This window comes from Pedobacter sp. T50_32, assembly GCF_057652195.1.
This window is the reverse complement of sequence record NZ_JBYFBY010000003.1, coordinates 288,358-346,028: the sequence shown is the minus strand read 5'-3', so window position 1 is coordinate 346,028 and position 57,671 is coordinate 288,358. Positions and strand designations below refer to the sequence as shown.

At 37.5% G+C, this 57,671-nt stretch carries 40 protein-coding genes (2 of these 40 only partly in view); 29 read left to right on the top strand and 11 right to left on the bottom strand.

Features of this window, described 5'->3' with window-relative positions; translation table 11 throughout:
- From gltB to AC23ME_RS12155, 3 genes are all read left to right on the top strand, one after another.
- Positions 1–3,113: the 3' portion of a glutamate synthase large subunit gene (gene gltB / locus AC23ME_RS12165; RefSeq protein WP_487728038.1), read on the top strand. Its footprint begins 1,396 nt before the window's first position; the window shows 3,113 of its 4,509 coding nt (coding positions 1,397–4,509); its start codon lies off the left edge, out of view; it ends in the stop codon at positions 3,111–3,113.
- A 1-nt stretch (position 3,114) separates the two neighbouring features.
- Entirely contained in the window at positions 3,115–4,584 is a 1,470-nt protein-coding gene (locus tag AC23ME_RS12160; protein ID WP_487728037.1) for a glutamate synthase subunit beta, read from the top strand.
- 242 nt (positions 4,585–4,826) lie between these two features.
- Positions 4,827–5,561, top strand: coding sequence for a DKNYY domain-containing protein (locus AC23ME_RS12155; protein WP_487728036.1), 735 nt, complete (start codon positions 4,827–4,829; stop codon positions 5,559–5,561).
- Between the two features lie 140 nt (positions 5,562–5,701).
- Here the strand turns inward: AC23ME_RS12155 and AC23ME_RS12150 are convergent, their stop codons facing one another.
- Together AC23ME_RS12150 and queA are read right to left on the bottom strand one after the other, a co-directional pair.
- On the bottom strand, positions 5,702–6,379 hold the full coding sequence (locus AC23ME_RS12150; protein ID WP_487728035.1) for a 2-C-methyl-D-erythritol 4-phosphate cytidylyltransferase: 678 nt from the start codon (positions 6,377–6,379) through the stop codon (positions 5,702–5,704).
- Positions 6,380–6,457: 78 nt separating this feature from the next.
- A complete protein-coding gene (gene queA, locus AC23ME_RS12145; RefSeq protein ID WP_487728034.1) occupies positions 6,458–7,507 on the bottom strand; it encodes a tRNA preQ1(34) S-adenosylmethionine ribosyltransferase-isomerase QueA in 1,050 nt (349 codons plus the stop codon).
- 203 nt (positions 7,508–7,710) lie between these two features.
- On the opposite strand from queA, the gene AC23ME_RS12140 reads away from it, so the two are divergent.
- Entirely contained in the window at positions 7,711–8,955 is a 1,245-nt protein-coding gene (locus AC23ME_RS12140) for an ABC transporter permease (protein ID WP_487728314.1), read from the top strand.
- Positions 8,956–9,206: 251 nt separating this feature from the next.
- Here AC23ME_RS12140 and AC23ME_RS12135 read toward each other — a convergent pair whose 3' ends face one another.
- Entirely contained in the window at positions 9,207–10,403 is a 1,197-nt protein-coding gene (locus AC23ME_RS12135; protein WP_487728033.1) for a pyridoxal phosphate-dependent aminotransferase, read from the bottom strand.
- A 230-nt stretch (positions 10,404–10,633) separates the two neighbouring features.
- On the opposite strand from AC23ME_RS12135, the gene AC23ME_RS12130 reads away from it, so the two are divergent.
- The 4 genes from AC23ME_RS12130 to AC23ME_RS12115 all read left to right on the top strand — a co-directional run bounded on the left by AC23ME_RS12130 (position 10,634) and on the right by AC23ME_RS12115 (position 14,799).
- Positions 10,634–11,611 carry a cation diffusion facilitator family transporter gene (locus AC23ME_RS12130; RefSeq protein ID WP_487728313.1) on the top strand — a complete coding sequence of 326 codons (978 nt, stop codon included), beginning with the start codon at positions 10,634–10,636 and terminating at the stop codon, positions 11,609–11,611.
- Entirely contained in the window at positions 11,608–12,051 is a 444-nt protein-coding gene (locus AC23ME_RS12125; RefSeq protein WP_487728032.1) for an NUDIX domain-containing protein, read from the top strand. Before AC23ME_RS12130 ends, AC23ME_RS12125 begins: the two co-directional genes overlap by 4 nt.
- A complete protein-coding gene (locus AC23ME_RS12120; protein WP_487728031.1) occupies positions 12,041–12,907 on the top strand; it encodes a CPBP family intramembrane glutamic endopeptidase in 867 nt (288 codons plus the stop codon). Before AC23ME_RS12125 ends, AC23ME_RS12120 begins: the two co-directional genes overlap by 11 nt.
- Positions 12,908–13,011: 104 nt before the next feature.
- Positions 13,012–14,799, top strand: coding sequence for a response regulator (locus AC23ME_RS12115; protein WP_487728030.1), 1,788 nt, complete (start codon positions 13,012–13,014; stop codon positions 14,797–14,799).
- Here AC23ME_RS12115 and AC23ME_RS12110 read toward each other — a convergent pair.
- The 3 genes from AC23ME_RS12110 to AC23ME_RS12100 all read right to left on the bottom strand — a co-directional run bounded on the left by AC23ME_RS12110 (position 14,789) and on the right by AC23ME_RS12100 (position 18,707).
- Positions 14,789–15,520 (bottom strand): MIP/aquaporin family protein, encoded by a 732-nt coding sequence (locus AC23ME_RS12110; protein WP_487728029.1) that lies wholly within the window; start codon positions 15,518–15,520, stop codon positions 14,789–14,791. The two genes, AC23ME_RS12115 and AC23ME_RS12110, sit on opposite strands and share 11 nt — an antisense overlap.
- Positions 15,521–15,608: 88 nt before the next feature.
- The gene (glpK, locus tag AC23ME_RS12105) at positions 15,609–17,093 is read right to left on the bottom strand and encodes a glycerol kinase GlpK (RefSeq protein WP_487728028.1); all 1,485 of its coding nucleotides are present in this window, start codon (positions 17,091–17,093) and stop codon (positions 15,609–15,611) included.
- Between the two features lie 21 nt (positions 17,094–17,114).
- Entirely contained in the window at positions 17,115–18,707 is a 1,593-nt protein-coding gene (locus AC23ME_RS12100; protein ID WP_487728027.1) for a glycerol-3-phosphate dehydrogenase/oxidase, read from the bottom strand.
- Between the two features lie 150 nt (positions 18,708–18,857).
- Here AC23ME_RS12100 and AC23ME_RS12095 point away from each other — a divergent pair, with 150 nt between their 5' ends.
- The 10 genes from AC23ME_RS12095 to AC23ME_RS12050 all read left to right on the top strand — a co-directional run bounded on the left by AC23ME_RS12095 (position 18,858) and on the right by AC23ME_RS12050 (position 33,428).
- A complete protein-coding gene (locus AC23ME_RS12095; protein WP_487728312.1) occupies positions 18,858–19,619 on the top strand; it encodes a DeoR/GlpR family DNA-binding transcription regulator in 762 nt (253 codons plus the stop codon).
- A 386-nt stretch (positions 19,620–20,005) separates the two neighbouring features.
- Entirely contained in the window at positions 20,006–23,323 is a 3,318-nt protein-coding gene (locus AC23ME_RS12090; protein ID WP_487728026.1) for a SusC/RagA family TonB-linked outer membrane protein, read from the top strand.
- Between the two features lie 12 nt (positions 23,324–23,335).
- Positions 23,336–24,919: a SusD/RagB family nutrient-binding outer membrane lipoprotein gene (locus AC23ME_RS12085; protein ID WP_487728025.1), complete on the top strand. Its 1,584-nt coding sequence runs from the start codon at positions 23,336–23,338 to the stop codon at positions 24,917–24,919.
- Positions 24,920–24,939: 20 nt separating this feature from the next.
- On the top strand, positions 24,940–26,532 hold the full coding sequence (locus tag AC23ME_RS12080) for a DUF5689 domain-containing protein (protein ID WP_487728024.1): 1,593 nt from the start codon (positions 24,940–24,942) through the stop codon (positions 26,530–26,532).
- Positions 26,533–26,589: 57 nt separating this feature from the next.
- Entirely contained in the window at positions 26,590–27,396 is an 807-nt protein-coding gene (locus tag AC23ME_RS12075) for a hypothetical protein (RefSeq protein WP_487728023.1), read from the top strand.
- An 80-nt stretch (positions 27,397–27,476) separates the two neighbouring features.
- Positions 27,477–28,835: a hypothetical protein gene (locus AC23ME_RS12070; protein ID WP_487728022.1), complete on the top strand. Its 1,359-nt coding sequence runs from the start codon at positions 27,477–27,479 to the stop codon at positions 28,833–28,835.
- Positions 28,836–28,920: 85 nt separating this feature from the next.
- Positions 28,921–30,336: a calcineurin-like phosphoesterase C-terminal domain-containing protein gene (locus tag AC23ME_RS12065; RefSeq protein ID WP_487728021.1), complete on the top strand. Its 1,416-nt coding sequence runs from the start codon at positions 28,921–28,923 to the stop codon at positions 30,334–30,336.
- Positions 30,337–30,409: 73 nt separating this feature from the next.
- Positions 30,410–31,312, top strand: coding sequence for a glycerophosphodiester phosphodiesterase family protein (locus AC23ME_RS12060; RefSeq protein ID WP_487728020.1), 903 nt, complete (start codon positions 30,410–30,412; stop codon positions 31,310–31,312).
- A 68-nt stretch (positions 31,313–31,380) separates the two neighbouring features.
- Positions 31,381–32,739, top strand: coding sequence for a glycerol-3-phosphate transporter (glpT, locus tag AC23ME_RS12055; RefSeq protein WP_487728019.1), 1,359 nt, complete (start codon positions 31,381–31,383; stop codon positions 32,737–32,739).
- A 2-nt stretch (positions 32,740–32,741) separates the two neighbouring features.
- Positions 32,742–33,428: a GDSL-type esterase/lipase family protein gene (locus AC23ME_RS12050; protein ID WP_487728018.1), complete on the top strand. Its 687-nt coding sequence runs from the start codon at positions 32,742–32,744 to the stop codon at positions 33,426–33,428.
- A gap of 136 nt (positions 33,429–33,564) precedes the next feature.
- Here the strand turns inward: AC23ME_RS12050 and AC23ME_RS12045 are convergent, their stop codons facing one another.
- Together AC23ME_RS12045 and AC23ME_RS12040 are read right to left on the bottom strand one after the other, a co-directional pair.
- Positions 33,565–34,038, bottom strand: coding sequence for a DUF4890 domain-containing protein (locus tag AC23ME_RS12045; protein ID WP_487728017.1), 474 nt, complete (start codon positions 34,036–34,038; stop codon positions 33,565–33,567).
- A gap of 353 nt (positions 34,039–34,391) precedes the next feature.
- A complete protein-coding gene (locus AC23ME_RS12040) occupies positions 34,392–35,168 on the bottom strand; it encodes an XRE family transcriptional regulator (RefSeq protein ID WP_487728016.1) in 777 nt (258 codons plus the stop codon).
- Between the two features lie 132 nt (positions 35,169–35,300).
- On the opposite strand from AC23ME_RS12040, the gene AC23ME_RS12035 reads away from it, so the two are divergent.
- A complete protein-coding gene (locus AC23ME_RS12035) occupies positions 35,301–35,645 on the top strand; it encodes a GIY-YIG nuclease family protein (RefSeq protein ID WP_308850153.1) in 345 nt (114 codons plus the stop codon).
- 90 nt (positions 35,646–35,735) lie between these two features.
- On the opposite strand, the gene AC23ME_RS12030 is transcribed toward AC23ME_RS12035, so the two are convergent.
- Positions 35,736–38,870 (bottom strand): basic secretory protein-like protein, encoded by a 3,135-nt coding sequence (locus AC23ME_RS12030; protein WP_487728015.1) that lies wholly within the window; start codon positions 38,868–38,870, stop codon positions 35,736–35,738.
- 48 nt (positions 38,871–38,918) lie between these two features.
- Positions 38,919–41,381 (bottom strand): penicillin-binding protein 1A, encoded by a 2,463-nt coding sequence (locus AC23ME_RS12025; RefSeq protein WP_487728014.1) that lies wholly within the window; start codon positions 41,379–41,381, stop codon positions 38,919–38,921.
- A gap of 242 nt (positions 41,382–41,623) precedes the next feature.
- Here AC23ME_RS12025 and AC23ME_RS12020 point away from each other — a divergent pair, with 242 nt between their 5' ends.
- From AC23ME_RS12020 to AC23ME_RS12010, 3 genes are all read left to right on the top strand, one after another.
- A complete protein-coding gene (locus tag AC23ME_RS12020; RefSeq protein ID WP_487728013.1) occupies positions 41,624–42,505 on the top strand; it encodes a polyphosphate kinase 2 family protein in 882 nt (293 codons plus the stop codon).
- A gap of 324 nt (positions 42,506–42,829) precedes the next feature.
- Complete coding sequence (locus AC23ME_RS12015) at positions 42,830–43,555, top strand: RluA family pseudouridine synthase (protein ID WP_487728012.1); 726 nt, start codon at positions 42,830–42,832, stop codon at positions 43,553–43,555.
- A gap of 15 nt (positions 43,556–43,570) precedes the next feature.
- Positions 43,571–45,349, top strand: a complete 1,779-nt coding sequence (locus tag AC23ME_RS12010; protein ID WP_487728011.1) for a chloride channel protein — start codon at positions 43,571–43,573, stop codon at positions 45,347–45,349.
- A gap of 1 nt (position 45,350) precedes the next feature.
- On the opposite strand, the gene AC23ME_RS12005 is transcribed toward AC23ME_RS12010, so the two are convergent.
- Positions 45,351–47,429, bottom strand: a complete 2,079-nt coding sequence (locus tag AC23ME_RS12005; RefSeq protein ID WP_487728010.1) for a tetratricopeptide repeat-containing sensor histidine kinase — start codon at positions 47,427–47,429, stop codon at positions 45,351–45,353.
- A gap of 186 nt (positions 47,430–47,615) precedes the next feature.
- Here AC23ME_RS12005 and AC23ME_RS12000 point away from each other — a divergent pair, with 186 nt between their 5' ends.
- The 7 genes from AC23ME_RS12000 to AC23ME_RS11970 all read left to right on the top strand — a co-directional run.
- Positions 47,616–48,080 carry a pyrophosphohydrolase domain-containing protein gene (locus AC23ME_RS12000; protein WP_487728009.1) on the top strand — a complete coding sequence of 155 codons (465 nt, stop codon included), beginning with the start codon at positions 47,616–47,618 and terminating at the stop codon, positions 48,078–48,080.
- Between the two features lie 22 nt (positions 48,081–48,102).
- Positions 48,103–48,564 (top strand): MaoC family dehydratase, encoded by a 462-nt coding sequence (locus AC23ME_RS11995; protein WP_487728008.1) that lies wholly within the window; start codon positions 48,103–48,105, stop codon positions 48,562–48,564.
- A 121-nt stretch (positions 48,565–48,685) separates the two neighbouring features.
- Entirely contained in the window at positions 48,686–50,599 is a 1,914-nt protein-coding gene (locus AC23ME_RS11990) for a 7TM diverse intracellular signaling domain-containing protein (RefSeq protein ID WP_487728007.1), read from the top strand.
- A gap of 285 nt (positions 50,600–50,884) precedes the next feature.
- Positions 50,885–54,058, top strand: a complete 3,174-nt coding sequence (locus tag AC23ME_RS11985; RefSeq protein WP_487728006.1) for a SusC/RagA family TonB-linked outer membrane protein — start codon at positions 50,885–50,887, stop codon at positions 54,056–54,058.
- Positions 54,059–54,069: 11 nt separating this feature from the next.
- On the top strand, positions 54,070–55,707 hold the full coding sequence (locus tag AC23ME_RS11980) for a RagB/SusD family nutrient uptake outer membrane protein (RefSeq protein WP_487728005.1): 1,638 nt from the start codon (positions 54,070–54,072) through the stop codon (positions 55,705–55,707).
- Between the two features lie 20 nt (positions 55,708–55,727).
- Entirely contained in the window at positions 55,728–56,246 is a 519-nt protein-coding gene (locus AC23ME_RS11975; protein WP_487728004.1) for a hypothetical protein, read from the top strand.
- A 62-nt stretch (positions 56,247–56,308) separates the two neighbouring features.
- A protein-coding gene (locus AC23ME_RS11970; RefSeq protein ID WP_487728003.1) for a glycoside hydrolase family 2 TIM barrel-domain containing protein crosses the window boundary here: on the top strand, positions 56,309–57,671 show its 5' portion. It continues 1,289 nt past the right edge of the window; only the first 1,363 of its 2,652 coding nucleotides appear in the window; its start codon is at positions 56,309–56,311; the stop codon falls past the right edge of the window.

Here is a 57,671-nt window from a genome sequence, read left to right as displayed (position 1 = left end):
AAGAATCTATATTCAATTACCAACAGGTATTTGGCTATACAAGAGAAGATATCGATCTATTGATCAAACCGATGGCAATAGATGGAAAAGAGGCAATTGGTTCGATGGGTACAGATACGCCGTTAGCTGTCCTTTCAAAACAACCTCAGCACTTGTCTTCTTACTTCAAACAGTTGTTTGCCCAAGTAACCAATCCACCAATCGATCCAATTCGTGAGCGAGTGGTAATGAGTTTGGCTGGCTTTATGGGTAACAATGGTAATTTATTGGAAGAAAACCAAATGCAGTGTCACTGTGTAGGTATCAAACATCCAATACTAACCAACCAAGAATTAGAAAAGTTAAGAAGTATAGATACGGGCTTATTCCAGTCTAAAACCCTACAAATGTATTTCAGGGCCGATGGAAAAGCTGGATCATTGCAAAAAGCTTTAGATCGTTTATGCCGTTACGCAGTGGATGCTGTAGAAGATGGTTTCCAAGTGATCATTTTGAGCGATAGAGCATTAGATTCTACCCACGCAGCCATTCCTTCGTTATTAGCGGTTTCTGCGGTTCATCACCACTTAATTAGAAAAGGTTACAGAGGTGCGGTAGGTATCGTAGTGGAGGCTGGAGATGTTTGGGAGGTACACCATTTCGCTACCTTAATCGGTTTTGGCGCTACGGCGGTAAATCCTTATTTGGCTTTAGAAACCATCAATACTTTCCAAAAAGAAAGTGGTTTAACACAAGATCAGTTAAATTATAACTATATCAAATCTGTAAAAGATGGCTTGTTGAAGATTTTCTCTAAAATGGGAATTTCTACTTTGCAATCTTATCACGGTGCACAGATTTTCGAGATTTTAGGTTTAAATCAACAAGTAGTTTCAACTTATTTCACAGGTGCGGTTTCTCGTATAGGTGGTTTAGGTTTGGATGAAATTGCGCAAGAAGCATTGATCAAACACAACCGTATTTTCGGAAAGCATACGCAAACAGAGCATATTTTAACTGCTGGTGGTACGTATAAATGGAGAAGACGTGGTGAGAAACACTTGTTCAATCCAGAAACCATCCACTTATTGCAAAATGCAACCCGTAGAAACGATTTTATTACGTTTAAAAAATACTCGAAGTTAATTAACGAGCAAACTACACAGGCTTATACCATTAGAGGTTTGTTCGAATTCAACTATACTCGTCCGTCTATCAGCATTGATGATGTAGAGCCAATTGAAAATATCTTCAAAAGATTTGCTACAGGAGCAATGTCTTTCGGATCTATTTCTCACGAGGCGCACTCTACTTTAGCTATCGCAATGAACAGGATTGGTGGTAAAAGTAATACTGGCGAGGGTGGTGAGGATGAAATCCGTTACCAAACGCTAGAAAATGGCGACTCAATGCGCTCGTCGATCAAGCAAATTGCTTCGGCTCGTTTTGGAGTAACCAGTTACTATTTAACCAATGCCGATGAGTTACAGATTAAAATGGCTCAAGGTGCAAAACCTGGAGAGGGTGGTCAATTACCTGGGCACAAAGTGGATGACTGGATTGCAAAAGTTCGTCACGCTACGCCTGGAGTAGGTTTAATTTCTCCTCCTCCGCACCACGATATTTACTCTATCGAAGATTTAGCACAGCTGATTTACGATTTGAAAAATGCTAATCGTGCGGCTAGAATTAACGTGAAGTTGGTTTCTAAAGCAGGTGTAGGTACCATTGCTGCTGGTGTGGCTAAAGCTCACGCTGATGTAGTTTTAGTTTCTGGTTATGATGGTGGTACGGGAGCTTCTCCTTTAACATCTGTGCAACACGCAGGTTTACCTTGGGAACTTGGTTTAGCAGAAGCGCACCAAACTTTGGTTAAAAACCGCTTAAGAAGTAGGGTAGTACTACAAACTGATGGTCAGTTGAAAACTGGTAAAGATATTGTAATTGCTACTTTATTAGGTGCTGAAGAATGGGGTGTAGCAACGGCTGCATTAGTAACTGCAGGTTGTATCATGATGCGTAAGTGCCACTTGAATACTTGCCCAGTGGGTGTGGCTACTCAAGATCCTAACTTGAGAAAGTTATTTACTGGCGATGCTGATCACGTAGTAAACTTATTCCAGTTCTTAGCGCAAGAAGTTCGCGAATTGATGGCTGAATTAGGTTTCAGAACCGTTAACGAAATGGTTGGTCAATCTGATTTATTGAAAGTAAGAGAATTTGCAGAAGCAGATTGGAAATTGAAACATGTAGATTTAACGCCAATTTTGTATAAAGAGCCTGCTAACGGACAACCTTTATACAATACCGAACAGCAAGATCACGGTTTAGATAAAGTATTGGATCATCAGTTAATTGCAGCTGCACAGCCAGCTATTTTAAACAACGAGCCAGTATTTGCCAATTTCGATGTAAAAAACACAGACCGTTCTATCGGTACCATGTTGTCGAATGAGATTTCTAAAGTTCACAAAAGTGCAGGCTTAACACATGATACCATCAACTTTAAATGCTTCGGCTCTGCCGGACAAAGTTTTGGTGCTTTCGCTACTAAAGGCTTAACACTTACGTTAGAAGGCGAAGGTAATGACTACGTAGGCAAGGGTTTATCTGGTGCTAAAGTAGTAGTTTATCCTTTCGGAAATATCAACTATGTGCCAGAACAAAATATCATTATTGGTAACGTGGCGCTTTACGGTGCAACTTCTGGAGAGTTGTATGCTCGTGGTAAAGCAGGCGAACGTTTCGCAGTGCGTAACTCTGGAGCTACAGCGGTAGTAGAAGGAGTTGGCGACCATGGTTGTGAGTATATGACAGGTGGTGAGGTGTTAATTTTAGGAGATACAGGAAGCAACTTTGCCGCAGGTATGAGTGGTGGTATGGCTTGGATTTACGACACCAGCAAAACTTTCGCTAACAAATGCAACTTGGAGATGGTGGATTTAGATCCGCTGCAACAAGAGGATGAGGAAAGAATTACTACGTTATTGAAAAACCATTTGAGGTTAACCAGCAGTAAGGTGGCAGAATTTATCCTTAGCGATTGGGAAAATCAGGCTAGACATTTCGTGAAAGTTTTCCCTAAAGAATACAAAGCAGTTTTATTACAACGTCAACAAGTAAAAATTAAGTAAGATGGGAAAAGTGACAGGATTTTTTGAATACGAAAGAGTTTCGCCTTCAAAACAAGCGCCGCAAGAGCGTTTAAATCACTACAATGAGTTTGTATCGCTATTGCCATCTGATGAATTGAATAAACAATCTGGTCGTTGTATGGATTGTGGCGTGCCTTTTTGCCAATCGGGTTGTCCGTTGGGTAACGTTATTCCAGAATTTAACGATGCAGTTTATCAGGGTAAATGGTTACAAGCTGCTGAGATTTTATTAAGTACAAACAATTTTCCTGAGTTTACGGGTAGAATTTGTCCTGCGCCTTGCGAAAGTGCTTGTGTGTTGGGAATTAACAAATCTCCAGTTTCTATCGAGGAAATTGAAAAACATATCATTGAAATCGCCTTCGAAAAAGGTTACATCAAAGCAAACGAGCCGTTAATTAGAACAGGCAAAAAAGTTGCTGTGGTAGGTTCTGGTCCTGCAGGATTGGCAGCTGCTGCACAATTGAATAAAGCTGGTCACGAAGTAGTAGTTTACGAACGTGATGATGTAGCTGGTGGATTGCTTCGTTATGGTATTCCTGATTTTAAACTACAGAAAGATGTGGTAGAAAGAAGGATTAAATTAATGGAGGAAGAGGGTATTACTTTCCAATACAATGCTAATGTTGGCGAAAATGTCGAAATCAGTACATTATTACGAGATTTCCAAGCGATTGTGTTGGCTGGCGGTTCAACTATCCCTCGCGACTTAAATGCACCAGGAAGAGATGCTAAAGGAGTTCATTTCGCAATGGATTTCTTGAAGCAACAAAACAAACGTGTTGGTGGTCGTAAAATCGAAGCTGAGGAAATTACCGCTAAAGGTAAAAATGTGATTGTAATTGGCGGTGGTGATACAGGTTCAGATTGTATCGGGACTTCAAATCGTCATGGTGCAAAATCAGTAACTCAGTTTGAAATTATGCCAATGCCACCACAAATGCGTAGCGAACACATGCCTTGGCCTAGTTATCCAATGCTATTGAAAATCACTACTTCTCACGAAGAAGGTGCTCAACGTGCTTGGTCGGTAAATACCAAAGAATATATCAAAGACGAACTAGGTAATTTAAAAGCTTTAAAAGTGGTTGATGTAGAATGGGATATCGATTTGGCTACAGGTAGACCGCTTGGATTTAAAGAAGTTCCTGGGACAGAAAAAGAATATCCATGCGAATTGGTTCTTTTAGCGATGGGTTTCTTGCATCCTCAAAAAGAAGGCTTAATTGAAAAATTAGGTGTAGAGCTGGATGAAAGAGGAAACGTGAAAGCTGTTGAAGGTCAATATCAAACTAACATTCCAAAGATTTTTGCGGCTGGCGATATGCGCAGAGGTCAATCTTTGGTGGTTTGGGCTATCTCAGAAGGAAGAGAAACTGCTCGTAAAGTGGATGAACACTTGATGGGTTTCAGTAAGTTGCCTTCAAAAGACGCCGTAGCTTACGCATAAGAATTTGCTTTTATACTTTTACAAAGTAAGGTCCAGACGAATTTCGTTTGGGCCTTTTTTATTTTACACTATCTCGTCATTCCAGATTTATTCTAGCATCTTAAAGTGGTGATAGGTGATGAATTTTATGTTACCCATTTTTAGCTTAAGCACACTGAGGGCTTATTCAAAAAGATGATGCGCTGAACCATTCTGGCACTATGGTTGATGAAAATAAGCTAGATATCAATTTTTCAAGCAATATGAGCAAAAGAGCGTTGGGACATTATTTCTATGTGATAGATGATGAAATGATTATTCATTTTGATAGTGAGGTGTTCCGTAAGTTTTATCAGACTATAGATTTTCCGAGTTTCGAGATTATAAAAAGTAATGGATCTACGTTTCATTATTTTAAAGACAAAAATCATGTTTACTTGCAAAGCTACATGAATAGGTTTACGCCATTAGAAAATGCAGATCCAGCTGATTTCAAAATCCTAGATTTTAAAGAAGGAATGGCGACATCGGGTGGCAATGACTATGTTTTTGACCGATTATTACCGCACCGTTTAAGTGAATATGAAGTGATATCTGAATATTATCAGAAAGTAGGAGATCGAATTTACTGTGCCTATACGCATGAGCTAAAAGGAGTAGATGCAGCTAGTTTTAAGGTGCTTTACGCTGACGAAGTGAAAAATGTAGCAAAAGATAAAAACCATATCTATTTTAGAGACGAAGTTGTGGATGGAGCAGATGCTGCCAGTTTTGCTTTTCTAGAAGCATGCTTTACTAGCGGATATTACAGAGAGCGGGACCATATCTACTACGCCAAAGATAAAAATGTGGCTTATTATATCGATACCATCGCCAAGAACTTTAAAGTAATACGTAGCAAGCAACTCGATAATTTTGATTTTAAAGTAGTAGATGAGTTGGGTTATGCCTTTGATGGCCAATATACTTATCTGTTTGGTAAACGGGTGAAGGTTTAGCACTTATCACTCTTACATAGGCGGGAACTGCAAATAGCCAACTAACCTTGAATGGACAGATGTAAATTTAGCCTAAGCTTTTCTTGTTTGAGATCAATTCAATAATTTAAATGAATTGTACATAAATGGTTAAGGTTGAGCTATCCCGGAATATTGTTTTTCAACAGAAAACTTGCCAGTTCTAAATCTTCAGGATACGTTATCTTGATGTTGTTTCTGTTTCCTTCTATCAAGTTGATTGGAAAACCGGCGGCCTCAACAACGGAGGCATCATCTGTGAAAATAGGAGAGAAAGATTGTTGATAAGCTATCCTCAGTTGACCTAAATCGAATGTTTGTGGCGTTTGTATGAGTACTAATTTATCGCGATTTAAGATTTTGCTGCCTGTATTTTCAACTTCACGTACAGAATCGCTTGGTTTGATACATGGAACTGCATTTCCAACTTCTAATGCATGCCTAAAAGCTTGTGTGATTAAACTGGAATTTATTACTGGTCTAACGGCATCATGAATAGCTACAATACCATCTTCCTTAATTGTCATCAAACCATTTCTTACCGAATGGAAGCGTTCTTTCCCACCTTCAACTAAAGTATGTGGAATAGCTAGATTGTATTTAAAACAAAGTTCTTTCCAGTATTCATGCTCCGCTTTGGCTAAAACTACAATGATTTCTGGTTGAACTTCAGAAAGATGAAAAGCCTGTAATGTATGCATCATTACAGGCTTTTCATTAAGCAATAAAAACTGTTTGGCTATTGCGGTTTGCATTCGCTTTCCAGACCCACCAGCTACAATTATTGCGTAGAATTTCATATTTAATGAAGTATTGCGTATGGCGTACTGCGTATAGCGATAAATCTCAACACGCTAAACGCAATGCGCTCTACTAGTTTATATAATCAACATCGCATCTCCGTAGCTGTAGAAACGATATTTCTCTTTCACAGCAACTTCATATGCATTCATTACGTTTTCATAACCACCAAAAGCACTTACCATCATCAATAAAGTAGATTCTGATGTGTGGAAATTGGTGATCATTGAGTTAGCAATGCTGAACTCATACGGAGGGAAGATAAACTTGCTGGTCCAATCATTTGCTGCTTTTAAAGTTCTGTTTGCAGAAACAGCCGACTCGATAGCACGCATTGATGTTGTACCTACAGCACAAATTCTTCTCTTCTCTTCTAATGCTTTGTTAACAATGTTTGCGTCTTTTTGTTCGATAATGAATTGCTCCGAATCCATTTTGTGCTTAGTTAAATCTTCTACTTCAACCTGACGGAAAGTACCTAGACCAACGTGTAAAGTAACTTCAGCAAAATCAATACCTTTAAGCTCTAAACGCTTCATTAGCTCTCTACTGAAGTGTAAACCAGCAGTAGGGGCAGCAACCGCGCCTTCGTGTTTAGCGAAAATAGTTTGGTAGCGCTCTTTATCTTTTTCAGTAGCTTTACGCTTGATGTATTTTGGAAGTGGAGTTTCGCCTAAAATTTCTACATTTCTTCTAAATTCTTCGTCAGTTCCGTCAAACAAGAAACGAATAGTACGGCCACGTGAAGTAGTGTTGTCTACAACTTCGGCAACAAGCAAATCGTCATCACCAAAATACAATTTGTTACCAACACGAATTTTACGAGCAGGATCTACCAAAACATCCCATAAACGAAGCTCTTTATTTAATTCGCGTAACAAAAACACCTCAATAGTGGCACCAGTTTTTTCTTTATTGCCATATAAACGAGCAGGAAAAACCTTGGTGTTATTAAGGATCATCACATCTTTATCGTCAAAATAACCTAAAACATCTTTGAAGATTTTATGCTCAATCTTACCGGTGTCTTTATGTAACACCATTAAACGTGCTTCGTCTCTCTCTTCGGCAGGATCATTTGCCAAAAGTGAGTCAGGTAAATTGAACTTGAATTGAGATAACTTCATATTTTATGGATATAGTAAATTAGGGCGCAAATTTACAAAATAATATCCTTTTTTTGAAATGGAAAACACCTAGCTAGACAATTTCAAAAAAATACAGCTATTTAATTGCAGTATGAATAGTTTTTTAGCCGATAATCCGTAACTTTTTACTTTTCACTTATGGAGGTGTAACCTTTTTAACTACATTTGGTCTAACAATTATGCTGCTAGTTTTTCGACTTATTGGTGAGAGTTTTAGGTTTGCTTGGGACGCTCTGCGACAAAATAAATTACGTACATCGCTATCCCTTTTGGGTATCACTATTGGTATTTTTATAATTATCGCTGTTTTTACAGGGGTAGATACCATGCGCAATAACATTCAGGCGAGTGTTGATAAACTAGGCTCTAATACTTTATTTGTGCAAAAATGGCCTTGGATTTTCGGCGACAGTTATCCTTGGTGGAAATATGTGAACCGTCCGGAACCTTCTTATAGAGATTATTTGGCATTGCGAGAACGAATGGAAAGTGCCAAAGGTGTGTGCTTTGAAGTTTCTGCCAGCGGTAGGACAGTTAAATATAGAAGCGCTTCGGTAGAAGGTGCATTTTTAAACGCTGCAACGTATGAATACGATCAAACCTGGAATTTAGAATTTCAGAGCGGAAGATATTTTACCGAAAATGAAAGCAATACGGGAAGCCCAGTTTGTATAATGGGTGCCGAAATAGCGGAAGGGCTTTTTGGTAGTGCTGACCCGATTGGTAAACAAATTAAATTGGTAGGAAGAAGGGTAACGGTAGTTGGTGTTTTCAAAAAAGAGGGAGAAGACATGATTGGGATGTCGCAAGATAAGAATGTGCTTGTGCCAATGAACTTTGCCAAAGGGATTTTTGACATTAACAATGAACGCTATAACCCACAAATAACGGTACGTGGTAAAGATAATATCAGTTTTGAGGAAGTGGAAAGTGAGCTGAAAGGCCAAATGAGAGCGATTAGAAGGATAGGCCCGGGGCAAGAGGAAGATTTTTCTTTGAATAAAACAACAATGCTTTCTAATCAATTAGATCTAATGTTCGATGCCATTAATATTGGCGGATGGATTATTGGTGGTTTCTCAATTTTGGTAGGTGGTTTCGGTATTGCTAACATCATGTTTGTTTCTGTGAGAGAACGTACCAATATCATTGGTATTCAGAAATCTTTGGGAGCGAAAAATTACTTTATACTCTTGCAATTCATTTTTGAAGCTGTAGTGTTGTGCTTATTGGGAGGGCTTTGCGGCTTGTTTTTGGTATATCTAATGACACTTTTAATTAACGGCCTTACAGATACTACAGTGGTATTGTATTTAAGTAACATCATGTTAGGTATAAGTGTTTCAGTTATTATTGGAATGATCTCTGGATTTTGGCCTGCTTATTCGGCCTCGAGGTTAGATCCGGTGGAGGCGATTAGAAGTTAAGTTAGTACTTCTTGCTAAGGCTTCCTTCCCATATTTCGGTTGAACTATTTACCTAAACGGGATAGAAGTGGATACCGATTTTAAGCACAGTTCTGATTTTTAGAACAGTATCCTTATTTATTTCACAGGCTTTATCGGTAGAAACGGATAGCCCGGCTTTCGGAAGTTAGTAGCACTAAAATTGCTTTTCAAATAAAAAAAAAGCGCCTTAACTTATGTCAAGGCGCTTTCTATTTATGCTTGAAGTAGGTTTAGCTTAATTTGCCTAATGCCTCTTTAATTCTTCTTAAAGCTTCTACTAAACTCTCGTCTGATGCTGCGTAAGATAAACGGATGTAGTTGTCGTTACCGAAGCTATCGCCACCTACAGTTGCCACGTGACCAACGTTAAGTAAATAAAGAGCCAAGTCGCCAGAGCCTTTAATTACATTGCCATCAGCATCTTTTTTGCCAAAGAACGAGCTAATTTCTGGGAAGAAGTAAAAAGCTCCTTCTGGTAAGTTGGTTTTAACACCTGGAATATCTTTTAATAAATCGTAAACCAATTGACGACGACGAGCAAAAGCTTTTTTCATCTCGTTTACTGTATCTAAACCTTGCTCGTAAGCAACAATACCAGCACGTTGAGCAATTGAACAAGTTCCAGATGTGGTTTGGCCTTGTAATTTGTCGTTTGCAGCAGCAATTTCTTTGCTAGCAGCGATATAGCCTAAACGCCAGCCTGTCATTGCAAATGCTTTAGAGAAACCATTAACAATAATTACGCGATCTTTAATGCTTGCGAACTGTGCAATTGATTCGTGCTGGTCAACAAAGTTGATGTGTTCGTAAATCTCATCAGAAAGGATGAAGATATTTGGATGCTTTTCGAACACTTTCGCTAACGCCGCTAGTTCGTCTTTGCTGTAAACTGTACCCGTTGGATTGTTTGGCGAAGAGAACATGAACAATTTACTTTTTGGAGTAATTGCAGCTTCTAATTGCGCTGGGGTAATTTTAAAATCACTTTCTATAGATGCATCGATGAAAACAGATTTACCTTCGGCAAGTGTTACCATTTCAGAATAAGAAACCCAGTAAGGAGTAGGGATAATTACTTCATCGCCTGGATTAATTAGTGTAAGGATTACATTGGAAAGAGATTGCTTAGCACCTGTAGAAACTACGATTTGTGAAATGTCGTAATCAAGGTTGTTTTCTTCCTTTAATTTGTTCACAATAGCTTGACGCAAATCCGGATAGCCCGGTACCGGAGAGTAACGAGTAAAGTTGTCGTCTAAAGCCTTTTTTGCAGCTTCTTTAACATGTTCTGGCGTGTTGAAATCTGGCTCGCCAACACTTAAACTAATAACATTTACGCCTTTTGCAGCTAGCTCTCGACCTAATTTGGTCATTTTTAGCGTAGCTGATTCTGATAGGTTATTTATTCTGTCTGATAAAATACTCATGATGTTTCTGTGAGGTAGCAAATATAAAAACCTTATTCATAAAGCCCTAATAAAAGATATTTTTAAATGGAATTAATTTAAGATTTGTTCGCTTTTTTTGAGATATTGATAATTTGATATTTAGGTTAGCAGTTTTGGTTATATGGAAATAATCATTTTCTCATTTCTATGTCTTCTCGTTCTAATATTCAAAACTAAAAAGTGTAATTTTGGCGAACAGAACACAGAGTTTGACATCTAATAAAAGAGCCATATTAATTTCGCTTTGCACCAGTATTATACTGATGTTGGCTAAGTTTGTAGCATTTTTTATCACCAATTCTAACGCAATTTTAACTGATGCAGTAGAGAGTATTGTGAATGTATTAGCCAGTGGTTTTGCGTTTTACAGTATTTATCTCGCTACTTTACCAAAGGATGAAAACCATCCTTATGGGCATGGGAAAGTAGAGTTTTTTTCTGCATTTGTAGAAGGTGTGCTGATTGGTATTGCTGGAATAATTATTCTAGTTAAATCGGTTTACAGCCTTTTTTATGGTAACGAGGTTTTCGATTTATATGACGGTGCCTTAATTATTGGTGCTACTGGCTTAATAAATACAATAGTTGGTTTTTACCTTATTAGAACTGGAAAAGCAAACAAATCGTTGACTTTAGAAGCAGATGGCAAACATTTGCTAACCGATGCAGTGAGTAGTGCTGGGTTAGTACTAGGCATTATCGTAATTCAACTAACGCAGATACTATGGCTGGATAGTGTTATTTCCGTAGCACTGGGTTGCTATATCATTTACAACGGCTACAAGTTAACTCGTAGATCTGTTGGTGGTTTAATGGACGAGAGTAACCTGGAATTGGTAAAGGAAGTTGTGGAAGCACTCCAAAAAAATAGGCAGCCAAGCTGGATAGATGTACATAACTTAAGAGCGCAGCAATATGGTGCAGATTTGCACGTAGATTGCCATGTTACTTTGCCTTATTATTTCGATTTGAATGCTGTACATAAAGAAATTTCTGATATTGACAGCATGATTAACAAAGAAGTTAGTCACCAAACTGAGCTTTTTATCCATGCTGATCCTTGTTTGCCAGCTTGTTGCCATTACTGCAAAATGACGAATTGTCCCGTACGGGCAGAGGCGTTTAGTGGTGAAATTAAATGGGATATGGAAAATGTGACTAAAAATCAAAAGCATTTTAGCCGATGAGTTATTTTAATGTTAGGGTTTACGGTTTGCTCATTAACGAGCAGCAAGAAGTTTTACTGAGTGATGAATTTGAGGGCGACCGCTATTTTACCAAGTTTCCTGGAGGAGGTTTAGAATTTGGTGAAGGTTTGATTGATGGTTTGAAGAGAGAGTTTATGGAGGAGTGCAATGCCAAAATTGAAGTTGTGAACCATTTTTACACTACGGATTTCTACGAGAAATCTTCTTTTAATGACAGCCAGGTGATCAGTATTTATTATTTGGTAAAACCGATAGAGGAATTACAACTCAAATTTAAATGCCAAGTTTTTGATTTCGATGAGGGTACAAGCCAGTGCTTTAGATGGAAAAAGATTGAAGAGCTTACTGTTGACGATGTTACTTTTAGAACAGACAAAACCGTTGTTGACTTGTTAAAATCACCTAGATATGCAGGATAGAACTTCTTACTATTTTGCCCCTGTAGCTAAGCTAGTTCTTTTTATTGTACTCTGCTTTGTTTGCTTGGTTCCTTTTAGTTTAATTAGCAGCTTTTCTTTTTTACCACCTGCTCCTAATGAGTTAATAGCAGATATCTCGAACGAAACGGCGTTAATATTAGCAGTTTTAGGGGCATTGATGATGCTGTTTAAATTGCTGCCTAATTTAGATTTTTATACCGTATTTCTTCGGAAAGCACAGTGGTGGGCTGGTTTTATGAAAGGCACGGCCTTAGGTATAGTCTTTATGTTAGTGAGTGCAGCTGTGCTTTACGCTGGAGGCTACGTCGAATTTTCCATAAAATCGATGGCTGTGTCGTCGGTTCTACTTTATCTGGTCTTTTTTCTGTTAGTGTCTTTATTTGAAGAACTGTTATTTAGGACGTACCCATTATTTATTTTTGCAGAAAGATACCCTGTTTGGCTAGCGATACTGCTTAACGGGCTGTTATTTGGATTGGCGCACGTGGGCAACGATGATTTTACCGCTTTAGCGATGGTGAATATTACGCTTGCCGGAATTCTGTTCTGTGTGTATACCTTGCAAAAACAGAATATCGCGTGGGTTATCGGTTTGCATTTTTCTTGGAACTTCACTCAGGGAATTATTTTGGGCTACAATGTGAGCGGAAATGAAATGCCAGGGTTTTTAAAAGCCATCCCGATAGGAGAGAATTATTTATCTGGTGGTAAATTCGGTGTTGAGGGTTCCGTTTTATGTACTATTCTGTTAATTGTCTGGATTTTATGGAGGATATATAAATTTGGATTTGGAAAGGTTGAAATTGCTGATGTTGAGCATGCTTCTGACAACTAATAGTTTTGGTTGTGCTGCTTGATATAATATTTTTGAGTAATATTGGCTGTGTAAACTTGCTAATCCCTTGTCTTCTTCTGCTGATATCGCTATTTTAGCTAAATATGCGCTTTACAAATCAATTTATCGCAACAATAAAAGCTAGAGAAGATGATACCATCAATCAGGCAAGGATATTGATGTTGTTTTATCTGCTATTGGCCTATTGCAGTTTCGGTTTGCTGCTGGCCTTTGCATACGCCTATACAGAACAGGTGCCTCAATTAATCAGAGCATCGGTAATTTCTTTATTTGCGCTGTCTCTGTTAGCGGTACTCTATTTTTTTAATTCTTGGAGAATAATATCCCACTTCGTTCTATGGTTAATCACTGTGTTGGGAGTTTGGGCAAATCTGCTGATATACGTACAAGGCATGAACGCAGCCACGTTGCAATACATTTGGCTGGCGTCGGCATTGGGGTTTTATATGCACGGCTCAAAATGGGGATGGTTTTATGCTAGCTTAAATATCATTCCGGTTTTATTAGATGCAGCTATTTCTAGAGAAGGATATTTTTTCTTGAGCGATGGCCCGCAGGTGATAGCCAGACCTATTTATGTATTTGTTTTAGTGTTTGATTTCGTAGCCATTGCGTTTCTACATTATTTCTTTTTTAGGGCATTTAACAAAAATATCACCGCATTAACCATTACAAAGAATCAGCTTAATGAAATTAACGAGAAACTGAGCAAAACGGTGCTAGAGATTAACGAATTGTCTAACGCTAGAATGAATTTTCTATCCACTATGTCGCACGAGTTGCGAACACCTCTAAATGGGGTAATAGGACTAACTAACGTGTTGCTATTGCAAGAACCTAGAAAAGATCAAGAAGAAACATTAGCAGTTTTAAAGTTCTCTGCCGAAAATTTATTCACTTTAGTAAATGATATCTTAGATTTTAACAAACTAGATTCTGAAATGGTAGAACTAGAACGCATTCCGTTTAATCTATCAGATTTGGTTGCTAATATTTACGCAGCAACTAGGTTAAAGGCAGAAGAAAAACATTTAGATTTTCGTTTGGACGTAATTCCTAATTTGAAGGATATTACTTTGTTGGGTGATCCAACTCGGTTAACTCAGGTTTTGCTTAACCTTTTAAACAACGCAATTAAATTTACTGAAAAAGGAAGTGTTGTATTAACATGTAGCAGTCCTGCTTTGTCTAGAGATAGCGCTGTTGTAAGGTTTGTGGTAGAAGATACAGGAATTGGAATTGAAAAGAGTAGGCAAAATGAGGTGTTCGAGGTGTTTGTGCAGGCATCTGCAAGTACAAATAGAAACTATGGTGGTACTGGCTTAGGATTACCGATTGTTAAAAAAGTGCTTGAACTCTATCAATCAAGCCTACTGATGGAAAGTGGTTTAAACAAAGGAACAAAGTTCTCATTTGATATATCGTTTCCGCGTAGGGACGATGCAGCAGCTGAGCCAACTAAGAAAAAACATCCTCAAGTCGAAGACAATCGTGTTTCTACACTAAAAATATTAGTGGTTGAAGATAACTTAGTGAATGTTATGGTAACCAAGAAAATTTTAAATCGTTTCGGAATATTACCAGATGTAGCAGAAAACGGCAAAATTGCGCTAGACTTGGTTCAGGAAAATAGTTACGATTTAATTTTGATGGATCTTTATATGCCCGAAATGGATGGCTACGAAGCTACCAAGGCAATTAGGAGTTTGCAGGGCGATAAAGCATCTGTACCAATTGTAGCGCTTACGGCAACGGTAAATAACCAGGTGTTAGAAGATACAGCAGGAGTAGGGATGGATGGTTACCTGTCAAAGCCTTTTCATCCGAACGATTTGCTTGATGAACTTAAAAAGTATATTGCTATAATTTAATATATAGATGTAGCAAGGTAGCAAAACTGGCGCCAATCAATGGACCAACAACTGGTACCCATGCATAATCCCAATTACTAACTCCCTTGCCTTTCATTGGGATAAGGCTGTGAACAATTCGAGGTCCTAGATCTCTCGCTGGGTTAATTGCATAGCCGGTAGTACCACCTAAACTCAATCCAATAACCCAAACTAAAAAGGCAACAGGAAGCGCACCAACTGAACCTAAGCCAATTGGTGTTTTTTCTTCGCCCATTTCTCCTCCAGTGATATAAAAGATAACGAAAATAAGCACGAAAGTGCCCATGATTTCTGAAAACAAGTTTGATAGTTTGTTCGGGATTGCAGGGCTAGTAGCAAATGGAGCGGCTTTTAGGCCTTTATCTTCAGTAGCATCAAAATGGTCTTTGTAGAAAATCCAAACTAAGAGCGCACCGAAAATAGCACCACCAATTTGTGAGATGGCGTAGTAAGGCACTTTGCCCCACTCGAACGCACCAGCTATTGCTAGTGCTACCGTTACCGCCGGATTTAAGTGTGCGCCACTGTGAGGGCCAGCTACAACAACACCCACAAACACAGCAAGTGCCCATGCGGTAGTAATTACCATCCATCCGCTGTTGTTGCCTTTGGTGTCTTTTAAAACAACATTTGCTACTACACCATTTCCTAAAAAAATTAGGATAGCTGTACCAATAAATTCTGCTATGTAAGGGTTCATAGGTAGTTAACTGATTTTTGTATTGTTAATTGTTGTACTGTTAAATGTGGGATTTTACTGCTTACTTTAAACTGTTAAACGAAAACTGCTAACTAGAAAAAGCAATTGCGGCATTCACCGCTTTTTTCCAACCATCAATACGATCTTCACCTACTTTTTTGGTTGCTGCAAAGGTTTTGTTAATTTGCCATTGTGATTTAATCTCATCAACATCTTTCCAAAAACCTGTAGCTAAACCAGCTAAGTAAGCTGCACCAATTGCTGTAACTTCGGTCACTTCAGGCCTAATCACTTTACAATCCAATAAATTTGCCTGAAATTGCATTAACAGATCATTTGCGGTAGCGCCGCCATCAACTCTAAGCTCAGTAATGGGTGTGCCTGCATCGGCCTGTATGGCATTCAAAACATCCATTGTTTGATAAGCGATACTTTCTAAAGCAGCTCTTGCAATATGCGATTTGTTAGTTCCTCGGGTAATCCCTGTGATGGTTCCCCTTGCATCTTGGTTCCAGTAGGGGGCACCCAAACCTGCAAAAGCTGGTACAATGTAAACACCATTTGTGTCTTCAACTTGTTGAGCTAAAGTCTCCACCTCCGAAGATTTTTGGATTAGGCCAAGTTCATCGCGTAACCATTGTACAACGGCGCCAGCAATAAAAATACTGCCTTCAAGCGCATAATTAACTTCGCCATTAATTTGCCAAGCAATAGTTGTTAGAAGGTTGTTATTCGATTTTTTTGCAGTTTTCCCAATGTTCATAAGCATAAAACAGCCCGTGCCGTAGGTGTTTTTAACCATGCCGGGTTGGGTACACATTTGTCCGAATAAAGCAGATTGTTGATCGCCAGCAACTCCGGCAATCGGCAGTTTCGCTGCTAAGATGTTGCCTGCAGTTTTACCGTATACTTCGCTAGAAGATTTAACTTCAGGTAACATCGATTTTGGGATGTCAAATAGAGCCAAAAGTTCATCATCCCAGGTTAAAGAATGAATATTGTAGATCATGGTGCGGGAAGCATTACTTACATCGGTTATGTGAACTTTTCCAGCAGTTAAATTCCAGATTAACCAACTGTCGATTGTGCCGAAAGCCAATTCGCCGTTTTCCGCTTTCTCACGTGCGCCTTCAATATTTTCTAAAATCCATCTTACTTTGGTGGCCGAAAAGTAGGAGTCGATAATTAAACCGGTCCTATCTTGAATGCTCTCAGCTTTTCCTTGTTCTTTAATGCTAAGGCAGTAATCTGATGTTCTTCTATCTTGCCAAACAATGGCATTGTGCACCGGTTTGCCTGTATTTCTATCCCAAACTACAGTGGTTTCCCTTTGATTGGTGATACCGATGGCTTCAATGTCTGCTGCAGTTAGACCAGCTTTAGCTATCGCTTCTGTTGCAACCGATAACTGGGTAGACCAAATTTCATTAGGATCATGTTCTACCCATCCAGGTTTTGGATAAATTTGAGTAAACTCTTTTTGAGCTATGGCAATAATTTCGCCGCTGTGGTTAAAGACAATAGCTCGCGAGCTAGTAGTCCCTTGATCTAGAGATAAAATAAATTTGCCCATAACGTTATATTTGGTCGAAGTCTAAACTGCTAAAGCAGGTTCCTTCTTTTCTACTTTCGTTTTGTAGGTATAGCCTTCTGCTAATTTAACAAAAGATTTCACTTGATCATCTTCCCAATTTTTATCTGCGCCTGCTTCTTTTGCCATAATAGCCGCAACTGTAGTACTCATTTCTATTGCTGCTTTTGCATCGATAATAAGCACTCTCAAACGTCTGCTCAGCATATCCTCAACGGTTTCTGCCATTTCGTTTCTTACGCTCCATACCACTTCTGCATGGGTGTAAGGGAAATTCGGATGCAATTTTTGGCCCAGTTCAGGATTTTGCTTAATTAAAGTTTCGATTTCCTGCCTGTCCGATCCGTAGATGTTCATATAGTTTTCGTCTATCGCATTTTCGCAACCGTGAATGGCTAAGTTTTCAGTTTGGCAAGCTTTAGATTGAAGTTTAGCTTCTTTTATGGCTAAATCAACTGTTTCTTCTGCCATTCGACGATAGGTAGTCCATTTGCCTCCTGTAATGGTGATCAGTCCTTTTGCCGAAACCATTAACTTGTGGTCTCTACTGATTTCTTTAGTGCTATTAGAATTACTATCAGTAGGGGCAGCTAATGGACGTAGGCCAGAAAATACGCTTAGAATATCATCCTCAGTTGGCTTCTTCTTGAAATAGCTTGCTGCAGTGCTTAAAATGAAATCAGTTTCTTCTTTTAATGCTCTGGGCTCTAGGCTGTGTTCGTTTAGTGGCGTGTCTGTTGTACCTACCAATAAATGATTGTGCCACTGTACAGCAAATAATACCCTTCCATCAGAGGTTTTAGGGATCATTAATGCAGAATCGCTATTTAAAAATTCCTTCTTTAAAACAATGTGCACACCTTGGCTAGGTCTAACCGTTTTTTTAGCATTAGAATTACTCATTTGCAGAATTTCATCTACAAAAACCCCAGTAGCGTTAATTACGATCTTTCCAAATAAATTGAAAGTTTCGTTGGTGATAGCGTCTGTAGCTACAACACCTTTAATTTTGTCACCATCTTTTATAAGGCTGGTAACTTTCATATAGTTTACCAAAGTTGCGCCTTGTTCTTTTGCCGTTTGTGCAATGTTGATAGCAAGTCTAGCATCATCAAAACGACCATCGAAATAACGGATAGCACCCTTAAGACCTTCCTCTTTTACGCCTGGCATAGTGCTCAAGGTATCTTTTTTAGAGAAAAACTTCGATGTTCCGAAACTGAAACGTCCAGCTAACCAATCGTAAAGTTTTAAGCCGATTAAATATTTCGCAACCGAAAACCAATCGTAACAAGGAATAAGAAATTCTTCCTTATGAACTAAGTGTGCTGCATTTTGCTGCATCAAACCTCTTTCTTTAAGTGCATGCTTAACTAATGCAATATCACCTTGCGCTAAATATCTAACCCCACCGTGTACTAGTTTTGTACTTCTACTCGACGTACCCTTAGCAAAATCAGCTTGTTCGATTAATAACGTTTTTAAACCTCTACTTGCAGAGTCTAATGCCGTGCCAAGTCCAGTTGCGCCGCCGCCAATAATAATAATATCCCATTCAGATTGGTCAACTAGGTTGTGGTGATGTATTCTCTGCATAACAAATTGTAATAAAACGAAACAATAAGCAATTATAAGTAATCAAAATCGAAATAATAAATACTTTTTCAAAAATATTTTTCTTATGTAAATATGATGACGGTTTTTATATTAATTATTAAATTGCGATTAAATATAAACGCTATGAGCATGACGCTTGCCGAAAGGCATCAATTTATACTTAATCGTATACAACAAGACCAATATATTAATGTGGTAGAACTTTGTAAAGAACTCAAAGTTTCCTCGGTAACTATCCGTAAAGATTTAAAGCTTTTGGAGGATAAAAACCTGCTTTTCAGAACACATGGCGGTGCCACGTTGAGTAATCCGTACACTGTAGATAGATCTGTTAATGAAAAAGAAAAGATGCAGTCTTCAGAAAAAAACAGAATAGGAGCAGCTGCTGCAAAACTATTAAAGGAGAACGATTCTATAGTGGTTGCTTCTGGAACAACTTTGCTTTATTTTGTTAAAAGTATTCCTAACGGATTGAATTTGACTGTTGTAACTTCTTCTCTCAATATTTCAATAGAGTTTTTGCGCAACCCAGAGGTAGAAGTAATACAGCTAGGTGGTTTACTTCGAAAGAGTTCTTCTTCGGTAATGGGGTCTTATGCCGAACAGGTTTTGCAAGACTTTTATTTTAATACGCTGTTTTTGGGCGTTGATGGTATTGATTTAGAGCATGGGTTTACGACTACAAATGCAATGGAAGCGCATTTAAACCGTCAAATGATTAAAGTTTCGCAAAAAGTAGTCGTACTTGCCGACTCGACTAAATTTAATAAACGTGGTTTTGGTAAAATATGTGGTTTTGAGGATGTTGACCAAATTATAACCGATAAAGGTGTTTCTCAGCAAATGATTAATCATTTAGAAGGATTGGGGATTACCGTAACTGTGGTTTAAAAGTAAATTTCTATACATAATCGAAAAGGAGGCACTGTCGCGAGATAGTGCTTTTTTTGTGCGTTTTGTTTTCGTAATATTTCTTATTGCTTTCGATTTGGTTCAATATCAGATTTGTTATATACGTTTAATTGATATATAGCGGCTGTTAAAAAATATATTTTCATTTTTTTTGATTATTTGAAAATTATATTTAGTTTCAATTTGTTTTTATATTATCATTGCGAAATATTTAATAACCAAAAAATAAATAATTTGTAATTGCGAATTGTTTCAAAGTACCTTAATAGCGAGTTAATACAGAGTTAACAAAGGCAGACTACTTTTGCGACATTCGGGAAAAATTATAAAAAGAAACTAGTAAAATAACCCGATATAAATTAATTATGAACAAAACAACTACTCAAAAGGCTAGCATGTGTATGCATGCAGCGAGATGCGAACACATCTCGCAGTCACACCTTTCTGTAATTGGTATTTTGAAGAAGCGATCGTTTAGAAATGTATTTAGCATGGCATTTCTATTTGCTGTGCTGTTTCAATTTTCGTTATTACATGATGTTGTGGCACAAACATCTCAAAACATTACTATTAAAGGTACTATTTTAGATGATGCAGATGGTACAGGTGTACCTGGCGTTAGTATCACGGATAACACTAGAAAAGTGTTGGGCTTAACCGATGGTAACGGAGGTTTCTCAATTAGCATAGCTAGAGGTACTGCTGTTAATTTTACGATGATTGGCTATGCCACCGTAACTAGAACATTCGCAAATGCGCAAACTGGCATTAATATTAGAATGACATCTTCTACAAATGAATTGAATACGGTTGTAGTAACTGCCTTGGGTATTAAGAGGGAAGAAAAAGCATTAGGTTATGCTGTAACCAAGTTAGATAGTAATGCATTTACTGATGCAGTAGCTAGTAACTGGACAGATGCGCTTTCGGGTAAAGTGGCAGGCTTAAACTTGGTGCGTAACGGCGGACCGGCAGGTTCTAATAAAATAATTTTACGTGGAGAAAATAACTTGACTGGAGACAACGAAGCATTAATCGTTATTGACGGGGTTGTGGCTTCAAGTAGTGCCAGACGTTCAGCGGGTACTGGAGGTGGAGTTTATGGAACAAGCGGTGATATTATGCCGGCAGATTTTGGTAGTGGATTAAATGACTTAAATCCTGATGATATCGAAAACGTAACGGTTCTTAAAGGCCCAGCTGCTTCTGCATTGTATGGTCAGCGTGGTGCAAACGGAGCTATTATTATCACTACCAAATCAGCTACAAAGGGTAGAAAGACGGTTGGTATAACATTTACATCTAATAGTTCTTGGGAAAATGTGAATAGAAGCCCTGATGTTCAGCAAGAATTTGGACAAGGACAGTTTGGTGTTTCTTATTTTTCTTACGGAAATACAGATGATGGCTCAAGTACCAATGGCACAAGTGCAACTTGGGGAGCTCCATTTTCTGCAGGTGGTATGTTTTATCAGTTTGATCCTGTAACGAAAACTAGAGGGGTTAATAGAACTCCTTGGGTAGCCTATGCAAATCCAATTGATGCATTCTTTACTACCGGTTATGAAACTTCCCAATCGGTAAGTTTGGATGGTACTTATAAAAATGTTGGACTGCGCCTTTCAGCAAGTCATGGTGATAATGACTGGATAGTTCCTAACACTGGTTTAGAGAGAACTACAGTTTCATTAAATGCAAACACCAATTTAACAAAGAAACTGAGCATGAATTTAAAAGTTCAGTATAGCAATAGAAATAGCGACAATTTGCCAGCAACAGGTTATGGTAACCAATCGTTAATGTACTGGTTTATGTTTGCGCAACCAAACGTAAATACAGATTGGTACAGAGATTATTGGGCGCCCGGACAGCAATTTCGTCAGTTGGTAAACATTACAACAACAAACCCAGAAAGTCCTTACGCAATTTCAGAGCAGTACTTAAATGGTCAGAGACGTAACGGTTGGTTAGGTAATTTGCAATTAAACTATAAGTTCACTAAAGAATTAAGTTTGATGGTTCGTGCTTCTGGAGATTTAAATAACGATGTTCGCGAAACTCAGCGCCCTTGGGATGCATCTGGTAACAAGTTTGCTCATGGTTCTTACCGTATCGCAGATATTCGTTCTTATGAAATCAACGCAGATTTCATGTTGAAGTATGACAAGAAACTTAGCAAAGATTTACAGATGACTGCTAACGTTGGTGGTAGTCAGATGCGTAATCACTATAATAGATTAGAAAAAAGAGCTGACGGACTTGCAATTCCAAATATCTATAGATTAGATAATAATGAAAATCCTTTAGTATTGGTGCCAGATACTGCAAGATACAGAATCAACAGTTTCTATGGTGCGATGTCTTTCAGCTTCAAAAACTATCTATTTTTAGATCTTACTGCACGTCAGGATTGGAACAGTACATTAGCTACTTTAACTAGAAAAGACAATGTTGGATTTTTCTATCCTTCTGCTAGTATGTCGTTCGTTGCGTCAGATTTTTGGACAATGCCTAAAATGGTAAGCTTTGCAAAATTAAGAGCTTCGATTGCCCAGGTAGGTAGCGGTAGTACTATTCCTTATAGAACTCAATACACTTACTTAAATGCTGCAGACGGTATCTATCCTGATAGTGCGATGAACAATCCTAGGGTATTGCCAAATCCAGATCTTAAGCCTTTAATTACAACTACGATAGAGTTAGGTTTAGATTTGAAGTTATTCAAAAATCGTTTGAATTTTGATTTAGCTGTGTACACAGGTAATACCAAAAATCAAATTTTAAATAGAATAGTTGATAAATCTACAGGTTATAACGTACAAGTTGTAAACGTTGGTAGGGTAGACAATAGAGGTATTGAATTAGCTGTGAATGGCACACCAATACAAACCCGTTCATTTAAATGGACTTTGAACGGAACTTTTACTGCAAACAGAAATACCATCAAAGAATTGGCAGACAGTTCTGTTGTATTACGTACCGGTGCTTTAGGCGGCGGACAAGTTGTAGCGAATGTTGGCGGCAGTATGGGTGATTTATACGGAAGGGGTTTCTTGCGTTCTCCAGATGGACAAATTGTTTTTGATCCTAACACTGGTAATGCTTTAACTAATCCTTCTGAGCTTTTCTATTTGGGTAACACATTACCTCAATTCAGATTTAGCTTTGGTACTGGAGTAACTTTCAAACAAATTAGTGTAAATGCACTTTTTGATGCTCAGTTAGGAGCAGTAGGACATTCACTTACATTTTCTAGGATGGCAGCTCTGGGTAAGCTAAAAGTTACGTTGCCTGGTAGATACAATGGTGTTATAGGCGAAGGTGTAATTCAAAATCCTGATGGAACTTATCGTCCAAATGATGTAACTGCAACTAACTTTGAAACTTATTATACTTCTTTATACGGTTCGGATCAAGCGGAGGGAAGTATTTTTAGAACAGATTATGTTAAGTTTAGAGAGGCTAATATCACCTACGCTTTCAATAAAAAATTCTTAAAAAGAATCGGTTTTAGTAAATTAACTATAGGAGCGTACGGACGTAACTTGTTTGTTTGGTCACCTTGGCCAGCATTCGATCCTGAGTTTGGTACATTGGCTGGTTCAGATATCGTACAGGGCTTTGAAACTGGGCAGTTACCTTCTACCAGAACAATTGGAGCTCGTTTAGTTGTAGGCCTTTAATTTATAAAGATTATGAAAAAGAATAGAAATACGATTATATATATACTTTTGGCCGCATTTGCAATTTCCAGCTCTTCGTGTACCAAAGATTTCGAAAAGACAAATATAGACCCAGTTGGAAAGGCAAGAGTAGATGCACATCAATTGCTTGCGCCTGCTCTTGTAAATGTATTGAGTGCCAATATGGTCCGTAACCGTAACTTCAATAACGAATTGATGCAGGTTACCGTAGATATTAACGACTCTGAAGGTAGAGTTTTTAGATATGATATAAGGAATAATCTAGCCGATTATACTTGGAATAACTGGTATTTGAATATTACGGATCTTAAGGATATCCATACTATCGCTAGTAACCCAGCAAGTTTAAATAAGTCATACCAAGGTATATCGTTGATTACTCAAACTTGGGTATATTCTATGCTTACAGATATGTTTGGAGATGTTCCCTATTCTGAGGCTAATAAAGCTTGGGTAGATAACAAGCCTGGTATTTTAGAACCTAAATTTGACAAGCAAAAAGATATTTATCTTGATATGCTAAACAAATTGGAACAGGCTAATGATTTGCTTAAAGATGGTACCGCTATTGTAGCAACCAGTGATCCCGTTTATCAAGGAGACGTTTCTAAATGGAGAAGATTTGGTAATTCTTTATACCTAAGATTATTGCTTAGGATAGCTGGTAAAGCAGATGTTGCAGCTACTACTATAGCTAAAATTAAGGAGATTGTTGATACTAATCCTGGTAACTATCCAGTTATGGAGGATAATAATCATACTGCTAAAATTTTATGGAACGGAACAAATAGCTCGTCCGCAGTGTATTCTTCACCGTTTATGGTAAGTGTGAGAGCTGTAGATTTTAGAGGTCCGGCTATTACCGATTTTTTCTTAGATAGATTAGTAAGTTGGAATGATCCACGTACTAGACCTGCATTGGGGAAAAATAATGTGCCACGTTTCGGTATCGCACAGGGACCTAGTGGTTATACTGGTGTTTCTAGTGGTTATGCAGCGGGAAGCGGAGTAGTTAAACAAGCTTACTTTTATTCAGATGCTCAAACTAACGCTCCTACGACTTTACAGACTGATCCTTTTACTGGTATCATTATGAATAGTGCTGAGGTGGCTTTCATTAAAGCTGAAGCTGCAGCTAGAGGTTGGATAAACGGAACTGGTGAAAACTACTATTACAAAGGTATGGTAGATGCGATTAACTATTGGTTACCGACTTTCATTTCAAGTCCAACTGATGCTGCATTTCAACAATATGTTATTGATGCAGATATTATGTGGAATAACGCTTTGCCTTTAGATAATTTAACTCCTGGAAGCGATAGCAAGTTAGAAATGATCCATATTCAAAAATACTTCGCTATGTTTTTGGTAGACATGCAACAATGGTACGAATTTAGACGTACTGGACATCCAATTTTACCAAAAGGCCCAGGTTTGGCTAATGGAGGCAGAATGCCAGCTAGACTTAACTATCCTCTTGTGGTGCAATCAACAAATCCTACTAGCTACAAAAATGCTGTCGCTGCTCAGGGAGCAGATAATATCAATACGTTAGTTTGGTGGCAAAAACCTTAATTCATAATAATTAAAATATAATGAAAAAGATATTCAATTTTATAATGCTGGGTGCAGTTCTTTCAGCCTTATTATTAGCCTGTAAGAGAGATAGCGATTACATCAAAAGTAATGCAAGTCCGTTCATTTCTAATTTCGATTTGCGTAAACTTTATAAAGGTGGCGACGTTGCGCTAAATACCGAACTTATGCGAGGAGCCAATTCTTTACGTGGTCAAGTAGTATCAGATCATTCAGGGAATAACCTTCCAGCGGGGCTACTGATAGTTCAGAATATTAGACGTGTTGGTAACGGTATAGACTCGTTACGCGGTATGGCTATTAATATAGGTGCAGATGCAGCTAAGTATGTTCCTGGCGATTCTGTTCATGTTAATTTGGAAGGAGGCGTGATTAAAAGAGTAGACGGGATATTGCAAATAACTGGTATTGATGCAAGTAAGGTGACAAAAGTTGCTTCTAATATTGCATTAAAAGCGAACAGGGGCTTTGCAAATCAGATCGTTGCAAATCCAAGTGCTTTTGAATGTACGCTTCTTACAATTGTTAAAGGTACTTTTAATCCTACATTATCGCCGACAGATGTTATGCAAGGCAGTAAAACACTGAATGATGGAACTTCTGATATTGTAATGTATACAGGACCTAACGCTACTTTTGCAAATAAAATCCCTCCTTATTCTGGTAACTATACCGGTATTGTATTTAACGTTGTCAACAATGGTGTATCTACAGCTCAGCATAGAGTAAGAAAGGCGGATGATATCGTTACGTTAAGTTCAGAAATTGAGACTACCGCCGCAGTAATATCTGGTTTTATGGCTGATGTTGCTGGTGGAGATAATCGTTATGAATACGTTCAGTTACTTGCTACTCAGGATATTAATTTTGCGGTTACTCCATTTTCGGTAATTATTTGTAACAATGCTGGTGGTGCAGCCCCTGGAGGTTTTCCTACTAACGGATGGGTGTCTGGATCGACCATTAACGTGGCGCAGTTTAGGACCTACAAATTTGCTTTGACTACAGGTAGTGTAAGTAAAGGAGAGTTTTTCTATGTAGGTGGTGATATGAAAATGATAAACGGAGCAAGTTCTACCTCGATGGCTTCTTCTAAATGGATAAGAACAATTAACCATTTAACTACCGCTGGTGATGACGGCGTAGGTATGAAAACACAATATGGTACTTCAGCTGCGGGTTTAATGGCAAATAGTGGTAATGCATTTGGTATAGCGCTATTCAATACCCGAAATGTGACAAAAGATACCAATCCTATTGATGTAGTATTCACTTGGACCAATGGTCAGTTGTATAATGCTGGCCCACCAGCAGTGGGTTATCGTGTGGCTAATAACGATTTTTACGATAGAGTTGACCCTATAACACTTAGAGAACAACCTTTTTATAGAAGTGGTACAAATATTCAGCACCTAGGCGCTTACCCAACTGCAGATTTAGGTTATTTTAATAAGCTAGGTGGTATTTATAGTGCAACTTTAGGTAAATGGGTACAAGCTAGAAGTCGTTCTTTAGTGCTTCTAACTAAACAATCTCCAGTTACTGAGATAGAAACAGCAAACGGAGGCACAGAGGTTACAACTGTTAGATAATAAAATTAAGGGAGAATTTATTCTCCCTTTTTTACTTACCTAAAATATAGATAGGATATGAAAAAAATAACAACGGCTTTATTGCTAGCCTTAAGCGCTAGCTATGCCCAGTCTCAAGTGGTTGTTTCTGGTTACATTGCAAATCCAACTGGATCTGATAAAAACCAAGAGTACGTTCAATTGCTGGCAACAGAAGATATCGATTTCTCTAAGAACAACTTAGCTTTAGTAGTTTGCAAAAACGGAACAACGGTAGCGCCAAATCCTGGACAGCCTGCGCCGCAAGGTTGGGCAACAGGTGGCGACAGAACCTATAAATTTAACATCGTTAATGGTGCTGTTAAAAAAGGTGAGTACTTCTATGTCGGAGGAAAAAAGAATATCAACGGTGCTAAGTCTACAGATATTTCTTCGGCAAAATGGATAGTGAGCAAAAACTATTCTGATGAAACTGGCGATGGCTATGGTAATACAACTGCAAGTTTATTTCCAAACTCAGGAAGAGCAGTAGGTATAGCAGTTTTTGCTACTAAAGATGTTGTGGCTAGTACAGTTCCAATTGACGTGATTTTCTTTCAAGGTACCAGCGGCGGCAATTTATGGGATGCAGAACAAGGTTATTTGATCTGCGATAACGATTTATACAATACAAAGTTAAGCCCATATTTTAGAGGTAAGGGTAGAAATAAAGCTGCTTTCCAAAATGCCGAGGAATCGGACACGGCTCCATATTTTACGAAGTTAGGAGGACTTTATGATACAACTGCCAAAAAATGGCTTACAGCTAGAAAGAATAATTGGATTACCCTAAAAGATGATAGTAAGTTGTCGGATATTGAAGAAGACGCAACGAGGTTGAAATAGGAAGCATTTTATTAGTAAACGTTTTGATTTATACTAACCAAATAATTAACGAAAACTAATTAATCTTAAAATCAAAAATTATGAAAAAACTTTTACTTACTTTTTCTTTGGCTGCTATTTTATTATCGGCTAAATCACAAATTATCGCTACAGGCGTAATGGCTGATCCTGGAGGCTCAGATGCAAGCACTTCAGCTGGTGTTAAAGCTTACGAGTATATGCAGTTTAAAGCTACTCAAGATATTAATTTTGCTACAACCAACTATGCTGTCGTAGCGCTTTATTTCGGGGCGGCGTCTTCAGTACCTGCTCCAACGGCAGGATGGGCATCTGGAGGAGCTATTGTTTATCAGTTTAATCTTACTTCGGGCAGTGTATCAAAAGGTGATTTTTTTTATGTTGGTGGTGATGGTCAAGCAATAAATGGAAGTGGATCAACTGATATTAGTGGAGCGAAATGGATTAAGAGCGTAGATTATGGTAAAGTTGTTGGCGATGGTCTAAATGCAGCAACTAGAACTGGCTTATTTGTAAACTCTAATACAGCAAATGGTATAGCTGTTTTCAATACAACGTCGATTTCGGAGACTACAATACCTATAGATGTTGTTTTCTGGGGAACTGCTAATGCAAATCATTATCAAGCAGGTCCGCCAGAACTTGGGTTTAGAATTTGTAACAACGATTTGTATTCTACTACAAATGGGGCATTTTTTAACAAAGGAACTAATACTGCAGTGACTGCCGCTACTCCTTATGCTTCCAATTCCTTCCAAAAATTTGGAGGTGTTTACGATCTTGAAACAAATACATGGACAACGCCTAGATCATCAACTACTATCGCCTTAAATTCTACATCACCACTTACAGCTATAGAAACAGGCGCAGGTGTGACCGTCTTACCAGTATCCCTAACCTCTTTCACTGCAAAAGCAAACAAACAAGGTTCTGTAAACTTAGCTTGGTCAACAGCGTCAGAAAAAGATAACTCACATTTCGAGGTAACTCGTTCTGCAGATGGTGTAACTTTCAATAAGTTAGATGAAGTTAAAGGAAATGGAAATTCTGACGTAGTTAAAAATTACAACTTTACCGACGCAAAACCTGTAATTGGCGCAAACTACTATCGTTTAAAACAAGTAGATTTTGATGGTGATTTTGCGTTTTCTAGCGTTGCTACTGCAAAAGTTGGTTTAGCTGGCGATAATTTAACGGTATCGGTATCAGCAAACAGATCATCTGTTTCTGTAAATTATACTGCAGCAACTAGCGGAAAAGCATTATTCAATATTTACAATGTTTCTGGAGCAAAAATCGCTACAGTAGAACAAACAGTTAATGTTGGTGCAAACCAAATCAATATTCCTGTTAATTTAGTAAATGCAATACACGTGTTAAACGTTACGCAAGCGGGAGCAAGTGCTTCTACTAAGTTTTAAGAAAAAAATATACTGGAGCAGAAGGCAGGATGTGCCTTCTGCTCTTTTTAATTTAAAACATCCACAACAACTAACACTAAACACAATGAACCGTAGAATATTTTTAGAACGATTTGGATTACTTGCTACCGGAATGGTGGTAAGCTTAAAATCAAATGCTTTTAACCAGCTTAAAAATGGCGGCACAATTACAGGTACAGTTACCGATGGTAAAAATGCAATTGCTAATGCTGTGTTATCAGACGGTTTTGCAGTAGTAAAAACCGATGCTAGTGGTCGTTACTCAATCACGCTTAATGATAAATCTGAATTTTTGTTTTTAAGCACGCCTTCTGGATACGATTTTAAAACTGATTTTGGAAGTGTGAACCGCCAGTATGAAACTTTGGGCGCACGTAACGAAATCAATTTTACTTTAAAGAAACTAAAGCAAAACGATGATAAGCATCATTTTATCATTTGGGCAGATCCGCAGGTGAAAAACAAAAAGGATGTAGCTCAAATGATGGAAACCTCGGTGCCAGATGTAAAACGATTACTGAAAGATTTAGGATCAAAAGCGTTAGTGCACGGTATTGGCGTAGGCGATTTAGTATGGGATGCTTTGCCACTTTTCGACGATTATAACAAAGCAGTAGAACTGATGGGCATTCCTTTCTTCCAATGTTTAGGCAATCACGATATGGATTACCGTCAAGGTGGAGATGAGACTTCGGACAGAACTTTTAAGAAATACTACGGACCAACTTATTACTCATTTAACAGGGGCGAAGCACACTACATTGTACTAGATGATGTAAGGTATTTGGGCGAAGAAAGAAAATACGATGGTTATATCAGCGAAGAGCAACTAGCTTGGATGGAAAAAGATTTGCAGTACGTACCCAAAGATCAATTGGTAATTATTAATGCACATATTCCAATCCACAACAGTGTAAAGAACAACGAAGCTTTTTATAACATTTTGAGGAGTTTTACAAACGTGCATGTAATGACTGGTCATACACATTATAACGTTAACGTAATTAGAGATGGTGTTTTCGAGCATAATCACGGTGCAGTTTGCGGTGCTTGGTGGACAGGTCCAATTTGTAGTGATGGGGCACCACGTGGTTACGGTGTTTACGAGGTGACGGGAAAGAAATTGAAGTGGTACTACAAAGGAACTGGTCTAGATAGAAAACATCAAGTGAGTTTAGATATAGAAAAGCTTACTGGGAATAATCGTATCATCGCCAATGTTTGGAATTACGATCCAGAATGGAAAGTAGAATGTTTTTTAGATGGAACATCAGTTGAGTTAGAAAAGATGAAAGGGTTTGATCCTGAAGCGGTAAGGCTGTATAAAGGAGAGAAATTGCCAGCTTCACGAGGATTTGCTGAACCAACAAGAACAGAGCATTTATTTATGGCGCATTGTAGTTCGGCTGTTAAAGTAGTTAAAGTTGTAGCTACAGATCGTTTTGGAGAAAAATTTACAGTAGAGAAAAAAGTTAATTAGGTTACATAAATTTAACTTTACAACCTTTCAACTTTACAACCTTTCAACTTTATAACTTTACAATAAAAAACATATGAAAAAACTGTTTTACCCATTTGGGATTTTAATTTTCGGAATAACTGCCTGTTCGGTTAATAAGACCACAAAAGTAAATCAAGTAGATTTTCCAAAATTTAGTGCAGAAGCGCATCGTGGAGGTAGGGGGTTGGTACCAGAAAATACAATTCTGGCAATGAAGAATGCGATGTCTTACCCTGCCGTAACTACACTGGAAATGGATACGCATATTACCAAAGATGGGAAAGTGGTAGTTACTCACGACGATTACCTAAGTCCAGGTTTTATGCTCACCCCAGATGGTAAGGAAATTCCATCAGCTGATGCTAAAAAATACAATGTTTTTCAAATGAACTACAGCGACTTGAAAACATTTGATATTGGTACGAAATTCCATAAAGATTTTCCGAAACAACAAAAGATAAAAACTTACATTCCTTTACTGGCAGATTTAATTGACAGTGTCCAAACGGAAATCAAGGCAAAAAATAAGAAACAGTTTTTTTATAATATCGAAACTAAATGCGATGCCAAAGGCGATGGAATATCTAATCCAGCACCAGCAGTTTTCGTGAAATTATTGATGGACGTTATTAAATCTAAGAAGATGGAGGCTTATGTGGTAATTCAATCTTTTGATAAACGTACTATTCAAATTATCAATAAAGAATATCCAAATATTAGAACTTCGTTTTTAGTAAGTAACAAGAAAACTTACGAACAGAACATGGCCGATTTAGGATATAAGCCATTTATTTTAAGTCCAGCTTATAAAATGGTCAATGCCGAATTTATCAAAAAAGCACATGCCGATGGTGTAAAAGTAATTCCTTGGACGGTAAATACAGCCGAAGAAATTTCTAAACTAAAAGCATTGGGCGTAGATGGCATCATTACCGATTATACAAACCTTTTATAAGTTTAGCAACTGCTTTACGCAGTTAACCGATTAAGTATTAACCAAAAAACAAATACTAACCAACCAAAATGGGATTTAACATATTTCCGCCAGCGCCACATAAACCACAATTGCCAGAAGAACGAGTGAATTCATCATACTGGAGATTAAGGTTGCAAGTGTTCGCAGGTATTTTTGTAGGCTACACCGCTTACTATTTCGTTCGAAAGAATTTTTCTTTTGCAATTAAAGATCTTCAAGATAATTTAGGTTATAGTAAAGCTGAATTAGGCATTGCCATGTCGGCACTTTCAATAGCTTATGGTTTAAGTAAGTTTTTAATGGGCAACGTTTCCGATAGAAGTAATGCTCGTTACTTTTTAACTGCCGGATTGGTTTTGTCATCACTTACCATGATTTGCATGGGTTTCTTTCCGTTTGCAACATCATCAGTGGCAATAATGTTTGTGCTTTTGTTCATCAACGGCTGGGTACAAGGTATGGGATGGCCGGCTTCAGGAAGGGTAGTGGTGCACTGGTACTCAATTAAGGAACGTGGAACTGCCATGTCTATTTGGAACTTAGCACACAACGTGGGCGGATTTTTAGTTGGTGCCTTAACCATTTGGGGCGTAGAGCTTTTTATGGATTGGCAAGCAAAATTGTACTTTCCAGGATTAATTGCCATAATTTTTTCGCTAGTAGCATTTTTTTTGGTGAGAGATACACCTCAGTCTATGGGTTTGCCGCCAATAGAACAGTATAATAATGACTATCCTAAAACCTACGATGCTTCTCAAGAAAAGGAATTTACAGCAAAAGAGATTTTTCTAAAATATGTACTAAACAATAGGTTGCTTTGGTTTATTGCTATTGCCAATGCCTTTGTTTATCTGGTGAGAAACGGTATTGTCAATTGGGCGCCTACATTTTTACAAGAAGCTAAACAATACACCTCAGATCAGGCTGCTTGGTCGGCTTCTGGTTATGAGTTAGCGGCAATTCCGGGCACTATTTTATGTGGTTTGTTAAGTGATAAAGTCTTTAAAGGTAGAAGGGCACCAGTAACAATCATTTATATGGCTTTAACCTTTATTGCTGTTTTTGTGTATTGGGAAAATCCAGTAGGTAATATGATGGTGCAAAATGTATCATTATGGGCAATTGGCTTCTTAATTTATGGGCCTGTAATGTTAATAGGTGTACAAGCCTTGGATTTAGTACCGAAAAAAGCAGCGGGTACAGCTGCTGGTTTAACTGGTTTATTCGGTTATTTCATTGGCGATTTATTAGCAAATGCAGCTGTTGGTGCATTGGTAGATGATTATGGCTGGGATGCGTGTTTTATCGCTATTTTAGTTGCCTGTGCTCTAGCTATTTTCTTCACTGCTTTCACTTGGAACAGAGAAAAGAAAAACTTAAACAACCTTACACCTTTATCTCATTAATTATGATTACTAAAAATAGATTTTTCATTGTTGCTTTAGCTTCTTTGTTGTGGTTTGGCAGTGCAAATGCGCAAACCAAACCTTTCGATAGCACTTATCGTCCAGGGAAATACAAAGAACTGGTTCAGAAGTTCAATGCTGATCCTATTACTAAAAAAGAATTTATTTTTTTAGGAAACAGTATTACCGCGGGTACTGATTGGAATAAATTACTGAATTTGCCAAAGGCTAAAAATAGAGGTATTTCTGGGGATATTACTTTTGGAGTTTTAGAACGCTTACAAGAAGTGATTGATAGAAAGCCTGCAAAAGTTTTTGTATTAATTGGGATTAACGACATTTCTAGAAATATTCCAGACAGCCTAATCTTAAGAAACTATAAAACTATTGTTGAGCGGATTAGAAAAGGTTCAAAGAAAACTCAAATCTACTTCTATACTTTATTGCCAGTGAATGCTTCTTTCGAAAAATTTAAAAATCATTATGGTAAGGATGAACATATCCTTTATTTAAATGATGAGATTAGAAAGTTTACGGCTAAAAATGTAACTGTGATCGATTTATATCCTCACTTTTTAGATGGTGATAAGAAACTAAGAGCAGAGCTTACAAAAGATGGCTTGCATTTAATTCCTGCCGGATATGAAGTTTGGAAAGAAGTGTTAGAAAAAGGTGGCTACTTGAAGTAATCTGTAATTAGACTTACGAAGTTTTCAAAACTTCGTAAGTCTTTCTTTTATTTGAAATAACCCTTGCATCCTGTCATTCTGAGCGCAGCGAAGAATTTATTTCTCCAAAAGTCGAAATTAAAAAAGTGCTTTCTAATTAACTTTTAGTTGGGGTTCGCTCAGCTTTAGGCGCTTTATGAAATCTGCCTTTGCCATCTTTCATTCTCTCTTTCATCTTGCCCTTCATTTCTTCTCTTGATGCCGCTAACTTAGTTTTTTGCTCTGTAGTTAATACAGCATCAATTTTATCCTGATGTGCTTTCATGCTAGCTTTTCTCTCTTCGAATTTTGCTTTCATTTTAGCTTCATCTTTTTGACGCAAGCCATCGTGCTCCTTAATTCTATCGAGCTCAATTTGTTTAATTTTAGCTTTCTGATCTGCCGTTAAGCTTAGCTTCGTTTCTAATGCCGTCGCTGCCTTTTCCGCTCTTTCCTCAGCAGATAACTTTACTCTTTCGTTTCTATGAGTTCTCTGCACTCTTTCAGCTCTCTCAGTTTTTTCTGTTTGTTGTGCGTAGCTTGCTGTGAAACCTAGTACGGCAATAGCTACAGTTAAAAATAATTTTCTCATCTCGTTAAATTTTAAAGTTTCATTGTATTTATTATTGAGATGGAAAGATTAGGTAGTGATTTAAAATCAACTCTGTTAAAAAATGTTAATATGCGAGCTCTATTGCTAGCTTTTGGAAACTAGCCCGTAAAACTGATGCTGAAATGAATTCAGCATGACGGAATGTTCGTTAAGCGTCACCCTGAATTTATTTCAGGGTCAGCAATACAAGAAGATTAATAGTAATTATAAATTATTGATGTAGAAATCTAGCTTTGGATTATAAACTGATATATGCCACAGATGCGCAGATATCAGTTTAATATAACTAGGTTGTTAAATTATTTTAATCTGTGCATCTGTGGCTCCAAGAACTAATTCTTATTCAGTTGCGAAATTGATTTTTGCATTTGCGCCATCATGGTAGAAAGTGTTTCGATGGTTGGCTCTGGAGTTGGTTCTGGCAAAGCAGTAGACAGGTATGCTTTTGCTTTCCAAATTTCCAAGATATCATCTGCTGGTACTGAATACGGGTCGTAAAGTTTATTGTCTGAAATCAATTTTAGCTCTCTTTCTTCTTTGAACTTGTTTCCAGCACGCTTATAAACCACTCCTTCGTTTTTACTAATAATCACATAGGTTTCGCCAATTTTCAAGTCGTTCCAATTATCTAGATATTCTCCTATTATAATACTACCAGACTGAATAGGCAACATCGAATCTCCTTTAATCTCAAAAGCCCTGTAAGTGCCTTGTTTCAAAGAGGGGATAGGTAACTGGAACTTTGGTAGGTCTTGAATATACTGTGGATCTGAAAATCCATTCAAATAACCAGCACTTGCTTTAACAGGAACCAATTCGATATTCTCGTTATCATCCTTATCTACTGAAATACTTAATACACGTAGATTAGATCCTTGGCTTTTCGGCTTAGGTTTCCAATTGTCATTTATTTGTTCGTTGATGAATTCATCGATGGATAATTCGAAATATTCTGCTATTTTTTTTAGTAAATCATACTTAGGCTCTGCTCTGTCTTCTTCATAAGCTCCTATTAAAGATCGCTTAATTTCCATGTTATCAGCAAATTGTTGCTGTGTTAAACTTTTTTTCTTTCTGAGGTATTTTAGATTGGCTGAGATGTTAGACATACAAAATAATTTAAAATAAATTTGTTTTTACTAAAATTGTTAGTATTATTGTGCCAATAAAATTAGTAATTATAATTTGAACCGCCAAATAATATCTAATATAATTAGTTTTTGACTTAAAGCTGTAGCATTATGAAAAAGATAGTTTATATCGTAACCGACAGAAACCGCACTACTTTACACGTTGGTATGAGTGCTGATTTGATGAAGACTTTGGACTTTTATAAGAAAATGCCAAATCTTTTTTTTGATAGTGCGCAGCAGTTAACTCGTTTGGTTTATTTCGAAGAGTTCAGAACGGAAGCTCAAGCTTTAAGTAGATTTAAAACTGTAAGTAGATTTACCAGAGCACAAAAAGAAAGATTGGTACGTGCTTGTAATCCAGATTGGATTGATTTGACTATAGGTTTAGATTTCGAAAGTATGCACATCCACCAGAAGATCAACAACCAATCGATATTACCTTTTGCGGTATAATACTATTGTCATTCCGAAGAATGGGGAATCTGTTTAAGAAAAAGTACCCAAAACAGATTCTTCACTACGTTCAGAATGACAAACCGCCAATTACCAACCTGGTGCAAAAGTTAATCCGAACACACCGCCTTTTACATCTTTACGCGTAAAAGGGAAGGCATAGTAAGGTTCTAAAATCATTGCCCCGAATAAGTTTACCCTCACAGATACACCCGCACTCAAAACTGGTACTCGTTCAATTAAATATTGTTGTCCGTTTGGATAAACGCCAATTCTAGTTGCTGAGGGTTGACCTTTAAATACTACCTCTGTGTCTTCTGTCCAAGCTACAGCAGCATCAAAAAACAAGTTTAAATCTGTAAACAAGAAGTTAGAAGGTATTTGTGCTAGCTTTTTTGGACCAGTAAAAGGTAGTCTTACCTCAAAATTAAATACCGCCAATTTACTTCCAGATAGTTGGTTAATATCTAATGTACTTGTGTTAAAGCTTTGATTGTTGTAAAACGAATTAGGCTCATATCCTCTGATGAGGTAATTATAACCCGCAAAAAGTGGGAAAAGATTTTCCCCATCTCTGCCTAAACGAAGATAATTATAAGAACGTACAGCAATAGTTACTGGCTTAATTCTGAAGTATTTTCTTAAGTCGGCGGCTACCGCAACAAAATTAAAATCACCATAATATTTTTCTGCACCTACTCTATATCTAAAACCATCTAACGGTGCGGTAACACCAAAAATTGAGTTATCACCAACAAAGTAAGCGTTTGTTTGAAATATAGAGAAGCTATTTAAAGGCTGACCTAAAGAGCTTGTAATTTCATCTTTATTGAGCTTTTCACGATCAGATCCTTCAAAGCCAATAATTTGAGCACTATCAGGTGTTAATCTATAATAGTTGTTAAAACGATCAACTCTATAACTGTATCTTGAAACCGCTCCGCCTACTTCAAACCTGTGCGCTTTGTTAAACGGATAGGCAGCAAACAATTGAATCTGATCTTCAAATGTCCTCAATATATTAGTTCGCTCAACATAATATGGATTTGATTGTGGATTTTCTCTAATGATATCTCTGCTTAAAAAACCTGTAATGTAAGGAATGTGAGAAACTGCACCACCCCAGTTAATTCTGCTAGCTTGGTTAATGTATGCTGCCATACCACCAAAATCTTGGATTTCTCCGTTAATGGCTAAGTTGGCTACAATCTGGTTTTGCCCTACAATATCACTAAACATACCCATTACACCGCCTTGCATACCTGTACCAAAACGACTAGTACTAACGCCCACTCCGCCACTGTTAGCCAAATGATCCAACTTAAATTTCGGACGATAAGGGATTTCACGCATTGAATTTTCTGGTGTACGCTCAAACCTTTCGAAATTGCCAAGATTTGAGTTAACAATATTTACACCTATTGTTTCTTTTGGAGGCAAAATAGCTGCATCAAAGTTTACATCAGTAGCGTTAACATCTTTTGCCCGGAAGTTGCTATAGGCGGAATTGTAAAGCGTGTAACGTTGATAACGATAATAGCTGTAAATGATATCATCGTCTCTCGAAACTGTAATAGCAGGAGAAAACTCTGTGATACCGCTAATTCCAGTGAAATAATCAGTTAGTTGCTTTACGTTACTTGTCTCTAAATTGTATTCGTATAAATTTCTAAAACCATCACGATTTGATAAGAAGAAAATACGCTTGCTATCTCCAGAAAACTGTGCATTAAGGTTATTAGCGCCTGGAAATACTGGAACGTTACTCAGCGCTTTAGTAGCGATATCGTAAATGGTTAAATTGATAGGATTTACGGCAGCGAAATTGCCAGACTCTATAGCTGCTCTATCTGAAGAAAACACAATCTTTTTGCCATCTGGCGAATAACTAGGTGCATAATCGGAGTGTTCGTCATCCGTAATTTGGGTAACTTGTTTAGTATCGAAGTTATAAGAAAATATATCACTTTGACCTTCTACCATTCCCGAAAAAGCAATGTCTTTTCCATTAGGTGACCAAGTTAAATTTCCGAACTGCTCAACCTTACCCATATCGGTTTTTAGCGCCGTACTTCCATTATTTATATTGATGACCAACAATTGGTTTTTACCTCTACTGAAAATACTGAAAGCAAATTGTTTACTATCTGGCGACCAAGCACCAGCAGATTCTAAGAAGTTAAAATCATCAATATGTGTATTGGATATTTGACTACTCAATTTCCTGATAATCTTTCCGGTTTTGGCATCTGCCAAGAACAAATCGATACCAAACAGATCTTTTTCAGACAGAAAGGCTAAATATTTACCATCTGGACTAATTGCAGGAGCGACGTTCATGTTTCCTGCATTTTTATTATCTATAATTTTAGCACCTGATATTTTAATTTGGGAACTATCCGCCCTTAACATTGGTCGGTAATGCTGCTCTATGGCATTTTTCCATAAGCCCGATAAAGTTTTATCATCATAACCAAAAGTGTATCTGATACCGTTTTCGTAACCAAACCTTGCAGTAGCTTTAAACAATGGAACAATGGTGGTGTCTCCGTAAAGCGAACCTACAAAAGTCCAAAAAGCTTGCCCGTAACGGTAGGGGAAGTATTTATTTGAATTAGTCAAGTCTTTTAGCGATGGAATATCCCTGTTCAATAAGGCATCACGCATCCACATTGAGGTAAAAGCGTCTTTTTTTCCTACAGAAAGATATTCGGCCATACCTTCAATCATCCACAAGGGTGTTTGTCCAATGTTTTCTAGAGGTATAGAATCTCTTTCTAATAAAATATGATACTGGAAGGCGTGCACCAACTCGTGACCTAAAACATGTCGGGTTTGGCTTCCTAATTCCATCACTGGCATAATCACCCTGTTTTTAAACGCTTCCGTAACACCACCAGTTCCTACGCCAATTTCACCTTGCAAAGCAGTCGTTTGCTGAAAATCGGGATGGGTGCTGTAAAGAATAATCGGGTTCTTTTTAAAGAAAGTATCCCTGAAAACTTCTTGGTGCATTTTATACCAAGTTTCAGCATCTCGGGCAAATCTCTTCAATACCTTATCATTTTTTAGATAATAGTAGATGTCGAAATGAGGTGTTTCCAGTACTTTAAATTTCTCGTTTTTATAACGGACCTTGTTTTGTCCGAAATATTGCGCTTGCGATGCGTAGCAGCACAAAACTAGTGCGAAAACTAAAGTAACTTTTTTTATAAAATTGTTCATAAAACGAATAATTTAAGGCAATATCATATCTGGGAGCGTACGATTAGATTAGCCGTTGTTTTGCTTATTCTCTTTCTCTTTTTCTTTCTGTTCTCTTTTCTGCTTTCTCTTCAGTTCTCTTTCTTCTTTTCTAGTTAGTGGAACTGTTGGCGTGTTAGCCTCTTGTTTGGGTTGGGTTTCTGTAGTAGGTTTTTTCTCTTCTACTTTAGTGTTTGTAGGTTCTATCTTAATAGCTTCAGGAGGTTCGGCTAAAGACATGTCGATATCCAACGAATCTATCGATACAGAATCTGTATTTGTCGTATCTACCGGAGGTCGTGGAGTAGGGCAGTTGTAAGTACGGGTAATTTCTACCTTTGCTTTAGGGAACGGACCGTAAGTATAACCACTTAACGGATCTTTATAAACCTTCTCCATAAATTTAGCGAAAATTGGCAATGCAGTTCTAGAACCTTCACCTTGTTCGCCATTTTTGAAGTGAGCTGTACGTTCATCACAACCTACCCAAACGCCTGTAACCAAATCTTTTGTGATGCCCATATACCAAGCATCTACGTAATCTGATGAGGTTCCGGTTTTACCGCCAATTTGGTTACCTTTTTTAAACAAATCCCATTCCCATAATGCTTGCGAAGTACCTCTGGGTTCTTCCATGCTACCTCTAAACATATATAGCATTAGCCAAGCAATTTCTTCACTTAATGCACGTTTAAATTTCGGTGCAAATTCTTCGATGATATTATCGTTTCTGTCCGCAATTTTTTCTACTAATATCGGATCAACCTTGTTTCCTTCGTTTAAGAAAGTTCCATAAGCTTTTACCATTTCGTAAACCGTAACATCGTTAGAACCTAAACTAACAGAAGGAACAGATTCCAGTTTGCTGTCGATACCGCATTCGTGTGCCCATTTCACCACATTGTCCCAACCCACTTTTTCTGTAACCTGCGCAGTAACGGTATTTACAGATCGTCCCATTGCCCAACGCAATGACATATCCTGATAACTATAGCTCCAATCTGCGTTTTTTGGTTCCCAATATTTGGTTTCGCCTTTATCCTGGTAAGCAATACGAACAGGTTTATCGGTAAATTTATCACATGGGCTCATGCCGCTTTCTAACGCAGCTAAATAAGCAAATGGCTTAAAAGTAGAACCAGCTTGGCGTTTTGCTTGGTTTACGTGGTCGTATTTAAAGAATTTATGATCGATGCCACCAACCCAAACTTTAATCTTTCCAGTTTTAGGTTCCAAAGTCATCATACCGGTGTTTAAGATTTTACCGTAGTAACGGATAGAATCCATTGTAGAAAAAAGTGTATCTCTATCTCCTTTGTAAGAGAAGATTTTCATCTTTTTCTTTTTCTCGAAGTAAGCATCAACCGAGTCTGGTTGGTTAGGGAATTTCTTTTGTAGTAAAGCATAAATTGGTAAAGATTTCTTCGCTCTATCCGGATAATCTACCTTTTTACGTTCGCTGTCTTCCCACGGATCTTCATTTCCCCAAACACTGTAAAATCTGCGTTGTAGTACTCTCATTTGGTCTTTTACTGCATCTTCAGCAAAGCCTTGCAATTTAGAGTCTATAGTGGTGTAGATTTTTAAACCGTCTTCATAAAGGTCATAGTTATTCTCTTCACACCATTTTTCTAAATACTTATCAACTGCGGCTCTTAGGTAAGAGTCGCCATCACTACTCTCATCCTCTGTTCCAGTTTCTATGCCAATTGGAGTAGCTTTGTATTCGGTAAGATTTTCTTTTGAGAGATAATCGTACTTGTTCATTTGAGAAAGTACAACGTTTCTTCTTTCTAGCGATCGCTCCGGATTTTTGATTGGATTATAAGAAGTGGTAGCTTTCAACATCCCTACTAATAAGGCCGCTTGTGGTACACTTAGCTGGTTTGCTTGTTTATTAAAGTAGATGCGTGAAGCCGTTTTAATACCATAAGTGTTATTGCCAAATGACACCGTATTAAGGTACATTGTTAAAATATCATCCTTACTGTAGTTAGATTCTAGTTTAATGGCTGTCATCCACTCCTTTAGTTTGGGAATGATAGTTCTTACCAATGGGATTTTGCTCGTTAAACCAGATGATTTGTTGTAGCGTGTTCTGTATAGGTTTTTAGCTAACTGTTGTGTGATTGTACTGGCGCCACCTTCTTTTCCCATTCCAACAACTGCTCTGCCCAAAGCTTGAATATCTATACCTGTATGCTTATAAAAACGAACATCTTCGGTAGCTATTAGTGCATCTACCACATTTTTAGAAATGTCTTTAAATTCTACAGGCGTACGGTTCTCTTTAAAGTATCGGCCAATTAATTTGCCATCTGCGGTGTACAATTCCGAACCGACACGCTGCGATGGGCTTTTGATATCGGTATAAGAAGGAGAGTAGCCAAACAACCATAAAAAGTTGATTTGCAGCGCACAAAAAAATAAAATAATGAAATATATAAAAATGACAAGGTACCTAAGATATCTATTTTTAATTTCTTTAAACATGCTATAAAGATGTAAAAACCGTGAAAAATTATCTGTTAAATAGTGTTAAAACAAACAATACAAATTAACGTATTTAATTTACTTAATTTTAGTTCTATCTTTAAAAATATGCTAATCTGTATTTATAACCGATATTTAAAAGTAAAAATCTATTTATAAAACAGGGATATAGATATGATGACTATTGAGTTGACATTATTTATATCAAGCTATCATCATCCATTAAAAGACAAATAAAACCCATGAAAACGAACACAGAAAAGTACCTAGTAAAACCTGATAAAAAAGTAAAACTTAAAGATTTTGATACTGATTATAAAGGTCATTTGGATAAAGAAACAGGGAAAGGTGAATTGGAGCGAGTGAAGAAAGATTTATCTAAATACCAAGAGGTATTGTATGCTGGCAACAAAAATGCTGTTTTAATCATTTTTCAGGCGATGGATGCTGCTGGAAAGGATGGAGCAATTGAGCACGTGATGTCTGGACTTAATCCGCAGGGCTGCCAAGTTTATAGCTTTAAAACACCAAATGCAGAAGAATATGACCATGATTTCTTATGGCGACACTACAAAGCGCTGCCCGAACGTGGACGAATTGGTATACACAACCGTTCGCATTATGAAAACGTGTTGGTTTGTAAAGTGCATCCCGAATATGTATTGAGTGAAAACTTACCTAATCACAACACTGTTGATAAAATAGATAAGGACTTTTGGAAGCAGCGATATGAAAGCATTCGCAGTTTTGAAAAGCACTTGGTGGCAAATGGGACTACGATATTGAAGTTTTTTTTACATGTTTCTAAAGATGAGCAGAAACAGCGTTTTTTAGATAGGATAGAAGACCCTGCAAAGAATTGGAAATTTTCTTCTAGCGATATTAGCGAGCGAGCTTTGTGGGATGATTATATGGATGCTTACGAAGCTGCTTTGAGCGAAACTTCTACTGAGGATGCACCTTGGTACGTTATTCCTGCTGACAAAAAATGGTATACAAGATTAGCGGTCAGCCAAATTATTGCGGAGAAATTGGAAAGCTTGAAATTGGAGTTTCCTGTGTTGGCTAAAGAGGAGGCAGATAAGTTGGCGGGTTATAAAGAGTTGTTGCTTTCTGAGAATTAGCTTTTGTATTGATTTAACCACCTTAGACACCTAAGAACACATTAGTTTTTAAATGTATAAATCATCAGATGAACTAAGGTGTCTAAGGTGGTTTAAAAAGTTATGTAATTTACAGGTTTTGCAATTTAGACCTGATAGCAGCCAATACCGCCCGAGCATGGCTGTGGGAATGAGCGTAGGAAAGTGAGGGAGTAAAGGCGGATAGCAGGACTGCAATGACCGAAGAACCAGTGGTTTTGCGCTTCAAAAAATAGCTAATGTCAATTAAGCAGTCTATTTTCCTAAATGTATTCGTACTTTTGTGGCTTTAAATCGATTATCCTTTTGAAGTATCCTAATTTTAAAGACCTTATACTTTTTGAAAACGACGACTATATCGTTGTAAACAAACCTCCTTTTGTGGCTTCGTTAGATGAACGTGGTGCGGCTGGTGCTGGCGAAATCAATATTTTGCGTTTAGCTAGGCAATATACCGACGATGCACAGATTTGCCACAGGTTGGATAAAGAAACATCGGGTGCGATTGTGATTGCGAAAAATCCGGAAGCTTACCGTAATTTGTCGATACAGTTTGAGAAACGTAAAGTGAGCAAGATTTATCATGCGGTGGTTGATGGTCAGTTTCAATTTGATAACCTTTTTGTGGATTTACCAATCTTGAATGACGGTAATAAAAACGTAACCATAGACAGACAAGAAGGTAAAAGAGCGGAGACTTTTTTTACTTCCTTAAAATATTATAAGCATTACACTTTGGTAGAATGTAAGCCTGTGACGGGCAGAATGCACCAAATTCGTATTCACTTGGCTACACAACGTGCTGCCATTTGTGGCGATGTGATGTATCGTGGCAAACCTGTTTTTCTATCGAAAATTAAACGTGGTTATCGTTTAACCGACGAAGAAGAACAGCCAATTATGAAACGTTTTGCGCTTCATGCTAAGCAAATTACGTTTAAAGGTGTGGATGGTCAGGATATTTTTGTGGAAGCGCCTTACCCCAAAGACTTTGCAACGCTACTCAAATTGTTAGATAAGTTTGACGCATAATTAAAAAATAAGAAGATGTATATTAGGTTTGTAAGTTTTGTAGATCAGCTAAATAAGTATAGGCAAAGCAAAATTTCTAACCGAAACTTTCTGGTGTTTGCTGCAGTTTTTGTTGGCATTTTCGCAGGACTGGCAGCTTCATTGTTAAAAGGAATTACGCACTCCATTCAGCATTTCTTGCAGTCGGAATTACATTGGCAATACAAATACTACCTGTACCTTTTGTTTCCTGCTATTGGTATTTTGCTTTCGGTAATTTACGTGAAGCGATTTATTAGAAAAGGTAAATTTGAGATGGGTTTAACGCCGCTGTTGTATACTATTTCGAAGAAATCGAGCAGGGTAGAAGCGCACAATACTTACTCACAAATTATTACTGCTGCCATTACCGTTGGCTTTGGTGGTTCTACAGGTTTAGAAGCTCCAATTGCTACTTCGGGTGCTGCTATTGGCTCTAATGTTGGCAGGTTTTTAGGTTTAAGTTACCGAGAAATTACCTTGTTATTGGCCTGTGGTGCTGCCGCAGGTATTGCAGGCGCTTTTAACAGTCCAATTGCAGGTATTGTATTTGCAATTGAGATTTTATTGCCAGAGTTTTCGATCCCCGCATTTATTCCTTTGTTGCTTTCGGCAGCAACAGCTTCGGTGGTAGCCCGTTTGTTTTACAAAGAACAGCTCTTTTTCTTGGTGACCGAGGGTTGGGAAATGAAAGCACTATTGTTTTACGTTGTGCTTGCCGTGGTTATTGGTCTGTATTCGTTCTACTTCACAAAAGTGAACAAGCTGATTAAAGGCTCGTTCTATAAAATCAAAAATCCGTATTATAAAATTGTAGTTGGTGGTTTAATATTGGGAGTGTTGGTATTTCTGTTTCCAAGTTTATATGGCGAAGGTTACATTACTATAAACAGTTTGCTTAAAGGCGATCATACTGCAATTATTAGCAACAGCATTTTCTCGCAATTTAGTGATTTACCTTTTGTGGTGATTGTTTTTGCAGTGGTAACGTTGATGTTTAAATCTGTAGCTACGTTGGTAACTTTGGCTGCTGGAGGAAACGGTGGCACTTTTGCACCGAGTTTAATTATTGGTGGTTTGTTGGGTTTCGTTATTGCTTACACGGTTAATATTTTAGGAATTGCCGAACTAAATGTGGCCAATTTTATTGTGGCGGGTATGGCCGCTGCTTTAGGTGCAGTAATGCATGCGCCGTTAACAGGAATTTTTCTAATTGCAGAAATTACTGGCGGATATGTGTTGATGGTGCCATTAATGATTACTACAGCTATTGCCTATTTTATTAGCAGAAGTGCGAGTAAATATTCGATTTATACCAAACCGCTTGTAGATGCTGGTCATCTTTCACATCATGAAGATAAAGATACTACGGTATTAAATATGATGAGCCTGAAATCTTTGATAGAAAAAGATCAGCTCATTTTACTGGATACTGATGTTTTAAGCGATAGAATTTCTGATATTCTGAATTCAAAACGAAATGTAATTCCGGTGGTGAATAACGAACAAGTTTTTCAAGGTGTGGTTTATATTGAAACCATTTTATCACATCTTGCAGAAAAATCTACAGAGCGTATTCTTATTAGTGATATTACCGATATGCCAGCCGAAGTTGCTTCGTTAACCAACGATGTAAAAGAAGTTTTAAAGAAAATGGAACAAGAAAACCTTTGGGTTATGCCAGTGGTAGATTATTCTGGTTCTTACGTAGGTCTGGTGTCTAAAACAAATATCTTTAATAAGTATAGATCGATGTTAAGCCGTCAAGCAGACTAGCTTATTTTATCGGTAGCTCCACATAAAAGATTGTTCCGCCATCGGTATTATCTTCTAACCAAATTCTGCCATAGTGGTTTTCTATAATTTGCTTACTGATAGACAAACCAATGCCAAAAGGTTGTTCACCAGCGGTTCCTGGTCGTTTAGCGCTAGTAAACATTTCGAAAATCTTGGTTTTATCTTTATCTGGTATGCCTATACCTTGATCTACTATTTTTACACGAACCGATTTTTCTAGTCGCTCTAAAACCACCAAAATTTCTGTTTTGGGTAAGCTAAACTTAATTGCATTAACGATGAGGTTGTTAAATACCCTCCAAATTTTCTCCCGAGCAATAGAAACTATGGTTGGTCCGCTGCTGATAAAAATGATCTTTTGTTTCTTTTCATCCGCTTTGTATTGGAGCAGTTCGGTGCACTGCCTCAATAACTGCTGTAGATCGATGCTTTCTTTCTTCAGCACCTCGTTTTCTACCGCCAAACCAGAATTAAGCAATTGGTTAATCATTTCGATAGAATTTGCGCCAGAGCTTTCAATAAGGTGCAGCATTTCTTTGTCTTCCTCGGTAAAACGTTCTTCTTCTTCCAGCAATAGCGTAGCAATGCCTACCATACCACCAATTGGGTTTTTAAGGTCATGCGCCATAACTTTCATCATTTTTGCATAATCTTTATTTCTGTTTTCGAGGCTTAATAAAGCTTTCTCTAACTCCTTGTTGTTGGCTATGGTTTCTCGTTCGGCCTTTTTAGCTTGTTTTGCATTTTTAAGTACCAACCACACAATTACCAAAAGCATCATACCAAACAATACTGCTCCAATTAAATAAACAGTTTTACTTTGGTTTATTTTTTCGAGATATTGGAGTGTTTGCTGATCTTCCAAGTTTTTAAACGCCTGGTCTATATTAACCTTGCTAAGATCACTGTTTACTTTGCTTAAACTATCTAAGGTTACGTTGTATAGTTGTAGATTTTCGACAGCACTTTTGTAATTGCCTAGGCTGTATGCTAGATCGCTTTTAGCTTTATAAAGTTTTAAACTGTTTTCTAAAGATAGCTCTGGCTCTTGCTGAATTAGATCTTCGGTAATAACTAAAATTGAATCCGCTTTTTTGGTATCTGCTATACTACTATAAACCTTGGCGAGCTTAATATAAGCTGTAATTTTACTCAATTCGGCCGAGTGATTATTAATAGCAATACATTCTTCTAGGTAGTTTTTAGCTAATGAAAAGTTTCCTTTTTTTGCATAAAGACCTCCAATGTTGTCTAGGGCTACAATTTTCGCAGCCATTACCTGTCCTAAACTTACATCATTTTTTTTCTCCTGATTTAAAATGTACGCTAAATTCTTTTCATACAAATACAAGGCACTGTCTAATTTGTTGGCCCTCTCGTAAGAAAAACCAGCATTATTAAGTGCCGCCTGCGTGTAGTAAAATAAATTAGCCGGATCTACGTCTTTAGCAACTTGGATAGCATTGTATGAATCTAATTGATATTTTGCGGAAGTTGAAAATTTACCTTGCAAATAGTAGATTTGGGCAATTTTTGAGATAAAGTCGGCGTAATTTGTTGGATCTTTTTCTTTATCTATAAGGTTGCTAATCTTAAAGTAATAGGTTACTACTTTATCATATTGTTTAAAGTAGAGAAGTATATCACTTTTTAGCATTAAAGCTCTAATGTATTCTGTTTTGTTGTTGATTTTTGATTGCTCTTCCGCAAATAGACCAAGTAAGCTATCTGCGTAAATGTTCATTAACTGCTTACTAGGAAAAACTGTTTGTGATCTAAAAATATAGTAGTGAGTTAAACTTTTGATATCTGCAGAGGCAATCAAAGGCTTTAAAGAATCTAATGATTTTACAACCTTGGCTATTTCGCGATCTTTGTATAGGTTATCTACCTTTCTAAAATCACTAATAAATTTACTTTCTTTAACAGATTGGTTTTCGCTGTTACAACTCGCTAATACAACTATTACTAATATTGAAACTAGTGCGTTGGTGATTTTTCTTCTACTTGCGATTTGACGAATAAATGATCTAAGGGAAATAAGTTTGAAATTTTTCAATAATTAAGAGGTTATTTTATGAGGGTCTTCAAATTTATTAAAACTTTTAGGGATATTTTGTTTTGTGTTTGTAAAAAACTGATTTATTGTTAATTATAAATTTCTGTTAATTCTATTGTCTGGTGTTGATAATAAAATTTGTTATTCCCCTCGAAATATTAAACCTTAGCACTTTCTAATAAAAATATGGAAGATTTAAGTGCTTTAAGCCAAGTTGCAGAGTTTCATCAAACTTTTAAACACCCAATTGTAGCACAAGCGGCTATACCTTCAAAAGTAAGAAGTAAATTAAGAATAGATTTAATTGCCGAAGAGTTAAAAGAGCTTCAAGAAGCGGTTGATAATGATGATTTAATTGAAGTGGCAGATGCACTTTGTGATTTGCAGTATGTGCTGGCTGGAGCGGTGCTAGAGTTTGGTTTAGGCACAAAATTTAAGACTTTGTTTGATGAGGTGCATCGTTCTAATATGAGCAAAGCTTGTAAAACTATTGCCGAAGCAGAAGAAACTATAGCACATTACAAACAAAAAGACAATGTTGACGCTTACTTTAAGGAGGTAGAAGGATTGTTTTTAGTTTATCGTAAAGGCGATGATAAAACCTTGAAGTCTATAAACTACTCTCCAGCTGACCTAAAAGGAATATTATAAACACGATAACACACCAATATTTATGATCAAGATTAATAACCACGATGAATTTGCTGCGTATCTAGGTAAGGAGTTAGGTATCTCGTCATGGTATCAAATTACCCAAGAACAAATTAATAAATTTTCTGACGCTACCTTAGACCACCAATGGATACATACCGATCCGGAAAGGGCAGCTATCGACAGTCCATTTAAAAAAACGATAGCACACGGCTACCTTACCTTGTCATTACTCCCGTATTTGTGGCAACAAATTATTAAGATAGAAAATCTTAAAATGGAGATTAATTACGGAATTGAAAACTTAAAATTTGGTCAAGCAGTAACTGTTGACAGCGAAGTGCGCCTTGTAGCAAAGTTAAAATCTATCATTAACCTTAGAGGTATAACAAAAGTGGTTTTAGATGCTACTTTAGAAATTAAGGATCAATCTAAGCCTGCATTTACAGGCGACGTAGTTTTCCTGTATCACTTTATGAGTTAAATTTTCGAAAAAAGATACTGAATAGCCGATGTTTTATCGGCTATTTTTGTTTTTTGTACATATATTTAGCGTTACCAAATAGCATTTTCTTTTTCGAGCTAACCTTGTGATGTTAAAAATATTGCGTAGAACCTTACTCTTACTCGTTGTACTATGTGGCGCTATAGATGTAGCTGCACAAACAATAGTAGCTTTCAACGCTAAAAGTTACGAGCATATTTTTAAATCTAAAGAAGTTGTAACACTTGAAGATCCTACTGATAAGCTAACATTTGATGTGATATCAAGCCCTGCGTATCACGATAAGTTTATCAGCAATGTAGATTACTACCCAAAAAATTATAACCGCAGTTCTTCCTATTGGTACAGAATAAAAGTACGGTTCGACGAAGATCTAGAAAAAGCCAGTGTAATCGAGTTCTTCGATCAAATTACAGATCATATAGAAGCTTATTTCCCAAAAGGAGATGGTACCTATTCGCAGGCTAAATCTGGAGCAGATTTGGAATTCAAGCAGCGAATGTACCAGCATAAAAACTTTGAATTTCTAATTCAAAACCTAAAAAAAGGGGAGTATTATTATTATTTCAAGGTTAAATCTAAAGACAGGGTCAACGTAATTATTGTATTTAGAACCATAGAAAGGTTTATCCAATACGGTTTAACCGAATACCTTACCTATGGGCTGTTTTATGGAATGATTTTCATTTTCAGCTTCCATAATTTGTTAATGTATCTAGCGGTACGTAGAAGGCAATACCTCTATTACATCCTTTATATCATCAGTGTTGGACTTTATGAAGTTTCTGTAGATGGGATTGCTTACCAATATCTATGGCCAAAGCATCCTGTATGGAACGAATATGCTTATGGTATTGCATTGTTTTGCATCAGTTCTTTTGCACTTATTTTTACTAAAGAACTTTTGCACGTTAAACAAAAGGCACCTTTATTGTTCAAGATCATAAATGTTGTGCTCGTTTTACGACTTGCTTTTTTCTTGATATGCTTGTTCTATAATCCAGATTGGTTTAAGTATAAGTTTATAGAGTTTATACCGCTTTCTATCGGGTTCATTACGGGTATTTACATTTTTTGGAAGAAACGATATCGTCCTGCCCGTTTTTTTGTGGTTGGTTATACATTCTTGTTTTTAGGCTTCATTATTAAAATTGTTCACATTTTAGGCTATGCAAGGCATATTCCTGGCGCCTTGGGTTACTATAGCTTAAGCTTTGGTTTCTTATTAGAAATGATTTTCCTTTCGTTTGCTATCGGCGATCAGGTGCGTATTCTAAAACGTAAAAAGGAAAATGCACAGAAGCAAATTATCAAACAGATGCAGCTTAATGCCGAAATGAAAGATAATTTGAACAGACAGTTAGAAGCTAAGGTAGAAGAAAGGACATTAGAAGTTAAAAATCAGGCTGTAGCATTACAACAGCAGAATGATACCATTGAAAAACAAAATGACGAACTTCTTTCGAAAAACAATTTGCTGCAGGAACAGGCAGAAGAAATTTCACGGATGAATGTATTGCTTCAGAAAGATAACATCAACCTTAAAACAAATATAGAAAAGGTAACTGAAGCTAGAGTGAACGCCACAGAGTTAGATTTTGATGAGTTTAGTTTAAAATATCCTGATAAGGAGGCTTGCCATAAATTCTTAGCTGAACTGAAATGGGCGAGTGGCTACGCTTGTCTAAAATGCAACCATACCAATTACTGCAACGGCAAAGCACCTTATAATAGACGTTGTACCAAATGCGCTTACGAAGAATCTGTACTGCATCAAACCATTTTTGAAAATAACCGTATCCCTATTAATAAAGCGTTTTATTTGGTCTACCTAATGTATAATTCTAAGGGTACAATCTCCTCACACAAGCTATCTGAAAAGCTTGGAATTAGACAAAGTACTTGCTGGACGTACGCATCGAAGGTGAAAAAAGTGATGGAAGAACGTAAAAAGGATTTAAAAGGCACAGGTAAATCTGGCTGGAGTAAGTTGGTTCTTGAGAAAATAACTTAAAAAGCTTCAATTTTTCACGCTACGCAAACGTTTTCGTGTTTTTTTTATGATTTTTTTTGATGTGTTTTAAACGTATCAGCTCTAAAAATCTATTGATAACCATCTTACATTTAATCAGCTACTTATGCAATTTTAAACTTGCGATTGAAGCGTATTGAATTTTGTATAAATACTTAGTTTACAGTATTTTATGTTGTTTTTACGGTTGCGATTTACCTGTCGACTAGCCTATATTTACAATGTCGAATTTGTTCGGCGCTAACCAATAAAAGCCAAATTAACTGTATGAGTAAAATTCTATCAAAAAGGATTTTGCAGAAAATGATGTTTACACTGTTCTGGTGTCTCATTCTGCAATTAGATGTTTTCGCCTTTACAAACGGCAAAGTGTTATCATCAAACGCAATTAAATTATCTGTAGCAAGAGCAGATGTTTCTGGTGTAGTAAAAGATGATAAAGGAATTCCGTTGCCTGGTGTAGGCGTAAGAGTTAAAGGAACCCAACAAGCAACCAGCACCGACGCAGACGGACGATTTGTTTTAAAAAACGTACCTGCAAATGCAATTATTGTATTTACAAGCATCGGTTTTAAAGAAAGAGAATTAAGTCTGGATGGTAAAACCGTATTAAACGTAAGCTTGGAAGAAGATGCCAAAGGATTAAGTGAGGTTGTAGTTGTAGGATATGGTACGCAAAAGAAAGTAAACTTAACTGGTGCGGTAACCGCTATTAGTGGCGAAGATTTAAGAAACAGGCCGGTGCCTAATGCTACTGCGGCATTGCAAGGTCAAGTTCCAGGGGTAGTTGTTACAAGAAGTGGCGGACAGCCTGGGAAAGAAGGTTACAACTTGAGAATTAGAGGTACAAGCTCTATTAATGGTACAGGAGCCTTAGTTTTAGTTGATGGTATTCAGATGGATTTGAACTTAATTAATCCGGACGACATCGAAAGTATCTCTTTCTTGAAAGATGCAGCAGCAGCAGCTATTTACGGAGCTAGAGCAGCTGGCGGCGTGGTGTTGGTAACCACAAAATCGAGCACAAGTGGTAAAACTAGAATTAACCTTAATTCATTTTACAGTTTTAACATTACTGCACGCCAACCAGAGCGTTTAAACTCTTGGGATGAGCAGACTTTGATTGACGAAGCTCGTTTTAATGCTACTGGTGCTAGAGAATTCACACCCGAGCAAATAGAGTGGTTAAAAAATCCTAACTTCAACTATCGCCCAAACTTAACCTCTAACCGTTGGGAATATTTCGATAATACAGATTGGATTAAAGCGGGGATGAGCACTGTTAATCATTCTCAAAATCATTCTATTTCTGTAGGTGGCGGTACTAAAGAACTGAATTATTTATTGTCTACAGGTTTTCAAAATAGCGATGGTGTGTTGCGTTATGGTCCAGATGACAATTCTAGATACAACATCAAATTTAATTTGAACAGTAAGATCAATAAATACATTGACGCTAGTTTTATTGCGGGTTACATTGGACAGATTACCAACTCAAACTCGTTTTCTACCGGGCAAATTGTAAATGCACTTTACCGTGTGAGAACACGTCAATCCTTATACACCCCTGCGGAAGATACAACAGGCCAGCCATACAATGGTGATTTACAGATAAATCCAGTTGATATCCAGAAAAATGGTGGTTTTACTAAAGAAATGTACGAGAGTTTTACGGGAAAGATCGATTTGAAATTCAGAAACTTTATTAAAGGGTTACAAATCAATACAATTGCTTGGAGAAATCAAGATGCATTTAATTACGAACAAAATAGAAGGAGCTTGTACTGGTATGGCAGAAGTAATACGGAAGCACCACGTTTCACGGCAAACGTTCCTAACGGAATTACCATAACCAAAAACCGTGGTTACTATGATAACTTACAAACTACGGTAGATTATGATCTTCAACTTGCTGAAAAGCACAATTTCAAAATTATGGGTGGTGCTTCTTACGAGCAATACCGTAAAGACGAAGCTACAGCTGGTGCCATCGGTTTATATAGCAACGATACTTTCAGTTTAAACTTCTCCGATCCGTTGAATAAAACTGCAAGTGATAACGTTGAAACTTTTGCATTCGCTTCACTTTTCGGAAGGTTTAACTACAATTACTTAGAAAGATATTTGGTAGAAGCTACATTTCGTTACGATGGTAGTTCTAGGTTAGATCCTACAGCCCGTTGGACATTCTTTCCATCAGTTTCTGCTGGCTGGAGAATTAGTGAAGAAGGCTTCATCAAAGATAATATCAAACCTGTTTCAAACTTGAAAATTAGAGCTTCTTGGGGGCGTATGGGTAATGCTGTTGGTGGCGGTAATGGAAACTACGATTACATTCCTATCCTAGTTCCGGGCAACGCTCTTGTATTAAATGGTGTCAGAAGTAATTATTTCTACCAACAAGAGCTACCATCTATTGGGAAAACTTGGGAAACAGTGCAGTCTGCAAACTTAGGTTTAGATTTCGGTTTCTTTAAAGAAAAACTTACAGGTGCTTTCGAGGTGTATGAAAATCGCAACATCAACATGTTTGTTAACGTTAATTTACCATCTATTGTAGGGGTAGCGGTACCTAAAGTAAATGGTGGTACGCTGAAAAGCTGGGGCTGGGAAACTAATGTGAGGTGGAGAGATAAAGTTGGTGCGCTTGGTTACAATGTAGGCCTAAACTTTTCAGACAATCAGAACAAACTCATTAGTTTTAATGGCGCTAAACTTATTCCAGGCAATGGAGGAGTAATGCAGGGTATAGAGGGCTATCCGCTAAATTCTGTTTGGGGTTATAGAACTGGGGGAATTTTCCAAACCGATGCAGAAGCGGCAGCATATACAGCAAAAGTTGTTTATCCATTCTTTGCTAGTCCTAAAGCTGGTGATATTAAGTATCTTGATTTAAACGGCGATGGTGTAATTAACTCTGGAAAAAGTACACCTGATGATTCTGGTGACTTGGTTTACTTAGGTAACACTAGTGCAAGATATTCCTACGGTTTCGATCTAGGCTTAAACTGGAAAGGTTTTGATTTTTCTGTTGCTTTTCAGGGAACATTGAAAAGATCTTTCTTGATTGCTACAGAAACACTTTCGCCGCTAAATGGCACAGCAAATATGCCTTGGAGCATTCACATGGATAGATGGACGCCTGACAATCCGAACGCGTTTTTCCCGAGAATGTACCAAACTAGCGATCATAACTATAGACCATCTGACAGATGGGTGCAAAACGGTAGCTATATCCGATTAAAGAACCTGCAGTTAGGTTACAATATCCCATTCAACAAAAAATATGTTCAAAATGTAAGGGTATACTTCTCTGGACAAGATTTGTGGGAGAACACAAAGGTGATGAGTGTATTTGATCCAGAGGTGCCAAATGGTGTAAACTCACAAGCTTATCCGTTTTATAGAGCTTACGCATTTGGTTTAAACGTTACTTTTTAATTCAGCAAATCATGAACAGAAATAAGATAATAATTATACTTCTAGCACTTACGGTTTTAGCAAGCTGTACAAAGTTAGATAGAGTTCCGGAAACCAATTTTGCTGATACAGGCTACTGGAATACAGAAGCAGATCTTCAAAATGCAGCCAATAGATTGTATCAACAAATGGCTGGCCACGTTATTGATAATAGGGCAGATGACAACACTGGGCAAAATATTGATGCGGTAAGTACAGGTAATAGGGGCATTCCTGCAACTTCTGGCGATTGGAGTAATCCTTACCAAATGATTTTTACGGCCAACAACATTTTAGAAAAGGGCGGAACGGCTAAAGTGACCGATGCTGTTAGGAATCGCTACTTCGGCGAGGCCAGATTTTTCAGAGCTTATGCTTACACAATGCTTATCGAAAAGTATGGAGATGTGCCTTTGGTGTTAAGAACATTAGGAATTAACGACCCTGATTTAAAAATGCCAAGAACGGCAAGAGCCACGGTTGCGAAAACGATTTACGAAGATCTAGATTTCGCAGCAACTTGGTTGCCTACCAGAGCAGCTTTACCTGCGGCGCAATATGGCCGAATTACCAAAAGCACTGCCTGGGCTTTAAAGGCTCGTGTAGGTTTAATGGAAGGCACAACAGCTAAGTTTAACAATTCAACTGGTTGGCAAGATCATTTAAATATTGCCGTAGCTGCAGCAACATCGGTAATGGGACAAGGACATACTTTGTTTAACAGTTATTTAGGCGAGTTTACCCATGCAGGCGATGGAATGAGCAATACTGAAAATATCTTGATGAAGCAATATGCGCTTACCATTTTAACGCATAATACTTCTAGGGATTTAGAAAATGGAAGAATTGCGCCAACTAGAAACCTGATCCGCCAGTATTTGTATACAGATGGTTTGCCAGCTTGGAATTCAGATCAAACGCCAACAGCTACAAGGTCGACATTGTTTGTGCCAGAAGCCAATGAGACTAGTTACAACACCATTTTAGATAACCGAGATCCTCGTATAAATGCGTTGCTGTATCGTTCTGGAGAGCAATCTTATCAGCGCCCTTGGGTGCCTCAAACTGCTTTGGGGTCTAGAACAGCTTATGCAGGTAAAAAGGGCTTCGACGCTGCAGATTGGGCAACTAACAACAATGCTACCGTGCAGAAAAACCTGATCCGCTATGCGGAAGTACTGTTAATTTACGCAGAAGCTAAATACGAGCTTACGGAAAGCATATCTGACGCTGATTTAAATTTAACAGTGAATGCTTTACGCACCAGAGCTGGTTTTGCACCTAGATTAACTAATGCGTTTGTAACTGCTAACAATTTAAGTTTGAGGAATGAAATACGGAGAGAGCGTACTGTAGAATTAGCTTTAGAGGGATTTAGGTATGGCGACTTGATCCGCTGGAAAACTGCAGAAACTGTAATGGCTAAGCCGATATTGGGTGGAAAGTACATTGCTGCCGAATGGGTTGGCACAAATGCTTCTGCCTTGGTGCTAAATTCTGATGGTGTGTTGGTAGTAGAAGATGCTACTAAACGTAAATGGAACCCACTTCGTGATTATTTGTATCCAGTGCCATTAAATGAAATTGCATTGAGCGACAACAATGTAACACAAAATACGGGATGGCAATAATGACTTTAATTGATAATAACATGAAAAAACATAAAATATTAACATTGCTTATAGCTTGCTTAACTGCTTTTTCTGCTTGCGAAAAAGATGATCCAGATGGGCCAGTGGGCGCCGATGGATACGATAATTTCTATTATGCAGGATTTTTGCCTTGGAACAACACGGCAACGGCAACGGTAAATAGAACGCAAACCGATTTAATTAAGTTCCCTGTACAATTCCATTCATCTTTTGTAAGAAATTACGATGCATCGGCACACTTCACTTTAGTTACCACTGGAATTGCAAGTCCGGCTGTAGTAGGGCAAGATTTTAACGTGGTAGATAGAAGTGGCAATGCGATACAAGCTGCAAACGGTGTTTATAGCCTAAATTTTCCGCAGGCAAAAGCAAAGGTAGATACGATTTACCTTAAGGTTTTGAATAGCACAGTTCCTGGTACGCGAAGAATTGAAATTAACTTAGTGCAAAACGAAAACAGCCAATATAAGGTTGGTACGTTTACACAAGCTTTCAAACGTTTTTTAGAAGTTAGATAGATTAATGTTTATCCGTCTCATTAGCAAGTCTTCTGAGGCGGATTATTTTACCTTTGATTTTAATGCAGAAGTTTATTAGAAAGAATATCCTGTTTTTTATGCTGATATTGATATCAGCAATTGCCGAAGCTCAAATTATTAGTCGACAAATCATAGCTATCAACCGAAATTGGCAGTTTTCAAAAGATGAAAATGTTAAAGGCTATCAGCAACTTAAGTACAATGTTATCAACATCCCACATACGTGGAATGCGTTTGATGTTTTAGACGATGAACCTGGCTATTACCGAGGAGTTGGGTACTACAAGAAAAAGCTAAACCTTAAACCAGATTGGAAAGGGAAGAAGATATATCTCAATTTTGGTGCGGCCAACCAAGAAACAACAGTGTATCTAAATGGTAAAAAAATAGGCAGCCACATAGGTGGATATACTGGTTTTACTGTTGCACTAGATTATTTAAAATTTGATGGTAAGGATGAAGTTATCGTCAAAGTAGATAATAGCCATAATGAAAGTATTCCGCCATTAACTGGCGATTTTACTTTCTTTGGTGGGATGTATCGAGATGTATCGATGCTAATCGTAAACCCAACTCATTTTGCTGATGAAGTTTATGGTACTAATGGTATTTACGTTCATGCAGAGGATGTGACTACCCAAATGGCAACAGTAATAGTGGAGGGTAAATTGGTTACACCCGCAAATAAAAAGCAGTTGCTAATTAACTCAACAATTGTAGATTCGAAAGGAACAAAGATTGGAGAGACAAAATGGATGACCGTAGGGCTTGGCAATCACATCAATTTCCGCTTACCCAAAATCGAAGTCAAAAAACCGATACTTTGGTCGCCAGAAAACCCATATCAATACAGCATTATCACTCAATTGGTTGATCAAAAAACAGCTAAAGTTTTAGATGAGGTAAAAACGAATATTGGTCTGCGTTACTTTAGTTTTGATGCTAACAAAGGCTTCTTTTTGAACGGTAAGTCGGTAAAGCTAATTGGCGCCAGCCGCCATCAAGATTTCGCAAAAATGGGTAATGCAGTACCGGCAGCTTTGCAGGTTAAAGATGTGGAAATGATCAAAGAAATGGGAGGCAATTTTTTACGTGTAGCTCATTATCCGCAACACCAGGCTGTACTAGACGCTTGTGATCGATTAGGTATTTTAACTTCGGTAGAAATTCCAATAGTAAACGAAATCACCGAAACTGAGGCTTTTACGAACAATAGTAAAGCAATGCAATTGGAAATGATTAAGCAAAATTACAACCATCCAAGTGTAATCATGTGGGCTTACATGAACGAAGTTTTGCTAAAAATGCGCTATAACAAAGAGCCCGAAAGAAAGAAAATTTATCTAAAGAGTATCGAAAATTTAGCACAACAATTGGAGAATTTAACCCGCAAGACTGATCCAA

What these genes read in the sequence shown, in the direction of transcription:
- AC23ME_RS12160 (WP_487728037.1), top strand. Translation starts at nt 3,115, where the DNA reads ATGGGAAAAGTGACAGGATTTTTTGAATACGAAAGAGTTTCGCCTTCA.
- AC23ME_RS12155 (WP_487728036.1), top strand. Translation starts at nt 4,827, where the DNA reads ATGAGCAAAAGAGCGTTGGGACATTATTTCTATGTGATAGATGATGAA.
- AC23ME_RS12150 (WP_487728035.1), bottom strand. Translation starts at nt 6,379, where the DNA reads ATGAAATTCTACGCAATAATTGTAGCTGGTGGGTCTGGAAAGCGAATG.
- queA (WP_487728034.1), bottom strand. Translation starts at nt 7,507, where the DNA reads ATGAAGTTATCTCAATTCAAGTTCAATTTACCTGACTCACTTTTGGCA.
- AC23ME_RS12135 (WP_487728033.1), bottom strand. Translation starts at nt 10,403, where the DNA reads ATGAGTATTTTATCAGACAGAATAAATAACCTATCAGAATCAGCTACG.
- AC23ME_RS12125 (WP_487728032.1), top strand. Translation starts at nt 11,608, where the DNA reads ATGAGTTATTTTAATGTTAGGGTTTACGGTTTGCTCATTAACGAGCAG.
- AC23ME_RS12120 (WP_487728031.1), top strand. Translation starts at nt 12,041, where the DNA reads ATGCAGGATAGAACTTCTTACTATTTTGCCCCTGTAGCTAAGCTAGTT.
- AC23ME_RS12115 (WP_487728030.1), top strand. Translation starts at nt 13,012, where the DNA reads ATGCGCTTTACAAATCAATTTATCGCAACAATAAAAGCTAGAGAAGAT.
- AC23ME_RS12110 (WP_487728029.1), bottom strand. Translation starts at nt 15,520, where the DNA reads ATGAACCCTTACATAGCAGAATTTATTGGTACAGCTATCCTAATTTTT.
- glpK (WP_487728028.1), bottom strand. Translation starts at nt 17,093, where the DNA reads ATGGGCAAATTTATTTTATCTCTAGATCAAGGGACTACTAGCTCGCGA.
- AC23ME_RS12100 (WP_487728027.1), bottom strand. Translation starts at nt 18,707, where the DNA reads ATGCAGAGAATACATCACCACAACCTAGTTGACCAATCTGAATGGGAT.
- AC23ME_RS12095 (WP_487728312.1), top strand. Translation starts at nt 18,858, where the DNA reads ATGACGCTTGCCGAAAGGCATCAATTTATACTTAATCGTATACAACAA.
- AC23ME_RS12090 (WP_487728026.1), top strand. Translation starts at nt 20,006, where the DNA reads ATGAACAAAACAACTACTCAAAAGGCTAGCATGTGTATGCATGCAGCG.
- AC23ME_RS12085 (WP_487728025.1), top strand. Translation starts at nt 23,336, where the DNA reads ATGAAAAAGAATAGAAATACGATTATATATATACTTTTGGCCGCATTT.
- AC23ME_RS12080 (WP_487728024.1), top strand. Translation starts at nt 24,940, where the DNA reads ATGAAAAAGATATTCAATTTTATAATGCTGGGTGCAGTTCTTTCAGCC.
- AC23ME_RS12075 (WP_487728023.1), top strand. Translation starts at nt 26,590, where the DNA reads ATGAAAAAAATAACAACGGCTTTATTGCTAGCCTTAAGCGCTAGCTAT.
- AC23ME_RS12070 (WP_487728022.1), top strand. Translation starts at nt 27,477, where the DNA reads ATGAAAAAACTTTTACTTACTTTTTCTTTGGCTGCTATTTTATTATCG.
- AC23ME_RS12065 (WP_487728021.1), top strand. Translation starts at nt 28,921, where the DNA reads ATGAACCGTAGAATATTTTTAGAACGATTTGGATTACTTGCTACCGGA.
- AC23ME_RS12060 (WP_487728020.1), top strand. Translation starts at nt 30,410, where the DNA reads ATGAAAAAACTGTTTTACCCATTTGGGATTTTAATTTTCGGAATAACT.
- glpT (WP_487728019.1), top strand. Translation starts at nt 31,381, where the DNA reads ATGGGATTTAACATATTTCCGCCAGCGCCACATAAACCACAATTGCCA.
- AC23ME_RS12050 (WP_487728018.1), top strand. Translation starts at nt 32,742, where the DNA reads ATGATTACTAAAAATAGATTTTTCATTGTTGCTTTAGCTTCTTTGTTG.
- AC23ME_RS12045 (WP_487728017.1), bottom strand. Translation starts at nt 34,038, where the DNA reads ATGAGAAAATTATTTTTAACTGTAGCTATTGCCGTACTAGGTTTCACA.
- AC23ME_RS12040 (WP_487728016.1), bottom strand. Translation starts at nt 35,168, where the DNA reads ATGTCTAACATCTCAGCCAATCTAAAATACCTCAGAAAGAAAAAAAGT.
- AC23ME_RS12035 (WP_308850153.1), top strand. Translation starts at nt 35,301, where the DNA reads ATGAAAAAGATAGTTTATATCGTAACCGACAGAAACCGCACTACTTTA.
- AC23ME_RS12030 (WP_487728015.1), bottom strand. Translation starts at nt 38,870, where the DNA reads ATGAACAATTTTATAAAAAAAGTTACTTTAGTTTTCGCACTAGTTTTG.
- AC23ME_RS12025 (WP_487728014.1), bottom strand. Translation starts at nt 41,381, where the DNA reads ATGTTTAAAGAAATTAAAAATAGATATCTTAGGTACCTTGTCATTTTT.
- AC23ME_RS12020 (WP_487728013.1), top strand. Translation starts at nt 41,624, where the DNA reads ATGAAAACGAACACAGAAAAGTACCTAGTAAAACCTGATAAAAAAGTA.
- AC23ME_RS12010 (WP_487728011.1), top strand. Translation starts at nt 43,571, where the DNA reads ATGTATATTAGGTTTGTAAGTTTTGTAGATCAGCTAAATAAGTATAGG.
- AC23ME_RS12000 (WP_487728009.1), top strand. Translation starts at nt 47,616, where the DNA reads ATGGAAGATTTAAGTGCTTTAAGCCAAGTTGCAGAGTTTCATCAAACT.
- AC23ME_RS11995 (WP_487728008.1), top strand. Translation starts at nt 48,103, where the DNA reads ATGATCAAGATTAATAACCACGATGAATTTGCTGCGTATCTAGGTAAG.
- AC23ME_RS11985 (WP_487728006.1), top strand. Translation starts at nt 50,885, where the DNA reads ATGAGTAAAATTCTATCAAAAAGGATTTTGCAGAAAATGATGTTTACA.
- AC23ME_RS11980 (WP_487728005.1), top strand. Translation starts at nt 54,070, where the DNA reads ATGAACAGAAATAAGATAATAATTATACTTCTAGCACTTACGGTTTTA.
- AC23ME_RS11975 (WP_487728004.1), top strand. Translation starts at nt 55,728, where the DNA reads ATGAAAAAACATAAAATATTAACATTGCTTATAGCTTGCTTAACTGCT.